This window comes from Pseudomonas sp. 37 R 15, assembly GCF_900004865.1.
Lineage (GTDB): Bacteria > Pseudomonadota > Gammaproteobacteria > Pseudomonadales > Pseudomonadaceae > Aquipseudomonas > Aquipseudomonas fluorescens_AM.
The window spans coordinates 1-57541 of sequence record NZ_CVTV01000008.1 but is presented as its reverse complement, the minus strand read 5'-3'; the positions used below and the strand labels follow the sequence as shown (position 1 = coordinate 57541).

General features: G+C 60.7%; 45 protein-coding genes, 4 tRNA genes and 2 pseudogenes (1 of these 51 cut by a window edge). 32 read left to right on the top strand and 19 right to left on the bottom strand.

Features of this window, described 5'->3' with window-relative positions; genetic code table 11:
- From sdhA to brnQ, 8 genes are all read left to right on the top strand, one after another.
- Nucleotides 1-1654: the 3' portion of a succinate dehydrogenase flavoprotein subunit gene (sdhA, locus tag BFQ04_RS00715; RefSeq protein WP_065949130.1), read on the top strand. It extends 119 nt beyond the left edge of the window; 1654 of the gene's 1773 nt are visible here — the last part of the coding sequence; the start codon falls outside the window, past its left edge; its stop codon occupies nt 1652-1654.
- A gap of 11 nt (nt 1655-1665) precedes the next feature.
- Nucleotides 1666-2370 (top strand): succinate dehydrogenase iron-sulfur subunit, encoded by a 705-nt coding sequence (locus BFQ04_RS00710; protein WP_003172807.1) that lies wholly within the window; start codon nt 1666-1668, stop codon nt 2368-2370.
- A 261-nt stretch (nt 2371-2631) separates the two neighbouring features.
- Nucleotides 2632-5463 carry a 2-oxoglutarate dehydrogenase E1 component gene (locus tag BFQ04_RS00705; RefSeq protein ID WP_065949129.1) on the top strand — a complete coding sequence of 944 codons (2832 nt, stop codon included), beginning with the start codon at nt 2632-2634 and terminating at the stop codon, nt 5461-5463.
- A 44-nt stretch (nt 5464-5507) separates the two neighbouring features.
- A complete protein-coding gene (odhB, locus tag BFQ04_RS00700) occupies nt 5508-6734 on the top strand; it encodes a 2-oxoglutarate dehydrogenase complex dihydrolipoyllysine-residue succinyltransferase (protein WP_065949128.1) in 1227 nt (408 codons plus the stop codon).
- A 108-nt stretch (nt 6735-6842) separates the two neighbouring features.
- Nucleotides 6843-8279 carry a dihydrolipoyl dehydrogenase gene (gene lpdA, locus BFQ04_RS00695; protein ID WP_065949127.1) on the top strand — a complete coding sequence of 479 codons (1437 nt, stop codon included), beginning with the start codon at nt 6843-6845 and terminating at the stop codon, nt 8277-8279.
- A 204-nt stretch (nt 8280-8483) separates the two neighbouring features.
- Nucleotides 8484-9650: an ADP-forming succinate--CoA ligase subunit beta gene (sucC, locus tag BFQ04_RS00690; RefSeq protein WP_003190011.1), complete on the top strand. Its 1167-nt coding sequence runs from the start codon at nt 8484-8486 to the stop codon at nt 9648-9650.
- On the top strand, nt 9650-10531 hold the full coding sequence (gene sucD, locus BFQ04_RS00685; RefSeq protein WP_065884237.1) for a succinate--CoA ligase subunit alpha: 882 nt from the start codon (nt 9650-9652) through the stop codon (nt 10529-10531). Before sucC ends, sucD begins: the two co-directional genes overlap by 1 nt.
- Before the next feature lie 433 nt (nt 10532-10964).
- On the top strand, nt 10965-12278 hold the full coding sequence (brnQ, locus tag BFQ04_RS00680; protein WP_065949126.1) for a branched-chain amino acid transport system II carrier protein: 1314 nt from the start codon (nt 10965-10967) through the stop codon (nt 12276-12278).
- 92 nt (nt 12279-12370) lie between these two features.
- On the opposite strand, the gene BFQ04_RS00675 is transcribed toward brnQ, so the two are convergent.
- On the bottom strand, nt 12371-16108 hold the full coding sequence (locus tag BFQ04_RS00675; RefSeq protein WP_139111880.1) for a dermonecrotic toxin domain-containing protein: 3738 nt from the start codon (nt 16106-16108) through the stop codon (nt 12371-12373).
- A gap of 297 nt (nt 16109-16405) precedes the next feature.
- On the opposite strand from BFQ04_RS00675, the gene BFQ04_RS00670 reads away from it, so the two are divergent.
- Nucleotides 16406-17188 carry a DUF599 domain-containing protein gene (locus BFQ04_RS00670; protein ID WP_065949124.1) on the top strand — a complete coding sequence of 261 codons (783 nt, stop codon included), beginning with the start codon at nt 16406-16408 and terminating at the stop codon, nt 17186-17188.
- 41 nt (nt 17189-17229) lie between these two features.
- On the opposite strand, the gene BFQ04_RS00665 is transcribed toward BFQ04_RS00670, so the two are convergent.
- A complete protein-coding gene (locus BFQ04_RS00665) occupies nt 17230-17496 on the bottom strand; it encodes a hypothetical protein (protein ID WP_065949123.1) in 267 nt (88 codons plus the stop codon).
- A 156-nt stretch (nt 17497-17652) separates the two neighbouring features.
- Here BFQ04_RS00665 and BFQ04_RS00660 point away from each other — a divergent pair, with 156 nt between their 5' ends.
- The 4 genes from BFQ04_RS00660 to BFQ04_RS00645 all read left to right on the top strand — a co-directional run bounded on the left by BFQ04_RS00660 (nt 17653) and on the right by BFQ04_RS00645 (nt 21481).
- Nucleotides 17653-18129 (top strand): PaaI family thioesterase, encoded by a 477-nt coding sequence (locus tag BFQ04_RS00660; protein ID WP_065949122.1) that lies wholly within the window; start codon nt 17653-17655, stop codon nt 18127-18129.
- Nucleotides 18126-18590, top strand: coding sequence for a PaaI family thioesterase (locus BFQ04_RS00655; RefSeq protein WP_065949121.1), 465 nt, complete (start codon nt 18126-18128; stop codon nt 18588-18590). The genes BFQ04_RS00660 and BFQ04_RS00655 overlap by 4 nt, the downstream gene beginning before the upstream one ends.
- Before the next feature lie 75 nt (nt 18591-18665).
- On the top strand, nt 18666-20570 hold the full coding sequence (gene htpG, locus BFQ04_RS00650) for a molecular chaperone HtpG (protein ID WP_065949211.1): 1905 nt from the start codon (nt 18666-18668) through the stop codon (nt 20568-20570).
- Between the two features lie 182 nt (nt 20571-20752).
- Entirely contained in the window at nt 20753-21481 is a 729-nt protein-coding gene (locus BFQ04_RS00645; RefSeq protein WP_065949120.1) for a dienelactone hydrolase family protein, read from the top strand.
- Between the two features lie 97 nt (nt 21482-21578).
- Here the strand turns inward: BFQ04_RS00645 and BFQ04_RS00640 are convergent, their stop codons facing one another.
- Both BFQ04_RS00640 and BFQ04_RS00635 read right to left on the bottom strand, forming a co-directional pair.
- Nucleotides 21579-22448, bottom strand: a complete 870-nt coding sequence (locus BFQ04_RS00640; RefSeq protein ID WP_065949119.1) for a pirin family protein — start codon at nt 22446-22448, stop codon at nt 21579-21581.
- Nucleotides 22449-22515: 67 nt separating this feature from the next.
- A complete protein-coding gene (locus BFQ04_RS00635; RefSeq protein WP_065949210.1) occupies nt 22516-22932 on the bottom strand; it encodes an OsmC family protein in 417 nt (138 codons plus the stop codon).
- Between the two features lie 170 nt (nt 22933-23102).
- Here BFQ04_RS00635 and BFQ04_RS00630 point away from each other — a divergent pair, with 170 nt between their 5' ends.
- Nucleotides 23103-24095, top strand: a complete 993-nt coding sequence (locus BFQ04_RS00630) for an amidohydrolase family protein (protein WP_065949209.1) — start codon at nt 23103-23105, stop codon at nt 24093-24095.
- Nucleotides 24096-24694: 599 nt separating this feature from the next.
- Here the strand turns inward: BFQ04_RS00630 and fabB are convergent.
- The 5 genes from fabB to BFQ04_RS00605 all read right to left on the bottom strand — a co-directional run bounded on the left by fabB (nt 24695) and on the right by BFQ04_RS00605 (nt 31653).
- A complete protein-coding gene (fabB, locus tag BFQ04_RS00625) occupies nt 24695-25915 on the bottom strand; it encodes a beta-ketoacyl-ACP synthase I (protein ID WP_065949118.1) in 1221 nt (406 codons plus the stop codon).
- A gap of 11 nt (nt 25916-25926) precedes the next feature.
- Complete coding sequence (fabA, locus tag BFQ04_RS00620) at nt 25927-26442, bottom strand: 3-hydroxyacyl-[acyl-carrier-protein] dehydratase FabA (RefSeq protein WP_003210552.1); 516 nt, start codon at nt 26440-26442, stop codon at nt 25927-25929.
- Nucleotides 26443-26691: 249 nt separating this feature from the next.
- The gene (locus tag BFQ04_RS00615) at nt 26692-28593 is read right to left on the bottom strand and encodes an ATP-binding protein (protein ID WP_065949117.1); all 1902 of its coding nucleotides are present in this window, start codon (nt 28591-28593) and stop codon (nt 26692-26694) included.
- Nucleotides 28590-29519 (bottom strand): ABC transporter substrate-binding protein, encoded by a 930-nt coding sequence (locus BFQ04_RS00610; protein WP_065949116.1) that lies wholly within the window; start codon nt 29517-29519, stop codon nt 28590-28592. Before BFQ04_RS00610 ends, BFQ04_RS00615 begins: the two co-directional genes overlap by 4 nt.
- Nucleotide 29520: 1 nt before the next feature.
- Entirely contained in the window at nt 29521-31653 is a 2133-nt protein-coding gene (locus BFQ04_RS00605; RefSeq protein ID WP_083217889.1) for a TonB-dependent receptor plug domain-containing protein, read from the bottom strand.
- A gap of 195 nt (nt 31654-31848) precedes the next feature.
- Here BFQ04_RS00605 and BFQ04_RS00600 point away from each other — a divergent pair, with 195 nt between their 5' ends.
- The 8 genes from BFQ04_RS00600 to BFQ04_RS00565 all read left to right on the top strand — a co-directional run bounded on the left by BFQ04_RS00600 (nt 31849) and on the right by BFQ04_RS00565 (nt 38005).
- Nucleotides 31849-32874, top strand: a complete 1026-nt coding sequence (locus BFQ04_RS00600; RefSeq protein ID WP_065949114.1) for an NAD(P)H-dependent glycerol-3-phosphate dehydrogenase — start codon at nt 31849-31851, stop codon at nt 32872-32874.
- 10 nt (nt 32875-32884) lie between these two features.
- Complete coding sequence (locus BFQ04_RS00595; RefSeq protein WP_065896341.1) at nt 32885-33232, top strand: DUF4389 domain-containing protein; 348 nt, start codon at nt 32885-32887, stop codon at nt 33230-33232.
- Nucleotides 33229-33678, top strand: coding sequence for a phosphohistidine phosphatase SixA (sixA, locus tag BFQ04_RS00590; RefSeq protein ID WP_065949113.1), 450 nt, complete (start codon nt 33229-33231; stop codon nt 33676-33678). Before BFQ04_RS00595 ends, sixA begins: the two co-directional genes overlap by 4 nt.
- 79 nt (nt 33679-33757) lie before the next feature.
- Nucleotides 33758-34201: a hotdog fold thioesterase gene (locus BFQ04_RS00585; protein ID WP_065949112.1), complete on the top strand. Its 444-nt coding sequence runs from the start codon at nt 33758-33760 to the stop codon at nt 34199-34201.
- A 97-nt stretch (nt 34202-34298) separates the two neighbouring features.
- On the top strand, nt 34299-35102 hold the full coding sequence (locus BFQ04_RS00580; protein WP_065949111.1) for an alpha/beta fold hydrolase: 804 nt from the start codon (nt 34299-34301) through the stop codon (nt 35100-35102).
- Nucleotides 35099-35953 carry an alpha/beta hydrolase gene (locus tag BFQ04_RS00575; RefSeq protein ID WP_065949110.1) on the top strand — a complete coding sequence of 285 codons (855 nt, stop codon included), beginning with the start codon at nt 35099-35101 and terminating at the stop codon, nt 35951-35953. The genes BFQ04_RS00580 and BFQ04_RS00575 overlap by 4 nt, the downstream gene beginning before the upstream one ends.
- Nucleotides 35954-36055: 102 nt before the next feature.
- Nucleotides 36056-36874: a DUF4892 domain-containing protein gene (locus tag BFQ04_RS00570; RefSeq protein ID WP_065949109.1), complete on the top strand. Its 819-nt coding sequence runs from the start codon at nt 36056-36058 to the stop codon at nt 36872-36874.
- Nucleotides 36875-36943: 69 nt separating this feature from the next.
- On the top strand, nt 36944-38005 hold the full coding sequence (locus BFQ04_RS00565) for an AI-2E family transporter (protein WP_065949108.1): 1062 nt from the start codon (nt 36944-36946) through the stop codon (nt 38003-38005).
- Here BFQ04_RS00565 and BFQ04_RS00560 read toward each other — a convergent pair.
- Entirely contained in the window at nt 38002-39036 is a 1035-nt protein-coding gene (locus BFQ04_RS00560; RefSeq protein ID WP_065949107.1) for a sensor histidine kinase, read from the bottom strand. The two genes, BFQ04_RS00565 and BFQ04_RS00560, sit on opposite strands and share 4 nt — an antisense overlap.
- A complete protein-coding gene (locus BFQ04_RS00555) occupies nt 39036-39800 on the bottom strand; it encodes a response regulator (RefSeq protein WP_065949208.1) in 765 nt (254 codons plus the stop codon). The genes BFQ04_RS00560 and BFQ04_RS00555 overlap by 1 nt, the downstream gene beginning before the upstream one ends.
- Nucleotides 39801-40058: 258 nt before the next feature.
- Here BFQ04_RS00555 and pyrF point away from each other — a divergent pair, with 258 nt between their 5' ends.
- Complete coding sequence (pyrF, locus tag BFQ04_RS00550; protein ID WP_065949106.1) at nt 40059-40757, top strand: orotidine-5'-phosphate decarboxylase; 699 nt, start codon at nt 40059-40061, stop codon at nt 40755-40757.
- A 678-nt stretch (nt 40758-41435) separates the two neighbouring features.
- On the opposite strand, the gene BFQ04_RS00545 is transcribed toward pyrF, so the two are convergent.
- Complete coding sequence (locus BFQ04_RS00545; protein ID WP_065949105.1) at nt 41436-42443, bottom strand: NADP-dependent oxidoreductase; 1008 nt, start codon at nt 42441-42443, stop codon at nt 41436-41438.
- Nucleotides 42444-42671: 228 nt separating this feature from the next.
- Between BFQ04_RS00545 and BFQ04_RS00540 the strand changes: the two genes are divergently transcribed.
- From BFQ04_RS00540 to BFQ04_RS30245, 4 genes and pseudogenes are all read left to right on the top strand, one after another.
- Nucleotides 42672-43433 (top strand): SDR family oxidoreductase, encoded by a 762-nt coding sequence (locus BFQ04_RS00540; RefSeq protein ID WP_065949104.1) that lies wholly within the window; start codon nt 42672-42674, stop codon nt 43431-43433.
- Between the two features lie 202 nt (nt 43434-43635).
- Nucleotides 43636-45044, top strand: a pseudogene (locus BFQ04_RS00535) (PLP-dependent aminotransferase family protein).
- Between the two features lie 24 nt (nt 45045-45068).
- Nucleotides 45069-46265, top strand: a pseudogene (locus BFQ04_RS30250) (HAMP domain-containing protein); the annotation flags it as partial.
- The gene (locus tag BFQ04_RS30245) at nt 46245-47126 is read left to right on the top strand and encodes a methyl-accepting chemotaxis protein (RefSeq protein WP_371914472.1); all 882 of its coding nucleotides are present in this window, start codon (nt 46245-46247) and stop codon (nt 47124-47126) included. The pseudogene BFQ04_RS30250 and the gene BFQ04_RS30245, both read left to right, overlap by 21 nt.
- 34 nt (nt 47127-47160) lie before the next feature.
- Here the strand turns inward: BFQ04_RS30245 and BFQ04_RS00525 are convergent, their stop codons facing one another.
- Entirely contained in the window at nt 47161-47973 is an 813-nt protein-coding gene (locus BFQ04_RS00525; protein WP_065949102.1) for an alpha/beta fold hydrolase, read from the bottom strand.
- A gap of 117 nt (nt 47974-48090) precedes the next feature.
- Nucleotides 48091-48849 carry a hypothetical protein gene (locus tag BFQ04_RS00520; RefSeq protein WP_065949101.1) on the bottom strand — a complete coding sequence of 253 codons (759 nt, stop codon included), beginning with the start codon at nt 48847-48849 and terminating at the stop codon, nt 48091-48093.
- A 370-nt stretch (nt 48850-49219) separates the two neighbouring features.
- Between BFQ04_RS00520 and BFQ04_RS00515 the strand changes: the two genes are divergently transcribed.
- The 4 genes from BFQ04_RS00515 (at nt 49220) to BFQ04_RS00500 (ending at nt 49634) form a co-directional block, all read left to right on the top strand.
- A tRNA-Glu gene (locus BFQ04_RS00515) sits at nt 49220-49295 on the top strand.
- Nucleotides 49296-49298: 3 nt separating this feature from the next.
- A tRNA-Gly gene (locus BFQ04_RS00510) sits at nt 49299-49374 on the top strand.
- Between the two features lie 105 nt (nt 49375-49479).
- Nucleotides 49480-49555: transfer RNA gene (locus BFQ04_RS00505), tRNA-Glu, on the top strand.
- Nucleotides 49556-49558: 3 nt separating this feature from the next.
- Nucleotides 49559-49634: transfer RNA gene (locus tag BFQ04_RS00500), tRNA-Gly, on the top strand.
- 70 nt (nt 49635-49704) lie between these two features.
- Here BFQ04_RS00500 and BFQ04_RS00495 read toward each other — a convergent pair.
- Nucleotides 49705-51186: a MocR-like pyridoxine biosynthesis transcription factor PdxR gene (locus tag BFQ04_RS00495; protein ID WP_065949100.1), complete on the bottom strand. Its 1482-nt coding sequence runs from the start codon at nt 51184-51186 to the stop codon at nt 49705-49707.
- An 82-nt stretch (nt 51187-51268) separates the two neighbouring features.
- Here BFQ04_RS00495 and BFQ04_RS00490 point away from each other — a divergent pair, with 82 nt between their 5' ends.
- Nucleotides 51269-52966: a M24 family metallopeptidase gene (locus BFQ04_RS00490; protein WP_065949099.1), complete on the top strand. Its 1698-nt coding sequence runs from the start codon at nt 51269-51271 to the stop codon at nt 52964-52966.
- Here the strand turns inward: BFQ04_RS00490 and BFQ04_RS00485 are convergent.
- From BFQ04_RS00485 to BFQ04_RS00470, 4 genes are all read right to left on the bottom strand, one after another.
- Complete coding sequence (locus BFQ04_RS00485; RefSeq protein ID WP_065949207.1) at nt 52926-54143, bottom strand: phospholipase D-like domain-containing protein; 1218 nt, start codon at nt 54141-54143, stop codon at nt 52926-52928. The genes BFQ04_RS00490 and BFQ04_RS00485 overlap by 41 nt on opposite strands.
- Before the next feature lie 55 nt (nt 54144-54198).
- Nucleotides 54199-54846 carry a MotA/TolQ/ExbB proton channel family protein gene (locus BFQ04_RS00480; protein ID WP_065949098.1) on the bottom strand — a complete coding sequence of 216 codons (648 nt, stop codon included), beginning with the start codon at nt 54844-54846 and terminating at the stop codon, nt 54199-54201.
- Between the two features lie 24 nt (nt 54847-54870).
- Nucleotides 54871-57156, bottom strand: a complete 2286-nt coding sequence (locus BFQ04_RS00475; protein ID WP_065949097.1) for a TonB-dependent receptor — start codon at nt 57154-57156, stop codon at nt 54871-54873.
- A 24-nt stretch (nt 57157-57180) separates the two neighbouring features.
- Nucleotides 57181-57541 (bottom strand): energy transducer TonB family protein (locus tag BFQ04_RS00470; RefSeq protein WP_139111877.1); only part of this gene is annotated, 361 nt, incomplete at its 5' end.

The window sequence follows — 57541 nt, the reverse complement described above, 5'->3', positions numbered from 1 at the left end:
GTTCCCGACGCGTTCGCACACCGTATCGGCCCAGGGTGGCATCACCTGCGCCATCGCCTCCGCCGATCCGAACGATGACTGGCGCTGGCACATGTACGATACCGTCAAGGGTTCCGACTACATCGGTGACCAGGACGCTATCGAGTACATGTGTCAGGAAGGCCCGGCCGCGGTGTTCGAGCTGGACCACATGGGTCTGCCGTTCTCGCGCACCGAGCAAGGCCGTATCTACCAGCGTCCATTCGGCGGCCAGTCGAAGGATTACGGTAAAGGCGGGCAGGCTGCCCGTACCTGCGCCGCGTCCGACCGTACCGGTCACGCGCTGCTGCACACCCTTTATCAGGGCAACCTGAAAGCCGGTACCACGTTCCTGAACGAGTACTACGCTGTCGATCTGGTGAAGAACGGCAAGGGCGAGTTCGTCGGTGTGATCGCCATCTGCATCGAAACCGGTGAAACCACCTACATCCGCGCCAAGGCTACGGTCCTGGCGACCGGCGGTGCAGGCCGTATCTATGCCTCCACCACCAACGCCCTGATCAACACCGGTGACGGCGTCGGCATGGCGCTGCGTGCTGGCGTGCCGGTACAGGACATCGAAATGTGGCAGTTCCACCCGACCGGCATCGCCGGCGCCGGTGTACTGGTGACCGAAGGTTGCCGTGGCGAAGGTGGCTACCTGATCAACAAGCACGGCGAGCGTTTCATGGAGCGTTATGCTCCGAACGCGAAAGACCTCGCCGGTCGTGACGTTGTGGCCCGTTCGATGGTTAAAGAGATCATCGCCGGCAACGGTTGTGGCCCGAACGGCGACCACGTGCTGCTCAAGCTCGATCACCTGGGCGAAGAAGTGCTGCACAGCCGTCTGCCAGGTATCTGCGAGCTGTCCAAGACCTTTGCTCACGTCGATCCGGTGGTTGCTCCGGTTCCGGTGGTCCCGACTTGCCACTATATGATGGGCGGCGTGCCGACCAACATTCATGGCCAGGCGATCACCCAGAATGCCGACGGCGTGGACGAGATCATTCACGGTCTGTTCGCGGTAGGCGAAGTGGCTTGCGTATCGGTTCACGGTGCCAACCGCCTGGGCGGCAACTCGCTGCTCGACCTGGTGGTATTCGGCCGCGCTGCCGGCCTGCACCTGGAAAAAGCCCTGACCGACGGCATCGAATACGATGATGCCACCGACGCCAACATCGAAGCTGCCCTGGCGCGCCTGAACGCTCTGAACGAGCGCACTGACGGCGAAGACGTGGCAACCCTGCGTCGCGAGCTGCAAAGCTGCATGCAGAACTACTTCGGTGTATTCCGTACCGGCGAATACATGCAGAAGGGTATCGCCCAACTGGCCGACCTGCGCAAGCGCATCGCCAACGTCAAGATCAACGATAAGAGCCAGGCGTTCAACACCGCTCGTATCGAAGCCCTTGAGCTGCAGAACCTGCTGGAAGTGGCTGAAGCGACGGCGATCGCCGCCGAGGTTCGCAAGGAATCCCGTGGTGCACACGCCCGTGAAGACTTTGAAGACCGTGACGACGAGAACTGGTTGTGCCACACCCTGTACTTCCCGGGTGACAAGCGCGTGACCAAGCGTGCCGTGAACTTCTCGCCGAAGACGGTACCGACGTTTGAACCGAAGATTCGGACTTACTAAGGGTGGCTGCCATGTTGAAAGTCAGTGTTTATCGCTACAACCCTGATCAGGACGCCGCGCCGTTCATGCAGGAATTCCAGGTCGATACCGGCGGTAAAGACCTGATGGTGCTGGATGTCTTGGCACTGATCAAAGAGCAGGACGAAGGTTTCTCCTATCGTCGCTCTTGCCGTGAAGGTGTGTGCGGTTCCGACGGCATGAACATCAACGGCAAAAACGGCCTGGCGTGCATCACGCCGCTGTCGGCCGTGGTCAAGGGCAACAAGCTGATCGTTCGTCCACTGCCAGGTTTGCCGGTTATCCGTGACCTGGTCGTCGATATGAGCATCTTCTACAAGCAATACGAGAAAGTTAAGCCGTTCCTGCAGAACGACACGCCGGCTCCGGCCATCGAGCGTCTGCAGTCCCCGGAAGAGCGCGAAAAACTCGACGGCCTGTACGAGTGCATCCTGTGCGCTTGCTGCTCGACGTCCTGCCCTTCCTTCTGGTGGAACCCGGACAAGTTCCTGGGCCCGGCTGCGCTGCTGCAAGCCTACCGCTTCCTGGCAGACAGCCGTGACACCAAGACGTCCGAGCGTCTGGCTTCACTGGATGACCCGTTCAGCGTGTTCCGCTGCCGCGGGATCATGAACTGCGTCAACGTATGTCCCAAAGGCCTGAACCCGACTAAGGCCATTGGTCACATCCGTAACATGCTGCTGCAGAGCGGCGTGTAACTGACGTTGCAGTAAAAGCAGGACCGTTGTGCCCGTAAATGCTGCGGCGCAGGCTTCAACCGGCGCCGTAGTTTTAACTTGAGCAGCGACTTACAAAGCCGCGGCTCTTATTTTGAAGAAATGAGACAAGCAGGGGCATTCGGGTTGGTACCCGAACTATCAGCGTGATCCTAGTGGCTTGTTCTGGTCGCTGCACTTGGCCTTTTGCAAGCAAACTCGGTGTTTTCGCCGGTGGTGTCCCCAAATCGAGGGTGACCAAGCATGCAAGAAAGCGTGATGCAGCGCATGTGGAACAGCGGCTATCTTTCAGGTGGTAACGCTGCCTATGTGGAAGAGCTTTATGAGCTCTACCTGCACGACCCTAACGCTGTGCCAGAAGAATGGCGCACCAAATTTCAGACGTTGTCTTCAGACGGCAACGCTGCCACCGATGTATCGCATGCTGCGATTCGCGATCATTTCGTGCTGCTGGCAAAGAACCAGCGCCGCGCCCAACCGGTTTCCGCCGGCAGCGTGAGCAGTGAGCACGAGAAGAAGCAAGTTGAAGTACTGCGACTGATCCAGGCTTACCGGATGCGCGGCCACCAGGCGGCCCAGCTTGACCCGCTGGGGCTCTGGCAGCGTCCTGCACCTGCTGACCTGTCGATCAATCATTACGGCTTGACCAATGCCGATCTTGATACGACCTTCCGTGCCGGCGACCTGTTCATCGGCAAAGAGGAAGCGAGCCTACGCGAAATTCACGAAGCGTTGCAGCAGACATATTGCCGCACCATCGGCGCTGAGTTCACGCACATCACCGATTCCGAGCAGCGCCAGTGGTTCCAGCATCGCCTGGAAGGCGTGCGTGGCCGTCCGGTATTGTCCGCCGATGTGCGCAGCCATCTGCTCGAGCGTGTGACTGCCGCTGAAGGTCTCGAAAAATACCTGGGTACCAAATACCCGGGCACCAAGCGTTTCGGCCTGGAAGGCGGCGAAAGCCTGATTCCGATGCTCGACGAACTGATCCAGCGTTCCGGTTCCTACGGCACCAAGGAAGTCGTGATCGGCATGGCTCACCGTGGTCGCCTGAACGTGTTGGTCAACACCTTCGGCAAGAACCCGCGCGAGCTGTTCGACGAGTTCGAGGGCAAGAAGAAGGTCGAGCTGGGTTCCGGTGACGTCAAGTACCACCAGGGTTTCTCGTCCAACGTAATGACCACCGGCGGTGAAGTTCACCTGGCCATGGCGTTCAACCCATCCCACCTGGAAATTGTTTCTCCGGTGGTCGAGGGGTCGGTGCGTGCGCGCCAGGATCGTCGTAACGACGCCACTGGCGAGAAGGTCCTGCCGATTTCCATCCACGGTGACGCGGCATTCGCCGGCCAAGGCGTGGTCCTGGAAACGTTCCAGATGTCGCAGACTCGCGGCTTCAAGACCGGCGGTACCGTTCATATCGTCATCAACAACCAGGTTGGCTTCACCATCAGCAACCCGCTGGATGCGCGCTCCACCGAGTACGCCACCGACGTTGCCAAGATGATCCAGGCGCCGATCCTGCATGTGAATGGCGATGATCCGGAAGCTGTACTGTTCGTGACCCAATTGGCGGTCGACTACCGCATGCAATTCAAGCGTGATGTGGTCATCGACCTGGTGTGCTACCGCCGTCGCGGTCACAACGAAGCGGACGAGCCAAGCGGCACCCAGCCGTTGATGTACCAGCAGATCACCAAGCAGCGCACCACCCGTGAGCTGTACGCCGAAAGCCTGACCAAGGCCGGTGTGTTGGATGATGCACGTGTCCAGGCGAAGATCGACGAATACCGTAACGCGCTGGATAACGGCCTGCATGTGGTGAAAAGCCTGGTTAAGGAGCCGAACAAAGAGCTGTTCGTTGACTGGCGTCCGTACCTGGGTCACACCTGGACCGCGCGCCATGACACCAGCTTCGACTTGAAAACATTGCAGGAGTTGTCTGCCAAGTTGCTGGAAATCCCTGAGGGATTTGTGGTTCAGCGCCAGGTTGCCAAGATCTACGAAGACCGTCAGAAGATGCAAGCCGGCGGCCTGCCGATCAACTGGGGTTACGCCGAAACCATGGCGTACGCAACCCTGGCGTTCGAAGGTCACCCGATCCGCATGACCGGCCAGGACATCGGCCGCGGTACGTTCTCGCACCGTCATGCCGTGTTGCACAACCAGAAAGACGCGGGCACCTACATCCCGTTGCAGAACCTGTACGAAGGCCAGCCACGTTTCGACCTGTACGATTCGTTCCTGTCCGAAGAAGCGGTACTGGCGTTCGAATACGGCTATTCCACCACTACGCCTAACGCGCTGGTGATCTGGGAAGCCCAGTTCGGCGACTTCGCCAACGGTGCCCAGGTGGTTATCGACCAGTTCATCACCAGCGGCGAGCACAAGTGGGGCCGTCTGTGCGGTCTGACCATGCTGCTGCCGCACGGTTATGAAGGTCAGGGTCCTGAGCACTCCTCGGCCCGTCTGGAGCGTTACCTGCAGCTGTGCGCCGAGCACAACATCCAGGTGTGCGTGCCGACGACCCCGGCGCAGATCTACCACTTGCTGCGTCGCCAGGTCATCCGTCCACTGCGCAAGCCACTGGTCGTGCTGACGCCGAAATCGCTGTTGCGTCACAAACTGGCCGTTTCGACCCTGGAAGATCTGGCCGAAGGTTCGTTCCAGACCGTTATTCCGGAAATCGATACGCTGGACGCCGCCAAGATCACTCGCCTGATCCTGTGCAGCGGCAAGGTCTATTACGATCTGCTGGAAAAACGCCGTGCCGAAGGCCGCGAAGACATCGCCATCGTGCGTATCGAGCAGCTTTACCCGTTCCCGGAAGATGACCTCATGGAGATCATCGCGCCTTACACCAACCTCACGAATGTGGTGTGGTGTCAGGAAGAACCGATGAACCAGGGCGCGTGGTACAGCAGCCAGCATCACTTGCGTCGCAGCATCGGCAACCACAACAAGGCCCTGGGCCTGGAGTATGCCGGTCGTGATGCGTCTGCTGCACCTGCCTGTGGTTATGCGTCGATGCACGCCGAGCAGCAGGAAAAACTGCTGCAAGCTGCTTTCACTGTTTAATGCCTTCGCGCTGACTGAAACCGAATTTTAAGGACCTACAGATAATGGCTATCGAAATCAAAGCCCCGTCATTCCCGGAATCGGTTGCCGATGGCACCGTTGCCACTTGGCACAAGAAACCAGGCGAGGCCGTCAAGCGTGACGACCTGATCGTCGACATCGAAACCGACAAGGTCGTGCTGGAAGTGCTGGCCGAAGCCGACGGCGTGCTGGGCGCAATCGTGGCAGAAGAGGGTGCTACCGTCCTGTCGAACCAGGTACTGGGCTCGATCGAAGAGGGCAGCGCTGCTGCTCCTGCTCCTGCTGCCGCCGCTGCACCGGCTGCCGCTTCCGCACCTGCCGCCCCTGCGGCTGCGGGTGGTGAAGATCCAATCGCTGCACCGGCTGCTCGCCAGTTGGCTGAAGAGAACGGTATCAACCTGGCGTCCATCAAGGGCACCGGCAAAGATGGCCGTGTCACCAAGGAAGACGTGGTGGCTGCGGTTGAAGCCAAGAAAAACGCTCCGGCTGCCGCACCTGCCAAGGCTGCCGCTCCTGCTGCCGCCGCGCCTGTGTTCGCTGCCGGCGACCGTACCGAGAAGCGCGTACCGATGACCCGTGTACGTGCCACCGTGGCCAAGCGCCTGGTTGAAGCACAATCGAACATGGCGATGCTGACCACGTTCAACGAAGTCGACATGACTGAAGTCATGGCACTGCGTTCGAAGTACAAGGATCTCTTTGAGAAGAGCCACAACGGCGTACGCTTGGGCTTCATGTCGTTCTTCGTGAAAGCGGCCACTGAAGCGCTGAAACGCTTCCCGGCAGTCAACGCTTCCATCGATGGCGCCGACATCGTCTACCATGGCTATGCAGACATCGGCGTTGCCGTGTCCAGCGACCGTGGCCTGGTGGTTCCGGTTCTGCGTAACGCCGAGCTGATGAGCCTGGCCGAAATCGAAGGCGGCATTGCCGGCTTCGGCAAGAAGGCCCGTGACGGCAAGCTGACCATCGACGAGATGACCGGCGGTACGTTCACCATCACCAACGGTGGTACCTTCGGTTCGATGATGTCGACGCCGATCGTCAACCCACCGCAAGCCGCGATCCTGGGCATGCACAACATTATCCAGCGTCCGATGGCCATCAACGGCCAGGTCGTAATCCGCCCAATGATGTACCTGGCGCTGTCTTACGATCACCGCCTGATCGATGGTAAAGAAGCCGTGACGTTCCTGGTGACCATCAAGAACCTGCTGGAAGACCCGGCTCGCCTTCTTCTGGATATCTAAAAAGCAGCTGCAAGTTTCAAGCTGCAAGTTCCAAGCTCAAAGCGAGCGATTGGTGCTTCAACTTGTAGCTTGCAGCTTCTAGCTTGCAGCTAAAAAGGGAACCTTTTTATGACACAGAAATTTGACGTTGTAGTGATTGGTGCAGGCCCCGGCGGCTATGTTGCCGCCATCAAGGCCGCACAACTGGGCCTCTCGACTGCTTGCATCGAAAAGTACACCGACAAGGAAGGCAAACTGGCGCTGGGCGGTACCTGCCTGAACGTCGGTTGCATTCCTTCCAAGGCGCTACTGGACAGCTCCTGGAAATTCCACGAAGCCCAGGATGGTTTCGCGATCCACGGTATCAACCATGCCGGCGTGACCATGGACGTGCCCGCGATGGTCGGCCGTAAAGCCAACATCGTCAAAGGCCTGACTTCCGGCGTTGCCACCTTGTTCAAGGCCAATGGCGTGACTTCCCTGCAAGGCCACGGCAAGCTGCTGGCCGGCAAGAAAGTTGAAATCACCAAGCCGGACGGCTCGGTTGAAGTCATCGAAGCCGAAAACGTGATCCTGGCACCCGGTTCGCGTCCAATCGACATTCCACCGGCTCCAGTCGACCAGAACGTGATCGTCGATTCGACCGGCGCCCTGGAGTTCCAGGCCGTACCTAAGCGCCTGGGCGTGATCGGTGCAGGCGTTATCGGCCTGGAACTGGGTTCGGTATGGTCCCGCCTGGGTTCGGAAGTGACCGTGCTCGAAGCTCTGGACACCTTCCTGCTGGCTGCCGACACCGCCGTGTCCAAGGAAGCCTACAAGACCCTGACCAAACAGGGTCTGGACATCAAGCTGGGCGCGCGCGTGACCGGTTCCAAGGTCAACGGCGAAGAAGTTGTCGTGACCTACACCGACAAGGAAGGCGAGCAGACCATCACCTTCGACAAGCTGATCGTAGCCGTGGGTCGTCGCCCCGTGACCACCGACCTGCTGGCTTCCGACAGCGGCGTGAGCATCGATGAGCGTGGTTTCATCCACGTTGACGATCACTGCGCAACCACCGTGCCGGGCGTTTACGCGATCGGCGACGTGGTTCGTGGCATGATGCTGGCCCACAAGGCTTCCGAAGAGGGCATCATGGTTGTCGAGCGCATCAAGGGTCACAAGACCCAGATGAACTACGACCTGATTCCATCGGTTATCTACACCCACCCGGAAATTGCATGGGTCGGCAAGAACGAACAGCAGTTGAAAGCTGAAGGCGTTGAAGTTAACGTCGGCACCTTCCCGTTTGCCGCTTCTGGCCGTGCCATGGCAGCCAACGACACCGGTGGTTTTGTCAAAGTCATCGCTGATGCCAAGACTGACCGCGTATTGGGCGTCCACGTGATCGGCCCAAGCGCTGCAGAACTGGTTCAGCAAGGCGCTATCGGTATGGAATTCGGCACCAGTGCCGAGGACCTGGGCATGATGGTCTTCTCCCATCCGACCCTGTCCGAAGCGTTGCACGAAGCAGCGTTGGCAGTGAATGGCGGCGCCATCCACATCGCCAACCGCAAGAAGCGCTAAGCGAGATAATAAGAAACCACGGCGGAGTTGCCCGTCGTGAGCCTTGCGAGCAAGACTCACCGCGGAATATCCGCTGGACGCAGCCTTGTGCAGCTTTACGGGCCATAAGCCCCGCAGGTTGCGCAAGCAGCAGTCACAGGTGGCGCGGCACTCATAATGAGCGCAGCGCCGAATGCGCAGTACCTAACGAAGACGGTAAAAAGCATGAATCTTCACGAGTATCAGGGTAAGCAGCTGTTCGCTGAATACGGCCTGCCAGTTTCCAAGGGCTACGCAGTAGACACCCCGGAAGCAGCAGCAGAAGCTTGCGACAAAATCGGCGGCAGCGAGTGGGTTGTCAAAGCCCAGGTCCACGCCGGTGGTCGCGGTAAAGCGGGCGGCGTTAAGCTGGTTCGCAGCAAAGAAGACGCCAAGGCCTTCGCACAGCAGTGGCTGGGCAAGCGTCTGGTGACTTACCAGACTGATGCCAATGGCCAGCCAGTCACCAAGATCCTGGTTGAATCGTGCACTGATATCGCTAAAGAGCTGTACCTGGGCGCTGTCGTTGACCGTTCGAGCCGTCGCATCGTGTTCATGGCCTCCACCGAAGGTGGCGTGGACATCGAGAAGATCGCTCACGAAACCCCAGAAAAAATTCTGAAGGCCACTATCGATCCACTGGTTGGCGCTCAGCCATTCCAGGGTCGCGAGCTGGCGTTCCAGCTGGGTCTGGAAGGCAAGCAAGTTGCCCAGTTCGCCAAGATCTTCGTCGGTCTGGCCAAACTGTTCCAGGATCACGATCTGGCCCTGCTGGAAGTGAACCCGCTGGTGATCAAGGCTGATGGCGATCTGCATTGCCTGGATGCCAAGATCAACATCGACGCCAACGCCATGTACCGTCAGCCAAAGCTGAAGACTTTCCACGATCCGTCGCAAGACGATCCGCGCGAAGCGCACGCTGCCAAGTTCGAACTGAACTACGTAGCCCTGGAAGGTAACATCGGCTGCATGGTCAACGGTGCCGGCCTGGCCATGGGTACCATGGACATCGTCAACCTGCATGGCGGCAAACCAGCCAACTTCCTCGACGTAGGCGGTGGTGCTACCAAAGAACGCGTGACCGAAGCGTTCAAGATCATCCTGTCCGACTCCAACGTCGCTGCAGTACTGGTCAACATCTTCGGCGGCATCGTTCGTTGCGACATGATTGCCGAAGGCATCATCGGTGCAGTGAAAGAAGTCGGCGTTAAAATCCCGGTTGTTGTTCGCCTTGAAGGTAACAACGCTGAACTGGGCGCTAAAGTACTGGCAGAAAGCGGTTTGAACATCATCGCGGCTACCAGCCTGACCGACGCTGCTCAACAAGTTGTCAAAGCTGCGGAGGGCAAATAATGAGCGTCCTGATCAATAAAGACACCAAAGTTATCTGCCAGGGTATTACCGGTTCGCAAGGTAGTTTCCACACCCAGCAAGCCATCGAGTACGGCACCCAGATGGTTGGTGGCGTAACACCGGGCAAAGGCGGCACCGAGCACCTGGGCCTGCCAGTGTTCAACACCGTGAAAGAAGCAGTAGAAGCCACTGGCGCCACCGCCAGCGTGATCTACGTTCCAGCTCCTTTCTGCAAGGACTCGATCCTGGAAGCGGCCTTCGGCGGCATCAAGCTGATCGTGTGCATCACTGAAGGCATTCCTACCCTGGACATGCTGGACGCCAAGGTCAAGTGCGACGAGCTGGGTATTACCCTGATCGGCCCTAACTGCCCAGGCGTGATCACCCCAGGCGAATGCAAGATCGGCATCATGCCGGGTCACATTCACTTGCCAGGTAAAGTCGGTATCGTTTCCCGTTCCGGCACCCTGACCTACGAAGCTGTGAAGCAGACCACTGACGCCGGTTTCGGTCAGTCGACTTGCGTCGGCATCGGCGGTGACCCGATTCCGGGCTCCAACTTCATCGACATCCTGAAGCTGTTCCAGGAAGACCCGAAGACCGAAGCAATCGTGATGATCGGCGAGATCGGCGGTTCGGCTGAAGAAGAAGCGGCTGCCTACATCAAGGCTCACGTGACCAAGCCGGTTGTTTCCTACATTGCTGGTGTGACTGCCCCTGCGGGCAAGCGCATGGGCCATGCTGGCGCAATCATCTCCGGCGGCAAAGGCACTGCAGACGAGAAATTCGCTGCGCTGCAAGACGCAGGTGTGAAAACCGTGCGTTCGCTGGCAGACATCGGCAAGGCCCTGGCCGAGCTGACAGGTTGGGCCGTCAAGTAAGCCTCGCGCTTAGCTGACGCTTCACCCCACAAAGGCCACCTTCGGGTGGCCTTTGTGCGTTCTGGGCTCAGCAACCTAGCTGAGGCTGATAAAGATCCAAATGTGGGAGGGGGCTTGCCCCCGATTGCGGGCTGTCAGTCATGATGATGTGACTGATCCACCGTTATTGGCGGCAAGCCCCCTGCCACATTTGATCGCATTGTCAGATTAAGTATGAAAACGCGACATTTGAATGTCGCTTATCGGACAGTACGCCCCGCAACAGTGCGTTTGCCAGCCTAATTCTGTACCCTAGCCGCCTCTTTATGCGCTCGCCTCCCAAAAGGAAGCTGCGCGCCAGACCGGTCGGTCCCCATCAGGGCCGGCAGTATTTCCCTCATCCATAGGGAATCCCCCTCTAAATTCCGATTCAGTAGTGTGGTATTTCCTCAAAATGAAAGTGTTGAAAAGCCAGGATATCCTGGCGTTGGGCTTCATGACGTTTGCCCTGTTCGTGGGCGCCGGCAATATCATCTTCCCGCCTATCGTGGGCTTGCAGTCCGGGCCTCACGTCTGGATGGCGGCCCTGGGGTTCCTGATTACGGCAGTCGGCCTGCCGGTCGTCACCGTGATCGCGCTGGCCAAGGTCGGCGGCGGTATGGATGCGTTGAGCAGCCCCATCGGCAAGATCGCCGGTGGCCTGCTTGCGGCAGCGGCGTACCTGGCGGTAGGGCCGCTGTTCGCCACGCCGCGTACGGCCACCGTCTCGTTCGAAGTGGGCCTGGCGCCGCTGACTGGCGAAAGCCCGCTGGCGCTGTTTCTTTACAGTTCGGTGTACTTCCTGGTGGTGTTCTTTGTCTCCCTTTATCCGGGTCGACTGTTGGATACCGTCGGTCGTTTTCTCGCGCCGCTGAAGATCATCGCGTTGGCCATCCTCGGCATTGCCGCGTTTGCCTTGCCGGCCGGTGACGTCGGTGTCGCCACGCCGGAATACGTTGCTGCGCCGTTCTCCCAGGGCTTTATCAATGGCTACCTGACCATGGATACCCTTGGGGCGCTGGTATTCGGCATCGTCATCGTCAACGCGATTCGCTCCCGTGGCGTCGAGTCGCCCAAGCTGATCACGCGTTACGCGATCATTGCCGGGCTGATTGCCGGTGTGGGCCTGGCGCTGGTGTATGTCAGCCTGTTCCGTCTGGGTTCAGGCAGCCATGCGGTGGCCGCTGGTGCCAGTAACGGTGCTGCGGTGCTGCATGCGTATGTACAACATACCTTCGGTTCCCTGGGCAGCGGCTTCCTCGCTGTGCTGATCTCCCTGGCGTGCCTGGTCACCGCCGTGGGCCTGACCTGTGCCTGTGCCGAGTACTTCAGCAAAATCCTGCCGCTGTCCTACAAGACCCTGGTAGTGATCCTGGCGCTGTTCTCGCTGTTTGTGTCCAACCTGGGCCTGACCAAGCTGATCGCGTTCTCCATTCCGGTGCTCACTGCGATCTACCCGCCGTGCATCGTGTTGGTGGCGTTGAGCTTCTGTAAGGGTTTCTGGCAGGAACAGGGGCGTATCGTCGGTCCGGTGATGCTGGTGTCGTTCATCTTTGGTTGCATCGATGCACTCAAGGGGGCGGGCCTGGCGGATTGGATGCCAGCGCAGTTGATGCATCTGCCGCTGAGCGAGCAAGGCCTGGCGTGGCTGGTGCCGTCGGTGATGATGCTGGTGGTCGCTGTCGTGGTTGACCGCGTGCTCGGTAAGCGCAGCGAAGCCATCGCTTAAGATTTTTGTTCGTACGTTGTAACCAGGAATGCCCCGTATCAGCCGATACGGGGCATTTTTATTCGGGGCAGAACAGTCGCCTGTTGCCGGCCCTAGTCTTTGGCGAAGTCAATGATCCACTTCTTCATCGCGTCATCCACCGTGCCGGCGCCTCCTTCAACCAACGTGTAGCTGCCATCAGCCATAACATCAACACCCGAGGCCCCGGCCATTTCGAAGGACACTCCCTCGGTGCTGATCAAATCCAGCAGCGGTTGCCGGCCACTGCTGTCTGTTTGGCTCAAGGTTGTTGCCAGGCCGATTTTGGATTCAGAAAGGGATCCGCCGACCAGTATTACTTTGTCACCGCTTTTCAATGAGGCTTGTAGTTCTCTTACTGCATCAAAGCCCTTGCGGCCGTTCAAGGGGGCTTCCAGATTGCTGCCCTGCAAGTGCATCAGTGTTCGGGTGTTGTAGGTTTTGCCATTCCAGCCTGACAACACAGCGAGCGCTGAACAGTCCGAGAGGCCGCGAGTGGATAGGGTGGATTCGCCTCCCTGGATAGTTTTCGACATACCCATTTCCACCGACGTTGCAGGCACGGGCACAGCAGAGCGTCCAATGGTTGTCCTTAGCTGGTCCGGTAGCTTGAGCCCTCCCGGCAAACCGATGGGTGCCCACTCGCCATTCCCTTTGCTCAGCAGCGTGGCCACTCGTTGTCCCGTCTGCGGATTTACAACGTTTACATACCCCGATTCGAATTTAAATGCCGGGCTTACCTCATAGGGCCTGTTGATCCCTGAGTTATCGGTGTAACGAATCAGCCATTTGCCGGCAATCTGCTGCGGCCCAGTGGCGCGCACGGGGATCGCTGCCAGTAGCTGATTATCCAGCGCATGAGCGCCGAGATCCCCACGGTTTAACGTCTGTGCAGTGTGGGCCGGGGTTGGCGATTGGATCGGGATGCGTGAGGGGAGGCCCTCCGATAACGTAACCGGAACCGGCGCGAGGTGATGGCTTGGGGCACCAGCAGTAGCTGGCGAGATTGCCAGGCGCTGTTGGGGCGTGTGCGCAGGGGCTCTGAATACCGGGCGCAACCGGGTCCTTCTGAGTAAAGGAATACCCGACGCGGCCATGGCGAAGTCGGTGTACACCGCGCCCCATTGCCCCGGTTGGGTGAGGAGCCTGGGCAGGCTTCGTCCGGATGCACGCAAGGCCCTTAACGCAGCCTTGGAGAGTCTGGTGAGGGCTGAAATACCGGGGTTGACCGGGGTCAGGCTCAGCAACAGTTGGGACATATCTGCGGCGAACATCAGCTTGTTGACCGTGGAACGGGCCGATACATCTGCGCTGGTGGTCATCTGAACCAGGGCTCTTGCTCTGAGCAACTCCAGCTCTTGCATGTACAGGCTGTCACTGATGCTCCCTTTGATTGGGTTTAGCCTGATGCCCGCTTCATGATCGGCTGCGAATGTCTTGAGCCATCTGCTGATCCCAGGCAAAAACAGGTCGTCGTAAATACCATACCGATCAGCCGGTGATACCCGTTGGTCCATGTAGGTTTTCCACTGGGCAGTGTTGAGCAGCTCGTTAAGTTGATCCTCGTCCACAATCTCTCTGAAAGGGCGTCCGTCGGGAGCATCCGGGCTGTACAGGACAAGGGAGGGGTGGTTGGTCGGTTTGATCACCAGCATGCCCTGGACGGGTTTGCCGTCCACGGCCACGCTGTGCGAGACGATAGACGCACCCTTCACGATTGGCCAGGTGGTGGAATCGTCATGCTCAAGTGTTGCTTTGATCCACTGTTCGGCGATCTTTTGCTTGTTCAGGTAGGCGTCGGGATCCAGGCTGGTGATGAACGCGTCCTTGGCCATCCTTGCCTTTTGAAGTTCTTTCCAGGCGTTGGGTAGTGCTCTAGCTTCGTCGGAAGTGGCGGTGGGGCTGAGTTTTTCATCCAGTAGCTTAAGGTATTGGCCGCCCACATCGGTTTGACTGATCAGCTCCTCAAGGAAGGTTTTATCCAATGTCAGCAGGTAGTTTGCGTTGGCATCGACCACCCGAGCGGTCCAGGTGCTCGTCAGCGAGTTATCCTTCCATGGCGCTGTGTTCAGTAGGGCCATTTCGGTCAGCGACGTGTTGTCGATCTTCGGCTTTGGGGCGTTTTGGGTGCCTGACAAGCCGCTATTGCCCGGCGGCTGTGTTGTTATCTGAACCATCACGTTGTCAGGGTCTATTTGCGCATTCGGGTAGCGGTCCTGCAGTTTGACTTTCAACGCCTGGGCCAGTAACTGTTTGGCGAAAGTGTTCAGGGAAGGGATGCTTCCCAATAATGGTTGCAAGTGCGCAAGGCTTTTGTGTTCCGCTTCGTCCAGTTCCCTGTAGGTCGTTTCTTGTTCGAGGGTCAGTTCCTTGAGCCATTGCGGCTGCAGTTTGTTGTTCAGCTGTTCATTGCGTGCGAGCAAAGCGTTACTGCCGTCGAAATGCAGTGAAAGATCCGCCGCATCATTGACGGATGCGACAGTTTCGGCGGAAAGCAGCGAGGGTGTACGAGCGGATTGCGTGGCAGTCTGCGCTTCGGCGAAGCCGTACTGCATGGCGTCATTGACCTCGTCCGCCTGGCGCTGCAACAACTGGGGAAGGGTTTGCGCCACGACGTCGCCGGTGACGGGAGCGAACCCCAGCAGTAAGTCATCGCCCCATTGAGGGGCGCGACTGTGTTCTACCGACACCGGCAAACTTTTGAGTAATTGGTTGGCCTTCTCGCCGCCGTTATTGATCCTCTGCATCAGTTCTTCGCGGGCGTCGCCGGCGCTCGCGAATTCCTCAAAACCTTCTCCGGGGGTATACAGCACCACAGGTCCAGTGGTGTCATCCAGTCCGATGCTTCTGGTGTCACTGGCGGTATAAGGCGCCTCGGCCGATGACCCGTCACTGCGGGTGATAAGAAAGCAACCGGCTAAAAGGGCACCGTTGGCGCAGTTGTCATCTATTCGGATGGGATACACCCCGGGACGGTCCCCAGCGGGAAGTTCGCGTTCGCGTACCTCGAGGGTCGGGTACTGAAAAGCGGTATCGATCAGCTTTTTGCCCGTCTCGCTGAGGGTGCCGTCTTCAAACCGTAACGCTGCCTCGGTAGAGAGCATTTGCCGGTGCAGGCCGAGTAATTGGGCCAGGCGTGATGGCTGTTTGAAGGGGCCCTCGGGAGATCTGTTCCAGTAGCTACTGAGCGCCTCGGGGAAGCGGGTTGCGATATTTTGTGCAAGCGTCAGCAGGGAGCCCTGATGCTCCAGCGTGTTCTGGGCCCCCCCTGCAGGTCCGTTATTGTAAAAGACGATTTGCGTGTCGGCACCGTGTTCTTCAGCGTTAGGCGAACCCGTGACGGCGTTCACGTGGATTTGCGCGACCTTATTGATCAATGCCTGCGATAAGGTTTGTGTAGAAATCAACACCGGCTCTGCCGGCGGTTGAGTTCGATAGGTGTTGACGAGGATGACATCGGGGTCGATTGGCTTGAGCTGGGGAAAGGCTTTTGTCAACTGAGCCTGGATGAAGCGTTGGAGCGTCATCTGGTGACTGAGCAAATCAGTAATCTTGCGGTTGTATGTCTGATGCAGCTCAATCAATTGGAGCTGCGCAGCGACTGGGTCTGCTCCCGTCGTATCGGCGGCGACCGGCGTTATGCCGCCTACCTCAAGCTTTATCCGATCATCGGGGGCTAATCCGAGCGGCCTGGGCTGATTGTGATTCGATAAAGCTACTTGTGGTGTCCTCGATTCAGAAGCTGTACTGACGGACAGTTGGGTTTCTTGTGGCGCGGGTGTCTGGCGGGGGGAGAGAGAAGTCGAGTGCATTGAAGTCCTACGAATAGAGAGTAGTTCCTTCTGTCTGAGAATGAGTGACCAGGGCTTCGTGCCAGGGCTTAACTAAGTGATAAAAGGCGTCCTGCTGGTTCCCGGGCCGAGCTTGTGTACATCGTGAAACAGGAATTGTCATAAAGAACAGGCAGTGCGGTCGGGTTTTTGATATTTGTTCCAGATCTTTCAGGACACCGCAGGCCCTGTTGCAGTGACGGTAGAACGGGGGGCGCCGTCATAGGCTCGCTGATGATCCCACTGGGATGCACGGAATTCACCTTTAGAAGGCCCCGCATGTCGTTCGTCGAAACCAACCTGATCCACCTTCTAGCCGCTCTCTGGTTTGTTATCTGCTGGGGCGGCTATACCCGCTACGCTACTTGGAAAGCCCGTGACACCGCCTGCCTGGCCAGCGTGTTGCACCTGTACCGCGAAGACTGGATGCGCCGCATGCTGCTGCGCGATAACCGCATCGCCGACGCCAGTGTGATCGGTAACCTGGAGCGTAACGCCTCGTTCTTCGCGTCCAGCACGTTGATCATCCTCGCCGGCATCCTGACGGTGCTGGGTGCCTCGGAGCGAGCGGTGTCATTGCTGGCGGATATCCCCTTGGTACAGCAGGCCTCCCAAGGCATGTCGGAGATCAAGTTGCTGTGCCTGGCGCTGGTGTTTGTCTACGCCTTTTTCACCTTCAGCTGGTGCATGCGCCAGTACAACTTCGCCGCGGTGCTGGTGGGCTCGGCACCGATGATTGGTGAGCGGCATGTGTCTGAGCAGGAGCGCAATGCATTTGCCTTGCGCGCGGCGCGGGTGATTTCGATGGCGGCCAACCAGTTCAACTTTGGCTTGCGGGCGTATTACTTCGGCATGACCATGCTGGCCTGGTTCGTCAGCCCCTGGTTGTTCATGTTGATGAGCAGCGGGGTGGTGTTAGTGCTTTACCGCCGTGAGTTTCACTCCGACGTTTTGCAGGTGATGGTGTACACGCCGACGAATATGCAGGCCCCGGATCCCGCGAAAGACAGCGTGACTAAAAGCCTGGAGAAAACAGCAGACAAAGAAAAGCCCGCTCTATAAGCGGGCTATCTTCTACAGCACTACAGCTTTACACCCTGCGATTACTGCTTGGCAGGCTCTGCAGGTGTAACAGGTGCGGCAGGTGCAGCTTCTTTAGCGGCGGCAGCATTCGATTCAGCCTGGGCTTTGGCAGCTTCAGCGTTTTCTTTTGCAGCGTCGTTCACTTTATCCTGTGCTTTCGCCATGTCTTGCTGAGCTTGCTCAGAATGTGCGGCGGCGTCTTGGGCTTTGTCTTCGGATTTCTTGTCGCAGGCAGCCAGGCCGAGGGCAGCGGCCAGCATCATGGAAATAGCTAATGTCTTGCGCATGGGTGTTTCTCCTTATTGAAGATATCTACTGGCCTTTCGAACTCAAGGGGCCAGCATTAGTTCCTTTTGTTCCACAGATATAAAAAGCTTTTTCGCCAGGAACTTTCCAAATTATTACCTATCCTGCCCATCCACACTAATAAGAATTTAAAAAATATGACCCAGACCCCCTTGTTAGACCGAGCCACCCGCTTTGTTTCGGCGCTTCGCCACTGTCAGGTACTGGGGGTAACGGTCCATGCCGCGACAGGGGAGGGCATGACGCTGGTGTTGCCCTATGGCGCGCACATAGTGGGTGATCCCCGCAGCGGCATCATCCACGGTGGCGCGCTGACGTCATTGATGGACACCGCCTGCGGCCTGGCCACGCTGTGCGTATTACCCGAGTTCGAGGTATGCCCAACCCTGGATTTGCGCATCGACTACATGCATCCCGCCGAGCCGCATAAGCCGGTGTATGGTTTTGCCCAGTGCTACCGGGTAACCACCGATGTGATCTTCACCCGCGGCTTTGCCTACCAGGACGACCCGCAGCAGCCCATTGCGCATGTGGTGGGTACATTCATGCGCATGGGCAAGCGTCTCAAGGGCACCCAGGGACTGGGCAGCGCGATCAAGGGAGAGCAGGCATGACCCATCGATTCAAGACGCGTCTGGAGCAAGCGCTTGAGTGCGGCGATTATGCGGCACTGCTCGACCTTGTTCCCTACGCAAAGCTGATCGGCGTCGAATGCACACGCTCAGGGGACGAGCTGTTGTTTCGCCTGCCGGCCAACAGAGACAATATTGGTAACCCTATATTGCCGGCGCTGCATGGCGGGGTCATCGCCGGCTTCATGGAACTGTCGGCGGCCTTGCACTTGCTTGTGTTCACCGGTGCCCCTGGCCTGCCGAAAATCATCGACTTTTCCCTGGATTACCTGCGCGCCGGCCAGTTTCGCGACACCTACGCCACCTGCCAGGTGTGCCGCCAGGGCAGGCGCGTCGCCAACGTGGCGGTCACCGCCTGGCAAACGACTCCCACCGAACCGATTGCCACCGCTCGCGCCCATTTCAAGATCGAGGAATTGCCGCTCTTGAAATCCCGGTCTTAGCCCCCAACTTTGATGACAACCCGCCGCCAACCCTCTCGGGCGCGGCCACTGCCATCCAATTGGAGTTTGATGACCATGAGTGTGGAAACTCAAAAGGAAACCCTGGGCTTCCAGACCGAGGTGAAGCAACTGCTGCACCTCATGATCCATTCGCTGTATTCCAACAAGGAAATTTTCCTTCGCGAATTGATCTCGAACGCCTCTGACGCTGTCGACAAATTACGTTTCGAAGCCCTGTCCAAGCCTGAGTTGCTGGAAGGTGGCGCCGAACTGAAAATCCGTGTGAGCTACGACAAAGACGCCAAAACCGTCACCCTCGAAGACAACGGTATCGGCATGAGCCGTGAGGACGCGATCACCCACTTGGGCACCATCGCCAAATCCGGCACCGCAGATTTCATGAAGAACCTGTCGGGCGACCAGAAAAAAGATTCTCACCTGATCGGCCAATTCGGCGTGGGTTTCTATTCGGCGTTCATCGTCGCCGACAAGGTTGAAGTGTTCAGCCGCCGTGCCGGCCTTGACGCCAGCGAAGGCGTGCACTGGGCGTCCAAAGGTGAGGGCGAGTTTGAAATCGCCACCCTCGACAAGCCTGACCGTGGCACCCGTATCGTGCTGCACCTCAAAGATGGCGAAGATGAATTCGCCGATGGCTGGCGCCTGCGCAACATCATCAAGAAGTACTCCGACCACATCGCCCTGCCGATCGAGCTGCCGAAAGAGCAAACGGCTGGCGAAGGTGAAGAGGCGCCGGCCGAGGAATGGGAAACCGTCAACCGCGCCAGTGCCCTGTGGACCCGTCCGCGTACCGAGATCAAGGACGAGGAATACCAGGAGTTCTACAAGCACATCGGGCACGACTACGAAAACCCGCTGAGCTGGAGCCACAACAAGGTTGAAGGCAAGCTGGAATACAGCTCGCTGCTCTACGTGCCGGCCCGTGCGCCGTTTGACCTGTACCAGCGCGAAGCGCCGAAGGGCCTCAAGCTTTACGTACAACGTGTGTTCGTGATGGACCAGGCGGAATCGTTCCTGCCGCTGTACCTGCGCTTTATCAAGGGTGTGGTCGACTCCAACGACCTGTCGCTGAACGTGTCGCGGGAGATCCTGCAAAAGGACCCGATCATCGATTCCATGAAGTCGGCGCTGACCAAGCGCGTACTCGACATGCTGGAAAAACTGGCGAAGAGCGAGCCGGAGAAATACCAGGGCTTCTGGAAAAACTTCGGCCAGGTCATGAAAGAAGGCCCGGCGGAAGATTTTGCCAACAAGGAAAAAATTGCCGGCCTGCTGCGTTTTGCTTCGACTCAAGGTGATGACGGCGAACAGGTTGTGTCGCTGGCCGACTACCTGGCACGTGCCAAGGAAGGTCAGGACAAGATCTACTACCTCACTGGCGAAACCTACGCTCAGGTCAAGAACAGCCCGCACCTGGAAGTCTTCCGCAAGAAAGGCATCGAGGTACTGCTGTTGACCGACCGTATCGATGAGTGGCTGATGAGCTACCTCACCGAGTTCGACGGCAAATCCTTTGTGGACGTGGCACGCGGTGACCTGGACCTGGGCAACCTCGACTCCGAGGAAGACAAGAAAGCCGCCGAGGAAGTCGCCAAGTCCAAAGAAGGCCTGGTTGAGCGGATCAAGACTTCCCTGGGTGAGGCTGTCAGCGAAGTGCGGGTTTCCCATCGCCTGACCGACTCTCCGGCGATCCTGGCCATTGGCGAGCAGGACCTGGGCATGCAGATGCGTCAGATCCTTGAAGCCAGCGGCCAGAAGGTGCCGGATTCCAAGCCGATCTTCGAATTCAACCCGGCTCACCCGCTGATCGAGAAACTCGACGCTGAGCAGAACGAGGAGCGCTTTGGCGACCTGTCGCATATCCTCTTTGACCAAGCGGCCCTGGCCGCTGGCGACAGCCTCAAAGACCCGGCCGCGTATGTGCGCCGACTGAACAAGCTGTTGGTTGAACTGTCGGTTTGACACCGTTGTAGAAAAACCCGCTTCGGCGGGTTTTTTCGTTTGTAGCAGCGAGCTTGCTCGCGAAAAACGTCACCGATAACGCGCACATCCTGAATCAACGCGCTGCCCTGAAGTTTTTCGCGAGCAAGCTCGCTCCTACCGTTGTATTACGGCTTCTGCGTGTACTTCAACTGGAGAAAATGATGAGCCAAGTTACCGTACGTTCCGTGGTCTATCAGCTTGATGGCCAGACCTATGAAAGCCGCCTGGCGTTCGATGCCAGCCACCAAGGCCCGCTGCCGGGGCTGCTGATGGCGCCGAACTGGATGGGCGTGAGCGCGGGAGCCGAAGAGATCGCCAAGAGCGTCGCCGGCAAAGGCTACGTGGTGCTGATTGCCGACTTGTATGGGCAAACTGTGCGGCCGACCAATGGCGATGAGGCCGGCGCGGCGATGATGCCGTTGAAAAATGATCGCCCGATGTTGAATAAGCGTATGCAAGCGGCCTTTGAACAACTGCAACGCCAGACCGAGGCAACGGTTGATACGTCGAAGCTGGCGACCTTCGGTTTCTGCTTCGGCGGCTGCTGCTCTCTGGAATTGGCGCGCACCGGTGCGCCGCTGAAGGCGGCTATCTCGTTCCACGGCACCCTCGACACGCCGAACCCGGCGGATGCGAAGAACATCAAGGGTTCAGTGCTGGTGCTGCATGGCGCCTCCGACCCATTGGTACCGAAAGAACAACTGCCGGCGTTCGAAGATGAAATGAACGCAGCGGGTGTGGATTGGCAGTTGCTCAGCTACGGTGGCGCGGTGCATTCCTTCACTGATCCCCATGCCAATGTGCCGGGCAAGATGATGTATGACGCCAGGACCGCGGCGCGGGCGTTCCAGTCGATGCATAACTTGCTGGATGAAGTGTTCAAGGGCTGATTCTTCAGCGCCTGTTCGGGCCTCATCGGGGGCAAGCCCCCTCCCACATTTGAAGGCATTTACAATTCAATTGTGGGAGGGGGCTTGCCCCCGATCGCTATCTGACAGGCAACTCAATCCTTTCTGACTCACCGGGCACCGTCGGCCAATCCCCAGCCGCCCATCGCTGCCGCGCCTGCTCGATCACCGCCGGATCACTGGCCACGAAATTCCAGTTGATCCGCCGCGGCCCATCCAGTGGTGCGCCACCCAACACCACGGCATGGCACTCGGTTGCGGCATACAGCGTCATCTCCTGCCCGGCAGGCAGCACCACCAGGCTATGCACCGCCAGAGCCTCGCCGTCGAGCTGCGCGTCACCCGCCACTACATACACCGCGCGTTCCTCATGCTCATCGGGGATCAGCAGGGTAGTGGCCGTCTGCATGCGCACCTCGGCATACAGCGTGGGCGACAGCACCGGTACGGGTGACGTGAGGCAAAAAAACCCGCTGCCGGCGATCAGGCGCACCTGCACGCCGAGGTTGTCGCTGACCGGCAAACTTGCCGCCGGGTGATGGCTGTAGTGGCCCGGGCCGGTTTCGTGGTCCTTGGGCGACGCCAGCCACACCTGCAACCCGTGCAGGTTGAAACCGCTGGCCTTGACCGCCTCGGGTGTGCGCTCGACATGGGCAATCGCACTGCCGGCAGTCATCCAACTGACCTCGCCAGCCTGTACCACCTGGTCCGAACCCAGGCTGTCCTTGTGCTGCAACGTGCCGTCGAACAGATAGGTGAGGGTAGACAGCCCGATATGGGGATGCTGGCGGATATTCATCCCGCTGCCCGGTGCATAACGGGTAGGCAGCATATGGTCGAAAAACACGAAAGGCCCGACGCTGCGGCATTCACGCGAGGGCAGCGGGCGCAGGATAGGCTGGCCTTCCACATCTTCGCGGCGCGGGCGGATGACGGTGAGCGTGGTCATGGGGTTACATCCCTGTCTGAGCGGGTTCGATGACGCTGAGCATAACCCGCTCGACCGGACGTTGGCGTTATTGGCTGAAGGCGCCTTCCGAAAGTGTTGTCTCGATGCTGACTTCGGCGGTGGTCATCAATTTGTGCACCGGGCACTTGTCGGCGACACGGTGCAGCTCATCGCGCTGGGCGTCGGTCAGCACGCCCTTGAGGGTCAACTTGACGTTGAGCCTGTATTTACCTTTTTGCTCTTCGGCGGCGTCGTGGGTAACTTCTACCGTTACGCCGGTGAGCGGGATGTCTTTCTTCTGCGCATAAAGCCTGACGGTCAAGGCTTTGCAAGACGCCAGCGCGGCGTCGAAATAGTCGTGAGGCGAGGGGGCGGAGTCGTCACCCCCCAGGCTCTTGGGCAGGTCGGTAAACAGCTCGTGGTTGTTGACAGTGACGCTGTGACGAAAGTTTTCAGCGTTCAACGTATTGACGGTAACAGGCATGGCGAACCTCACAGGGCTTTGGATGACGGTCATGCAGTAATAGAACATGCCGGCACCTGGGTGTTCCAGATTTTTGTCCCTGCTGAACCCTGATACGCGGGGCAGGGTCTACCCGTATCAGTTCCTATCGAGGTATCACCGTGCTTTGGACCCGTGTGAGTTTTGCCCTGATGCTCGCCGCCAGCAGTCTTGCCGTGCAGGCCCGCGACTATGCCTACAGCGACGCCCACCTGCATTACGTGGATTTTTTCCAGGAAACCGCGGGCATGGACAAGCTGCTCAAGGCCATGGCGGACAATCGCATCGAGCATGTGATGATTTCCGGCATTCCCGTGGCCAAGAAATGGCACGAGGATGAACCCAAACGCCCGCGCTATTATGCAGGCGACGATGCCGATGCCTATTGGTACAGCGCCACCGATGTCATCGTCGCCGCTGCGGTCAACAAGCTCACCCCTGAACAGCGCCGGCACTTTCATCCGTTCCTGGCCGGTTTCAATCCTAACGACAAGAATTCCGCCGCCCACATCCAGCGTATGCTCGACCTCAACCCAGGGCTGTGGCAGGGCATCGGCGAAGTGTTTACCCGCCACGACGATCTCACCGCGCTGACCTCGGGTGATACGCCGCGCGCCAATAATGAAGCCATGACGCGCATCTATCATTTGGCGGCGGAGAACGACCTGCCGGTGATGCTGCACTCCAACATCACCTCCAAGCGCGAGCGCAACCCGTTGTACCTGGCCGAAGTCGAGCAGCCGTTGCGCAACCACCCGCACACGCGGTTTATCTGGGCCCACGCCGGTACCAGCAAGGAAATCCACCGCCATCAGGTGCAAATGGATTTCCTGCTGCCCACGTTGAATCGCCTCCTTGAGGCTTACCCCAACCTGTATATCGACCTGTCCTGGAGCATGCTCACGCCCTATCTGCTTGATGATGCGGGCAAGCCCAGGCCGGAGTGGGTCAAACTGGTCGAGCGGTTCCCTGATCGATTCATGCTGGGCTCTGACGTGGTAGGGCGCTTCAACAAGCTGGGTAAGGAAATGCGCCGTTTTGATCCCTTCCTCGATGCATTGCCTGAAGACGTTGCCCACAAGGTGGCGCGGGATAACTTTCTGGCCATCCTGCCCAAGTCGACCCGCAATGAGGGCACTCATTGAGGTCGGGTTTTAGTGTTGTGTAATTGAGGTGATCCTATCGCGCATAGGTATCTTCACAACTGTGTAGCGCCCAACGCAAACCACGATGCGAAGCGAGCCGCTCTTGATCTTGATCTGCTTTTGATCTCAGGCGCCCCGTTAAACCACGCTGCCCGAACGCAGGCTTGAATCCGTGGGTAACCCGGCAGGACGCCGGGTTAGCCGCACTGGGCCATGGATGGCCCATTGCGGCGGCCCACGGATTCAAGCCTGCGTTCGGGCACACCGAGCCTAGGCGAGGTGCCGAGTGGTGGGGCAAGAGCCTTTTTGGTTACTTTTGGGGCTCTTTTCCAAAAGTGACCCGCTGTAAAAGCGGAACCCATAGCAGCCGTTACCGCAGAAACGGATATGTACTCGGTCTGATCCAGCATCCTGGTCGGCCCGGAGGCCGCCATCGGGGGCAAGCCCCCTCCCACATTCGACCGCATTCTTTGGGCCAACTGGGTCAAATGTGAGAGGGGCGACTCACTTGCCCCCGATGCACGTGACTCGGTCTCATTCAATCGCCCATAAAAAAGCCCCGAACCAGTCGGGGCTTTTCATCGGTCAAGCGTCAGGCCTTACTTGCCCTGCCAGCGTTTCAGCACCAGGGTGGCGTTGGTGCCACCAAAGCCGAAGCTGTTGCTCATCACGGTGTCGATTTTCACATCTTCAACGGTCTTGGTCAGGATCGGCATATCGGCGACGACCGGGTCGATCTCGTCGATGTTGGCCGAGCCGGCCATGAAGTTGCCTTCCATCATCAGCAGGCAGTAGATCGCTTCGTGAACGCCGGCGGCGCCCAGGGAGTGACCCGACAGGCTCTTGGTGGAGCTGATTTTCGGCGCGTTGTCACCGAATACCGCACGCACGCCTTCCATTTCCTTGGCGTCGCCGACCGGAGTCGACGTGCCGTGGGTGTTCAGGTAGTCGATCGGGGTATCCACGGTGGACATGGCCATCTGCATGCAACGGATGGCGCCTTCACCGCTTGGCGCAACCATGTCGTAGCCGTCGGACGTCGCGCCGTAGCCGACGATTTCCGCGTAGATCTTCGCGCCACGGGCCAGAGCGTGTTCCAGCTCCTCGACCACCACCATGCCGCCACCGCCGGCGATGACGAAACCGTCACGCTTGGCGTCGTAGGCGCGGGAGGCCTTCTCCGGGGTTTCATTGTACTGGGTGGACAGCGCGCCCATGGCGTCGAACAGGAACGACTGGCTCCAATGTTCTTCTTCACCGCCGCCGGCGAATACGATGTCCTGCTTGCCCAGCTGGATCTGCTCAACGGCAGTTCCGATGCAGTGGGCGCTGGTGGCGCACGCAGAGGAGATCGAGTAATTCACGCCCTTGATGGCGAACGGCGTGGCCAGGCAGGCTGAAACTGTGCTGCCCATGGTCCGCGTTACACGGTACGGGCCGACGCGTTTCACGCCTTTTTCGCGCAGGATGTCCAGCGCTTCCATCTGGTTCAGGGTAGATGCGCCGCCGGAGCCGGCGATCAGGCCGGTACGTACGTTCGACACCTGATCATCGCTCAGGCCGGCGTCGGCGATTGCGTCTTTCATGGCCAGGTAGGCATAGGCGGCAGCGTGGCCGACGAAGCGATAGATCTTGCGATCGATCAGTTCTTCGAGGGGCAGGTCGATGGAGCCGGAAACCTGGCTACGCAGACCCATTTCGGCATATTCCGGGTTGAAGCGGATGCCAGGGCGACTTGCACGCAGGTTAGCGGTGACGGTCTCTTTGTCATTGCCCAGGCAAGAAACAATGCCCAGACCAGTGATAACGACGCGGCGCATGCGGATAACCCTTAAAAGTTGTCAGTGGAAGTGAATACGCCGACCCGAAGGCCTTCGGCAGTATAGATCTCGCGACCGTCGACAGTCACCGAACCGTCGGCGATGGCCAGGTTCAGCTTGCCCTTGAGGACGCGCTTGATTTGAATGTTGTAGGTGACTTTCTTGGCGGTCGGCAAGACCTGGCCAAAGAACTTCACTTCGCCCGAGCCCAGGGCGCGACCGCGGCCCGGCAGGCCTTGCCAGCCCAGGTAGAAGCCGACCAGTTGCCACATGGCGTCAAGGCCCAGGCAGCCCGGCATCACCGGATCGCCTTCGAAGTGGCAGGCAAAGAACCACAGGTCAGGGGTGATATCCAGCTCGGCGACCAATTCACCTTTGCCGTACTTGCCACCTTCTTCGCTGATATGGGTGATGCGATCCACCATCAGCATGTTCGGGGCGGGCAGTTGCGCGTTACCTGGGCCGAACAGCTCACCGCGACTGCAGCGCAGCAGGTCTTCCCGAGTAAAGGCGTTTTGTTTGGTCATGCGAGCTCCTCAATAATCCCATGCGGCAGGGTAGGGCAAATCTTCCCGAACCGAATGAAGCGTTCATGCCTCATAGCGGCAGCCTACACATAGACTATTGCGTTGTAGTGAAAGTCACAGCGTCAAGGTACTCAATGTACACTTGTTCACTGAAATGTTAAACCGGACCTGTTTATCGGCCCGTTCGGGTGCCTAAGACTGCCGCACTTTCGTCCTCCACGCCAGTCGGACTTGGCTTAGCCACGACAGCTAGTGCACCCAGCGCTGGAGGATTTGCTGCAAATCCGTGCGTTTGAACGGTTTGGCCAGGTAATCGTTCATTCCGGCAGCCAGACAGGCTTCGCGGTCGCCCTGCAAAGCGTTGGCTGTCAAGGCGATAATCGGTAAATCGGCGCAGCCCGGCAGTCGGCGAATTTGCCGAGTGGCCTCGTAGCCGTCGATCAATGGCAGGCGGCAGTCCATCAGGATCGCGGTGAAGATCAGGCTTTCGGCGCTGCGGATCGCCTCGGCGCCATCGGTGGCCAGGCTGACTTCGAAACCCAGGCTGCGCAGCATGGCTTCGACCACCGTACGGTTAACCGGGTTGTCTTCCACCAGCAGTATATGCCGCCCGGCGCCAGCGCTGGTTTTGCCTACGGTGTCCGGGGCGATGGCAGGCAGGCTTTGCTGATCGATGGCCAGCGGAATTTCCAGGGTGAATACCGAGCCCCGGCCTTCTTCGCTTTGGGCGCGCAGGGTGCCACCCATGCGTTCGGCAAGGGTGCGGGCGATCGGCAGGCCGAGTCCGGTGCCTCCGTAACGTCTTGAAATAGAGCTGTCGGCCTGCTGGAACGCATCGAACATCAATTCCAGGCGCTCGGCGCAAATGCCGATACCGCTGTCGCGCACGGTGCAGGTGAACCACACCAGTTCATGGTCCAGGGTTTGCCAGTGGGGCTCCACATGCACGGTCCCGTGCTCGGTGAACTTCAAGGCGTTGCCGATCAGATTCACCAGGATCTGCCGGATACGGGTCGGGTCACCGCACACCCGCAGAGCCTCCATGCCCGGCGGAATCGACAGCTCCAGGGCCAGCCCGCGCTGCTGCGCACTGTGCTGGAACGCTTGGGCGCAGCTGCTGATCAGGTCGGCCAGGTTGAAGGCAATATGTTCCAGCTCCAGCGCGGCCCGTTCGATGCGCGAGAAGTCGAGGATGTCGTTGATCACCTTGAGCAGGTGCTCGGTGGACTCGGAAGCCAGCGCCGCGTATTCGGCCTGCTCTTCGGTCATCTCGGTGGTTTCCAGCAGTTGCAGCATGCCCAGCACACCATTCATCGGCGTGCGCAGTTCATGGCTCATCATCGCCAGGAATTCCGATTTGGCATTATTCGCGCGCTCGGCTTCTTCGCGGGTCTGGATCAACTGGGCCATGGCCTGCTGCTGCTCACGGCTGGCCTGATTGAGGCCTGCGGCCAGGTTGTTGATGTGCCGTGCCAGGTCGCCCAGTTCGGAGTCGTCGACAATCGGCAGCGGCGTCTTGTAATCGCCCTGCTGGATGGCCTTCACCGCGTGGCCCATGGCGCTGATCGGCTGCGACAGGCTGGCGGCCAGGCGTCGCGCCAGGAGAAAGGTAAACAGCAGCGCGAACAGCGCCAGAATGCCGGCCTTGAACAGGATTTCCTGCTGACGCTGGCTGAACGCGTCGTTGGACATACCGACAATCACTCGGCCCAGGTAGTCCGCTCGCGGCGCCTTGGGTTCGTTGAGGTTGTCCTGGAAAAAGTCATTGCCCAGCTGGATATGCTGCAAGCGGATCGGTGCCTGGAACACTTTCACCGACAGCGACCGGTCGTGCTTCTCCGACGGCTGCTCGACATACACCAGAATGTTCTCGGCGCTGTCCTGAATCTCCAGGAAACGCACGTGGGGCGTGGCCAGCGTCGCGCGCAGCAAGGCGTCGAGCACATCGTTGTTGCCGGAAATAACGCCGTACTCGGTGGCAGGCGCCAGTTGGTTGGCGATCAACTGGCCGGTGTGGTCCAGCTCCTGGCGCAAGTCCTGGATACGCACGAAGGTAAAGAAGCTGATCAACAGCAAGGTCAGCAGCAGTGCAGGCCCCAGGGTGATGAGTTGGGTGCGGGTGTTAATGTCCCAGCGACGGCGCAAGGTCATGGGCGTTCATCTCCTTCGGCCAGGCGGGCGGCGACGGCAGCTTCGTCGACCTGTTCGGTGCCCAGTGAGCGTGCGACTTGCGGGTTGCCCACCACTTTGAAGTGTTGCGGGTAAAGCGTGCGCGGCCAGCTGGCCGGCGGGTGGTCCAGCAGGCGATCGAGTACCGCGAGCCAGTCGGGCTGGTCGCTATAGGTGCTGGCCAGGCTGCCGGCCCGGACAAACCCGGCATTGGGCCCTATCAGCGGCAATTGCTGGGCATAGCTGCTGAGCAACAGGTTCTTGGCGGTTTTGGGGTTGTACAGTTGCGGGTCGTCCAGGCCCAGCAGCACGTCACTGTTCTTGAACAGTGTTTGCAGGGTGCGGCTGTCGTTGGTGTTGTCCCAGCGTTGGGGCACGATTTCCAGGCCCAGTGGCGCGGCGTACCGGTCAAGCTCAGGCAGCAGGAATTCGCTGTCGGCGCCGTAAAGCACGCCGATCCGTCGGGCCTGGGGCAAGATGCTGGCGATCAGGCGCAGCTGGCGCGCCAGCGGCGGGTCGCTCCACAGCAGGCTGATTCTGGCCGGGTGCGCGCTGCCCAGGCGCTGGTGAGCTTGCAGGCGGCTGATGCGCAGCACCAGGGTCGGTGGCCCCTGGGTATCCTGCAAGCGCCAGTCGAGGCCGGGCAGGTCCAGCAGGATCAGGCGGGTAGTGGCGGGCAACTGGCTCGGCGCCGGCAAATCTTCAAGCAGGGTGAAGACGACATGGTCTTCGGGGCGCTGCCGGGCGAGGGCCTGGGTAAATCCCTGGACACCGGCACTGTCCTCGGCGGCGGTCAGCAGGATATCGGCGCTCCACACGGTGGGGGTGAACAGCAGGCACGCGAGCAGCAAGCCGCGCCGCCACAGCCGTGAAACAAGAGGGAGGGTCATCCGTGACTGATCGCCCATGTCAGAACTCTAGCTGCGCGCTGAAGTAGAGCACATGGCGATGGTCGTAATGGTTGTCGGGCCAGGTGGTCGGCTGATTGTCGAGGCGTTGTTGCAGCATGCCGGCCAGCTCCACGTTGGTGTTGCCCAGTGCAATGCGCTTGGCCACCCGCAGGTCGACCCGTTCGAAGCGATACTCGTTGAGTGCGTCGTCACCGTAATAGAACAAGGCGCTCGACCAACCGTGGCCCCATTCACGCAACCAGCCGGTCGAGCCGCTGTTGCGTGCGGTCTGCGCCTTGTCCAGTGGGTTGCTGGCGCTCGCATCGACGTAAGCATAGGTCAGGCGCAGGCGGTCGGCGTCGCTGACGCGCCAGTCGAACTGTGATTCGGCACCGGTAAAGCGCGAGCTGTTGGCGTTGCTGGCGATGTATTGGTTGTTGCGCAGCGGCGAACTGATCATGTCGGTGATTTCGTCGTAGAAGAGCTTCACGTCGACATTCAACCCGAGGTCGGCAAAGAAGCCGTTGTAGCCCAGTTCGCGCGAGCGCATCAACTCTTTATCAAGATTGCCGGGGCCGCGTGTCACCACAAAATATTGCCCGGAATTCTGCCCGTAGACCGGCGAGCTGAGGTTGGTGACGCGGTAGCTCCAGTTGACGTTGTTCTCGAACATATCCGGCGAACGGATCGCCTCGGAGTACACCGCCCGCAGGCCGTGGCGCGGGTTGATCAGATAGTTGACCGCCACGCGAGGCGTCAGTGAGTTGCCGCTCAAGTGGGTGTCTTCGTACATCGCGCCGCCTTGCAGCAGCCAGTGTTCGCTGGCCCGCCATTCCAGGTGGCCGAACAGGCGCCAGGTGGTGTCGTCCAGCGTGCCGTTGAAGTAGGTGTCGGAGTCGGCGCGGTCGTAGCGGTAATTCATCCCGCTGACCAGGCGCAGGCTGTCGGAGAGGCTGAGGGTGTCTTGCAGCTCCACGTCGTAGCGGCTCTCCCTGGCACTTTGGTCGATATCGCCGCACACGCTCTGGTTGGCGCCGTTGCGCCACTGGTCCAGTACCTGGTTGCCCAACGCCTGTTCGGCGGCGCTGCCGGGCGGGGCGCTGCCTTGGCTGAATTTATCCATGTGCCGCGCCAGCTGTTCGGCGTAGTTGGGGTTGAGTTGCCACAGCCGGGTCAATTCCGGGCTGAACGAGACCTTGGCGTCACAGGCTTTCCAGATCTGCCGACGGTCCCATTGCTGGGCCGACCCCTGGATATACAGGCTGTGTTCGGGGTTGAAGTCGAAGTTCCAGCGCATCGAACCTGCGTAGTCCTTGGCAGTGACGTCGGAATTGGTACCGCCCTCGGTAATCCCGGCGAATACCGGAGCGTAGGTGTAGGGGCGCTGATTGGTCCCCTCCTTGGCATCCAGTTGCCAGTCGATGCTCTGTTGCGCATTCAACGTCTGGCTGACGGCCAGGCTGAAACGGCTGAGGCGGCGGCTGTCGCGGCGGTCGGCGCCGACGGCATCGCGGTCAAAACCATCGTCTTGCTGTCCTGACAGCGACAGGCGCAGATCGCCGGTTTCCCAGCCCACGCCCTGGCTGGCATAGACATCGTTGATCCCGCGTTCACCCTGGATGACCTTTACCCGCGTGCCCTGGCTGTTGGCCGGTGAGCGGGTGAGGATATTGACCACCGCCATCAGCGCATTGGCGCCGTAGCTGACGGTGTTGGGTCCCCGAAACACCTCGATACGCTCAATGTCTTCCATGGCGACCGGAATATCGCTCCAGTCCACCGTGGCCAGGCCTGCGCGATACACCGAGCGCCCGTCGATCAATACCTGCATGCGCCGCGCATCGCTGGCGCTGCTGCCGTGGTAGTTCACCGCCGCCTGATTGCCGGTGGTGTAGCCGACCATCATCCCGGGCACCAGGCGTAACAGCTCGGCAATGTCGCGCGCGCCACTGGCCTTGATCAGCTCGCTGTCGATCACGGTCATGCTGCCGGGGACGGCGGCGGCCGATTGCTTGAGGCGGGTGGCGGTCAACACCTGCGGCAGCGGTTGGCTGTCGAGGAACAGGTCGTCAGCCGACGCACTGGCGCTGCACGCGAGCACCAAGGGCAGCATCAATTGCAGGGATGAGCGGAGAGGAGGGCCCGGATACACGGCACGGCCTTGATAATTGCGGATAGCCGCCCATGTTAACTGAGGTCGGGCATTTTGCCAGTCGTGAGACTTGCAATTACTTCACTCAAGTGTGGCATTTTCCGACAAGCGCACGAATTCACGCGGGGGCTGGCCGCAAGCGGGTCGCCCCGTATAATGCCGCCATCGCCACTGGTATGGATTAACGGATTGCATATGACTGAACAGCGCCCTATTGCGGTCCTGGGAGGCGGAAGTTTTGGTACCGCCGTGGCTAACCTGCTGGCTGAAAATGGCCACGCGGTGCGTCAGTGGATGCGTGATCCCGAGCAGGCCGAGGCCATTCGCGTGCACCGGGAAAACCCGCGTTACCTTAAGGGCATCAAGATTCATCCGGCGGTCGAGCCCGTTACCGATCTGCTGGCAACCCTTGCCGACTGCGACCTGTGCTTTGTCGCGCTACCCTCAAGCGCCTTGCGCTCGGTGCTGGCGCCCCACGCCGAACGTCTGGCGGGCAAGCTGCTGGTCAGCCTGACCAAGGGCATCGAGGCGCAGACGTTCAAGCTGATGAGCGAAATCCTCGACGAGATCGCACCCCAGGCGCGCATCGGCGTGCTGTCCGGGCCGAACCTGGCGCGGGAAGTGGCCGAGCATGCGCTGACCGCCACGGTGATCGCCAGTGAAGACGAGCAGCTGTGCGAGCGCGTCCAGGCGGTGCTGCATGGCCGCACCTTTCGCGTTTACGCCAGTGGTGATCGCTTCGGCGTCGAGCTGGGCGGTGCGTTGAAGAACGTCTATGCCATCATCGCTGGCATGGCCGTGGCCCTGGGGATGGGCGAAAACACCAAGAGCATGCTGATTACCCGCGCCCTGGCCGAAATGACCCGGTTCGCGGTGAATCAGGGCGCCAACCCGATGACGTTCCTGGGCCTGGCGGGCGTCGGCGACCTGATCGTTACCTGCTCGTCGCCCAAAAGCCGTAACTATCAAGTCGGTTTCGCGCTGGGCCAGGGTTTGAGCCTGGAAGAGGCGGTGACACGCCTGGGCGAAGTGGCCGAAGGGGTCAACACCCTCAAAGTGCTGAAAGCCAAGGCCCAGGAAGTCGGTGTGTATATGCCGCTGGTTGCCGGGCTGCACGCGATCCTGTTTGAAGGACGCACCTTGAGCCAGGTCATCGAGCTGCTGATGCGCGCCGAGCCGAAAACCGATGTCGATTTTATTTCCACCAGCGGTTTCAACTGAGGAACGCGGCATGAACGATTCGAAAGCAGCCCCCAAGTATGAGTCCATTGTGCTGCGCATCCTGTGGATGCTGGTGTTTGCCCTGGTGTGGCAGGTGGCGCAGTTCCTGCTCGGCGCGTTGGTGATTGTGCAACTGATTTACCGACTGATCTACGGCGCGCCGAACCTGGGCCTGATGAACTTCGGCGACAGCCTCAGCCAGTTCCTGGCGCAGATCGGTCGCTTCGGCAGCTTCCACACCGAGCAAAAACCCTGGCCGTTTGCCGATTGGCCAACCCCGCGTGCACCGGAAGGCGAAGCCGCTCACAGCGTGCCGCCGGCACCGCACCCGGTGCGTGATGAAGAGCCCAAGCTATGAAGCTGTGGATCTTGCGCCACGGTGAAGCCGAGGCACACGCTCGCACCGACGCCGAGCGCAACCTGACCGCGCACGGCAGGGCCGACGTGTTGCGCAGCGCTGCGCACCTGATCGGCCAGCCGCTCAGCGCCATCATCGCCAGCCCCTATGTGCGGGCGCAGCAGACGGCGCACCTGGTGCGCGAGGCGCTGGGCTTCGAGCCGGACATTCGCACGGTGCCGTGGCTGACGCCGGAGGGCAACCCGTTGCAGGTGTTGGAACAGCTCGAGACCGATGACAATGTGCTGCTGGTCAGCCATCAGCCGTTGGTGGGTAGCCTGATCAGCGTTGCGCAGCATGGTCATCAGCGCCAGCCAGAGCCGATGCACACCGCCAGCCTGGCGGAGCTGGAAGGGGATTTCCCGCTGGCCGGGCTGATGAGCCTGGTCAGCGTAAAAAATCCGTAGGCGATATCGACAGGTTGTGTGTGCGCTCTCTGATTTGTGGCAGGATTAGGGTCGTAATAAAACCAATAAGGACACCCCTATGAGCCTGTGGCGCACGCAACCGAATATCGAACAACTCAACGCGAGTCAGAAAAACACCATCGGTGAATTGCTGGACATTCGCTTCGAAAGCTTCGACGAGCAATCCCTCACCGCCAGCATGGTGGTCGACCACCGTACCCATCAGCCCTACGGCCTGTTGCATGGCGGCGCCTCCGTGGTGCTGGCCGAAAGCGTAGGCTCCGTGGCGGCCTATCTGTGCGTCGATGCCAGCAAATTCTATTGCGTGGGCCTGGAGGTCAACGCCAATCACCTGCGCGGCGTGCGCAGCGGCCGAGTAACGGCGGTGGCCAAGGCCATCCATATTGGCCGCACGACCCAAGTGTGGGACATCCGCCTGACCAATGACGAGGGCAAGGCCAGTTGCGTTTCGCGCCTGACCGTGGCCGTGGTGCCGCTGGGCGAGCAGCCACCGGCGCGATAGGCATGGCGTGAGTGTCATCATTCCTGGCGGTTACGGTCATTGCCGTAAGGGCCGGGCATGGTGACAATCGAGGTCTGTTTCTGTAGAGCGAGCCGGTATGTCGCAGCACGTGTTTTTCGCCCACGCCAATGGCTTTCCGTCGGCCACCTATGGCAAGTTGTTCGACGCCCTGGCCCCCGAGTATGCAGTGGCGCATCTGCCGCAGCACGGCCATGATCCCAGGTTTCCGGTGGACGATAACTGGCAGAACCTGGTGGATGAACTGATCCATCATCTGCAGCAGCAACCGGAGCCGGTATGGGGCGTCGGCCATTCCCTGGGCGGCGTGTTGCATTTGCATGCCGCGATGCGCTGCCCGCAGCTGTACCGTGGCGTGGTGATGCTGGACTCTCCGGTGCTGACCCGCGCGGATCGCTGGGTGATTCGCGCCGCCAAACGCTTTGGCTTCATCGACCGCCTGACCCCGGCCGGACGCACCCTGGGCCGCCGTGAGGAATTCAGCGACCTGGACGCCGCGCGCGCTTACTTCGCCGGCAAGACCCTGTTTCGGGGTTTCGACGCCGAGTGCTTTGAGGCGTATCTGCAACATGGCCTGCTGCAAGTGGGCGACCGTCTGCGCTTGCGTTTCGACCCGGCGACCGAAATCAGCATCTATCGAGGCGTGCCTCACACCAGCCCCGGCCAGGTGCGCCAGTTGAAAGTGCCACTGGCGGTGGTGCGCGGCCGTCAGAGCCGTGTGGTGATGCGCCATCATGCCAGCGGCGTCGGTCGCCTGCCCATGGGTGAAATGCTCACCATGCCCGGCGGCCATATGTTTCCCCTTGAGCGACCCCAGGACACCGCCACGTTGATCAAGAGTGTGTTTTCCCGCTGGCAGGCCCGTGAGCGCAGCTGCGCATGAGCACGCCCGTGGAAGAAGTACGCCTGAGCCTGCCGCATATCGAGCTGGCCGCGCATCTATTTGGACCTGAAGATGGTTTGCCGGTCATTGCCCTGCATGGCTGGCTGGACAACGCCAACAGTTTTGCGCGCCTGGCGCCCAAGCTGCAGGGTGTGCGCATTGTCGCCCTGGATATGGCCGGCCACGGGCACTCGGCGCATCGTCCGCCGGGAGCCGGTTATGCCTTGTGGGATTACGTGCACGATGTATTGCACGTGGCCGAACAACTGGGTTGGCAACGTTTTGCATTACTTGGCCATTCCCTGGGCGCCATCGTCTCGCTGGTGCTCGCCGGGGCGTTACCGGAGCGCGTGACGCATCTTGGATTGATCGACGGGGTGATCCCGCCGACCGCCGACGGCGAGAACGCAGCCGAGCGGCTGGGCATGGCCTTGCAGGCGCAATTGAGCCTGCAAGACAAGCGCAAGCCGGTGTACGCCAGCCTGGACCGGGCGGTCGAGGCGCGCATGCATGGCGTGGTCGCGGTCAGCCGCGAAGCCGCAGAACTGCTGGCCCAGCGCGGTCTGATGCCGGTGCCGGGTGGCTATACCTGGCGCAGCGACAGTCGCCTGACCCTGGCATCACCGATGCGCCTGACCGACGAACAGGCCATGGCTTTCGTACGGCGAGTGAGCTGCCCTACGCAGTTGGTGGTGGCGGCTGAGGGCATGGTGGCGAAACATCCTGAATTGCTTTCACGGCTGCCCTTTACCGTGACGACGCTGCCGGGTGGTCATCATTTGCACCTGAATGACGAACCCGGTGCGGTTCTTGTTGCAGACTGTTTCAATCGGTTCTTCTCCGCGCCTTGACTTGGCGCGGTCAACTGCCGAGGCTGGGCGGATTGAAAGGGAGTCAACCATGCACCATCTTCAAACCGCTGCGACCCTCCATGGCCACGGCTCAGTGATCCGATGAGCCTGGGTAAAGGATGTTTACGTGCCCTTGGGCTGTGCTGTTTCAGCCCGCTCGTGTTCGCCGCCGATGTGCCGGGAAGCCAGGACTTACCGGCCATTGCCCGCCAGGTGGACGCGCAGATCGTCGACTATCGCCCCGCTGAAGACCGCGAACGCATCTACCCCATGGGCGCGATCCGCAAGATCAGCGGCCAATTGCGTTCCGAAGGCCAGGCCACGGCACGCGGTCAAACCACGGCGATCACCTACGAGCTGCCTGCCGAACACAGCTCCAGCGCCGCCTTTACCGCCACCCGCGAAGCCCTGCAGGCCAAGGGCGCGCAGTTGCTGTTCTGGTGCCAGGCCCGCGACTGTGGCGAAAGCAGCCTGTGGGCCAACGAAGTGTTCGGCAACGCCAAGCTGGTAGGGGCCGATGGCCAGCAGGAATATCTGCTTCTGCGTCTGGCGGCCCCGCAGGACAACGCGCTGGTGGCGCTGTACGGCATCACCCGGGGCAATCGCCGCGCCTATCTGCATGTCGAGCAGATGGACGCCAGCACGCCGCTGGGGAATCTTCTGCCCACCTCGGCAACGCTGTTGCGTGAGTTGAAAAGTACCGGTGAACTGGACTTCCCCGCGCTCGGCGCCGAGCCAGACGACACGTGGCTTATGTTGATCTCCAGGGGGCTGAACCTCGACACCACCTTGCGTGTCAGCCTGTCCGGTCCCAACGCCGAAGCCTGGCGTCAGGGGCTGATCGACAATGGTGTGCGCGCCGCACGCCTGGAAAACAGCCCGGGTGACGCCGAGGGCCTGCACGTGCGTCTGATACGCTAACGTCACTGGGCGAACGGACCCGCGCTGTTCGCCTAAGCTGTCTTCTGCCGACTCTTTTCGAGATACCCGATGCCCAATAACGATCGCCTGCTGGTGCAAATCCTGCTACTGGTGCTGTTTGGTGCCAGCTTCTGGGTCATGGCGCCGTTCTGGTCGGCGCTGTTCTGGGGCGCGGTGCTGGCGTTCGCGAGCTGGCCGCTGATGGTCCTGCTGACACGTGGGCTGGGCGGCCGTGAGTCGCTGGCAGCCGGTATCCTGACCTTGGGCTGGATGTTGCTGGTGGCGCTGCCGCTGGTGTGGCTGGGGTTCAACCTGGCGGACCATGTACGCGATGCTGTCGTGCTGATCAAGGATATCCAGGTCGACGGCCTGCCCAATGCGCCCACCTGGCTGGGCTCGATCCCGGTTATCGGTGAACGGCTGGTGGCGACATGGGACAGCATCGACCAACAGGGCGCGGCGCTGATGCTCAGCATCAAGCCGTACCTCGGCCAGGTCGGCAACTGGTTGCTGGCGCGCAGTGCGCAGATTGGCGGCGGTATCCTCGAACTGACCTTGAGCCTGGTCTTTGTGTTCTTTTTCTACCGCGACGGACCGCGCCTGGCGATGTTCGTGCATCGGCTGCTTGAACGCCTGATCGGCGACCGTGCCAGTTACTACATCGAACTGGTGGCGGGGACGGTGCAACGGGTGGTCAACGGCGTGATCGGCACGGCTGCGGCCCAGGCCGTGCTGGCGCTGATCGGTTTCCTGATCGCCGGGGTGCCCGGTGCGCTGCTGCTGGGCGGCGTGACGTTCCTGCTCAGCCTGATTCCCATGGGCCCGCCGCTGGTGTGGATCCCGGCCACGGCCTGGCTGGCGTGGAAGGGCGACTACACCTATGCAGTGTTCCTTGGCGTATGGGGCACCTTCATCATCAGCGGTGTCGACAACGTGCTCAAGCCTTACCTGATCAGCCGTGGCGGCAACCTGCCGCTGGTGATCGTGTTGCTGGGCGTGTTCGGCGGCTTGATCGCGTTCGGCTTTATCGGCCTGTTTATCGGCCCGACCTTACTCGCGGTGGCCTACAGCTTGTTGACGGACTGGAGCGCGACCCAGGCCCAGGCGCGGCGCGAAGACAAGCCGCTTTAAGCCCTGGGCAGCCACATCACTGCGGTCAAGCCGCCGCCTGGCGTGTCTTCCAGGCTCAGGTGGCCGCCGAGGCGCTCGACCGCTTCCCTGGCGATCGTCATGCCCAGGCCGACGCCGCCGGAATTACGGTTGCGTGAGCCCTCCAGGCGAAAGAACGGTTCGAATACCGCTTCGCGCTTGTCGGCGGCGATGCCGGGGCCATGGTCGATCACCCGGATCACCAGCGCCCCGCGGCTGTCCGCCAGTTCCACACGGGCTGAGCCCGCATAGCGCAGGGCATTGTCGATCAGGTTGTTGAGGCACGAACGCAACGCCATGGGCTGCACCTGCAGGGGCGCGCAGGTGCCGCCACATTGCACATCGCTGCCTTGATCCTGGGCGTTTTCGCTCAGCGATTCCACCAACGCCTGCACATCGAGCCAGTGTCGGGTCTCGCTGGTGCGCTGTTCGTGCAGGTAGCTCAAGGTGGCGTCGAGCATGCCGATCATGTCGTCCAGGTCCTGGCGCATCTGAACTTGCAGCCGGGTGTCTTCGATCTGTTCCAGGCGCAGCTTGAGCCGCGACAGCGGGGTGCGCAGGTCATGGGAGACCGCCCCGAGCATGCGCGCGCGCTGGCTGACTTGTTCGCGGATGCGCCTTTGCATCAGGTTGAAGGTCGACGCGGCCTGGCGCGCTTCGCGCGGCCCGGACTCTTCGAGGGGCGGGCTGTCGAGGTCAAGGCTCAAACGCTCGGCCGCCGCGCTCAGGCGCTGGATCGGCCGGCTCAACAGCTTGGCGCCGTACCACGCGGCGATGATCAGCGAGATGAATTGAAACGTCAGCGGCACCACCGGGCCACCGAACCAGGGACGGTGAGCCTTGACCAGCGGTTTCATCGAGCCATCCGGCTGCTCGACGAAGGTTTCCTGCGGAGGCGGCGGTGGTGGACCGTAATGATGAAACCAGAAAAATGCCAGCAGATGCGCCAGCACGATGGCCACCAGCAACACGCCGAACAGCCGCCCGAACAACGTATTGAAGGTGGCGCGCATCAGCCGATATCCCGCGCGTCGAACAGGTAGCCTTCGCCGCGTACGGTCTTGATCAATTGCGGGGCCTTGGGGTCATCTCCCAGTTTCTGGCGCAGGCGCGAGACCAGCAGATCGATGCTGCGGTCAAAGGCTTCGATGGAGCGGCCGCGGGCGGCATCCAGCAATTGCTCGCGGCTCAATACGCGGCGCGGGCGTTCGATAAACACCCACAGCAGGCGGAATTCGGCGTTGGACAGCGGCACCACCAGGCCATTGTCGGCGACCAGTTGGCGCAACACGCTGTTGAGCCGCCAGTTGTCGAAGCGGATGTTGGCGCGTTGCTCGGTGCGGTCATCGCGCACCCGGCGCAGGATAGTCTGGATACGGGCCACCAGTTCGCGCGGCTCGAACGGTTTGGACATATAGTCGTCGGCGCCCAGTTCCAGGCCGATGATACGGTCGGTGGGTTCGCAGCGGGCGGTGAGCATCAGGATCGGAATGTCCGACTCTGCCCGCAGCCAGCGGCACAGGGTCAAGCCGTCTTCGCCCGGCAGCATCAGGTCGAGCACCACCACATCGAAGGTTTCGGCTTGCATGGCCAGGCGCATCGCCGCGCCGTCGGTCACACCCGTGGCGAAAATATTGAAGCGCGCCAGGTAATCGATCAGCAACTCACGAATCGGCACATCGTCATCGACGATCAGCGCACGGGTGTTCCAGCGCTTGTCGTCGGCGATCACCGCGCCTGTGTGCGCATCGTTTACCGGGACGGGAGGAGTATGCATAGTGCGATCATCTGCCTGATTGTTACGGTCAGCATAGGCGCCCAGCCCCATGGCTGGAAGTGCTGGACGGTCGGTCATGCGGCGAGGCTAGCGGTGGGGCGTGTTGGGGGCATGTCGTGAATGTATCGGCTTTGAAACAATGGCCGCAAACCTGCGCCAATCCACGCTGAATCAGTATTTACCGATCATCGGATCCCGCAACGGCGCCGCGTGCGCTACAATCCGCGCCGATTTCGACTTGCCTGAGAGCCCATTCCAATGCCCGTCTGCCAGACTCCTATCATCGTCGCCCTGGACTACCCCACCCGTGACGCCGCACTGAAGCTGGCTGACCAGTTGGACCCCGCGCTTTGCCGGGTCAAGGTCGGCAAGGAACTGTTCACCAGTTGCGCGGCGGAAATCGTCGGCACCCTGCGTGACCGAGGTTTCGAAGTGTTTCTTGACCTGAAATTCCACGATATCCCCAATACCACCGCCATGGCGGTCAAGGCTGCGGCCGAGATGGGCGTGTGGATGGTCAATGTGCACTGCTCCGGTGGCCTGCGCATGATGAGTGCCTGCCGTGAAGTGCTGGAGCAGCGCAGCGGGCCGAAACCGCTGTTGATCGGGGTGACTGTGCTGACCAGCATGGAGCGCGAAGACCTGGCCGGCATCGGCCTGGACATCGAGCCCCAGGAGCAGGTGCTGCGCCTGGCCGCCCTGGCGCAGAAAGCCGGCCTTGACGGGCTGGTGTGCTCGGCACTGGAAGCCCAGGCCCTGAAGACTGCTCACCCGTCATTGCAACTGGTCACGCCAGGCATCCGCCCGGCGGGCAGCGCCCAGGATGACCAGCGCCGTATTCTGACGCCGCGCCAGGCCCTCGATGCCGGTTCTGATTATCTGGTGATTGGCCGTCCGATCAGCCAGGCGGCCGATCCGGCGCAAGCGTTGGCGGCGGTCGTTGCCGAAATCGCCTGATACCCGAGCGGGCACTGAAAAATGTGGGAAGGGGCTTGTCCCCCTGTCCTTACTGGTGCTCCACAATCCAAATGTGGGAGGGGGTTTGCCCCCGATGGCGGCCTCTGGGCCGACCAGGATGTTGGATTGGACCGAGTACATATCCGTTTCTGCGGTCACGGCTGCAATGGGTTCCGCTTTTACAGCGGGTCACTTTTGGAAAAGAGCCCCAAAAGTAACCAAAAAGGCTCTTGCCCCACCACTCGGCACCTCGCTTAGGCTCGGTGTGCCCGAACGCAGGCTTGAATCCGTGGGCCGCCGCCACGCGCCATCCATGGCGCGGGGCGGCTAACCCGGCGTCCTGCCGGGTTGCCCACGGATTCAAGCCTGCGTTCGGCCAGCGTGGTTTAACGGGGCGCCTAAGATCAAAAGCAGATCAAGATCAAGATCAAGAGCGGCTCGCTTTGCATCGTGGAGTGGTGTGGGGGGCAAGCTTAATGCCAGTCAGTTAAGCGTACGCTGCCCTCTGTAGGAGCGAGCTTGCTCGCGAAAAACGTCAACGATAACGCGTGCTTTCTGAATGGACGCGGTGCCTGTGAGTTTTTCGCGAGCAAGAGCTAGGCGCCCCCTCGCTCCTACAAAAAGCCTTGATTGATTGGCATTAGGACAAGCCCCTCCCACAGTGGTAAATGGGGTGTGTCAGCTGACCTTCAGTACCAATTTGCCAAAGTTCTCGCCGTTGAACAGCTTCATCAGCGTTTCCGGGAACGTCTCCAACCCCTCGACGATATCCTCCTTGCTCTTGAGCTTGCCCTGGGCCATCCAGCCGGCCATTTCCTGCCCGGCAGCGGCGAAGTTCGCCGCGTGATCCATCACCACAAAGCCTTCCATCCGTGCGCGGTTGACCAGCAGCGACAAATAGTTGGCCGGGCCTTTCACGGCTTCCTTGTTGTTGTACTGGCTGATGGCGCCGCAAATCACCACCCGCGCCTTCAGCGCCAGGCGACTGAGCACCGCGTCGAGAATCTCGCCGCCAACGTTATCGAAATACACATCCACGCCTTTGGGGCACTCGCGCTTGAGGGCGGCGGGCACGTCTTCGTGTTTGTAGTCGATGGCCGCATCGAAGCCCAATTCGTCCACCAGGAACTGGCACTTGTCGGCGCCCCCGGCGATGCCCACCACGCGGCAGCCCTTGAGTTTGGCGATCTGTCCGGCAATGCTGCCGACCGCGCCGGCGGCGCCGGAAATCACCACGGTCTCACCCGGCTTGGGTGCGCCGGTGTCCAGCAGCGCGAAGTAGGCGGTCATGCCGGTCATGCCCAGCGCGGACAGGTAGCGGGGCAGTGGCGCGAGTGTCGGATCGACCTTGTAGAAGCCGCGTGGCTCGCCGAGGAAGTAATCCTGCACGCCCAAGGCGCCGTTGACGTAGTCGCCGACCGCAAAGTCCGGATGGTTGGAGGCAATCACCTTGCCCACGCCCAAGGCGCGCATGACGTCGCCAAGGCCGACGGGCGCAATGTAGGACTTGCCCTCATTCATCCAGCCGCGCATGGCGGGGTCGAGGGACAGGTACTCGTTGCGCACGAGTACCTGCCCGTCCTGCGGTGTGCCGACCGGGACTTCCTGATAGGTGAAGGTTTCCCGCGTGGCCGCGCCGACCGGGCGTTTGGCAAGCAGGAACTGGCGGTTGGTCTGGGCAGTCATGGCGGCAACTCTTTAGAAATGAAGTATCAGTGATAGACAAGGAACGGCCCGCGAGCAAGGTTATCCGAGCCACGCGAATGCTTGCCGATAGACAGGGTTGATACTCGCCCTTATGGCCTTATCACCAGGACTCATGCAGCACCAACCGGCCTTCTGATAGTGCTGACGCAGCGCTCCCATCGTTGGCTAGACTCGCCCGACGGCTATTAATCCCACAGGACATTTCCCATGAGCATGACATTTTCCGGCCAGGTCGCCCTGGTGACCGGCGGCGCCGCTGGTATTGGTCGCGCCAGTGCGTTGGCGTTTGCCGCCGAAGGCTTGAAAGTGGTGGTGGCCGACCTCGATGTGGCGGGCGGCGAGGACACTGTGGCGCTGATTCAGCAAGCCGGTGGCCAAGCGTTGTTTGTGCGCTGCAACGTCACCCTGGAGGCGGATGTGCAGCAATTGATGGCGCAGACCCTGGCCGCCTACGGCCGCCTGGACTATGCCTTCAACAATGCCGGGATCGAGATCGAGAAGGGCAAGTTGGCCGACGGTACGCTGGATGAGTTCGATGCCATCATGGGGGTCAACGTCAAAGGTGTGTGGTTGTGCATGAAGCATCAACTGCCGCTGTTATTGGCCCAGGGTGGGGGAGCCATCGTCAACACGGCGTCGGTAGCGGGTTTGGGCGCGGCGCCGAAAATGAGCATCTATGCGGCGTCCAAGCATGCGGTGATCGGCCTTACGAAGTCGGCAGCCATTGAGTACGCGAAAAAGAAAATCCGCGTCAACGCCGTTTGCCCGGCGGTGATCGATACCGACATGTTCCGACGCGCCTACGAAGCTGACCCGCGCAAGGCCGAATTTGCGGCGGCGATGCACCCGGTCGGGCGCATTGGCAAGGTTGAGGAAATCGCCAGCGCTGTGCTGTATCTGTGCAGTGATGGCGCCGCCTTCACCACCGGCCAGGCCCTGGCGGTGGACGGCGGTGCCACGGCGATTTAAGACTTCACACTGCAACCTGATCGAAAAGGAATAGGGTGCCGTGGGGCGTTTCCATAGCTGGCAAAAAGCCGTGATTGAATGTGTTTCATTAGGTAAAAAATCTAATAAAATCAATGATTTAATAAATATCAAGACCGGGTTTTTTTGAGCTTCTGTGCTTAACTGTTTGGGTTGAATAACAAACAGTTGAAGTGAGTGGCTCATGGATTTAGGGATTGATCGACAAGCCCCAGTACCGGTGGTGCAGCAAATCATCAGCGCAGTCGCGGGATGGATTCGCAACAATGGGGTGAGCCCCGGCACACGCTTACCGTCCGTCCGGCAATTGGCCCTCGACAACCTGCTGAGCCAGTCCAGCGTGATCGAGGCCTTCGAGCGGATGGTGGCCCAGGGCCTGTTAGCCTCGAAAAACGGCGCCGGGTTCGTGGTGGCACAACCCGTGGCCGTTCAGGAGAACCCGTGGCACGAAGGCGCCGAACTGGGGTGGGGCAGCTTTACCGACGGCCCTTTGGGCGAGCTTAAGCTCGGCTGCGGCTGGCTACCGGACGCCTGGCGCGAGAGCGATGACATCAACTACGCAATCCGCGAAGTCAGCCGCACCGACACCGCAGGCCTGTTCAACTACAGTACGCCCCTGGGATTGCCGGCCCTGCGTGAACAATTGCTCAAGCGCCTGACCCAGATCCATGTGCCCAGCAGCCTGGAGTGCATCCTGACGACTCACGGCGCCAGCCATGCCCTGGACCTGCTTATACGCACCCTGCTCAAGGCGGGCGATACGGTGGTGGTCGAGACGCCGGGGTATGGCAACCTCTATCGGCAATTGGCCTTTCACGGCGTCACCTTGCTCGAAGTGCCGCGCACGCGCAGCGGCCCGGACATCGAGGTGCTGGAGGCACACCTGCAATGCCATCGCCCCAAGTGCCTGTTCATCAACAGCCTCTCAACCCTACCGGCACCAGCCTGTGCCGCGCGGTGGCCGAGCGTTTGCTGGCGCTGGCCAGCAGCCGGGATTTCCTGATCATCGAGGAAGACGTCTACGGCGACCTGCAACATGCCAGTTGCACGCGGCTGTCGGCGTTGCCCCATGAAGACCGCGTCATCTATGTCTCCAGTTTTTCCAAGACGCTGAGCAGTGCCTTGCGCGTGGGCTACCTGAGCGCCGGTGCGGCGATCATCGCGCAACTGACGCATCTCAAGACCCTGACGGGCATTGGCACTTCGCGTTTTGCCGAAGCCATGGTGGCGACCTTGCTGGCCAACGGTACCTACCGCAAGTGGGTACAGCGCCTGCGCAAGCGTCTGAATACGCAAATGGCCGCGACCCTGCAGGTGCTGGAGGATGAAGAATGGCAAGTGTTTGCGGTCCCCGCCGGCGGCATGTTCCTGTGGGCGCGACCTGGCGCGCAGAACCCTTCGCGTGTGCAGGCGTGTGCCCGCAGGCTGGGAGTGTTGCTGGCGCCGGGAATGCTGTTCAACCCCAAGGGTGAATGCAGCGAGTGGCTGCGCATCAACGTGGCCTATGCGGCGGATCAGCGCGCATTGGCGCTGTTCCGTGCCCTGGGGCCTGCCAGATCGACCTCGACCATTCTGAAAACGACGGGCGTGTAGCTTTTTGCCATTATTGTGGCGCCGATGACTTGTGCTCAGTGCCCCGTGGTTGCCAATCTCGCTGCTGGTAACGCGGGTGTATGGCATCTGCCATTGCGAGAGGACTCAAGTGCAATGATTTCGGGCGCGCAACGACGTTTTGCCAACCTCGGTATGGCGAAAAAACTGGGCTTGGGGTTCACCCTGGTGCTGCTGCTGACGGCACTGGTCGCGGCCATTGGCGTAGGGTCCCTGCAAACCGTTGGTCAACGCTTCGAAGGCCTCAAGCGTATGTCTTCGCTCAACAGTGACCTGCTCAAGGTGCGCCTGATCGAACAGGATTATGCCTTGCACGCCGATCCCAAGTCGGTGGATGCCCTGCATGAGCGTGTCGACGCACTGACTGCGCTGGCGGCCAGCCTCAAGGCCCAGTCCGCCGCCAACGTGCCGGTCATGACCGAGGTGGAGCAAGCCCTGGCCGCCTACCGCAAGGCGTTCGACGAGTTTGTCGAACTGACCCAGGCCAAGGACCTGGCCCTGGAAATGGCCAGTTGGTCGGTGTCCAGCGTGGCCAATAATCTCGATGTGTTGCAGGCCGGCCTGGCGGACGACGGCGCCTATGCCCTGAAGGAAAGCCAGGGCAAGGAAGGTGCCGAGTTTATCGAGCAGGCGGGGCAGGTGAGCCAGGTGGCGCGGTTGATGCTGCAGGCGATGAACGAAGCGCGGTTGCGCCTGGATCAGAGCCGCAAGGCCGATGCGGACGAGGCCGGGCAGGGCAGGATCGAACAGGCCGACCAGGCGCTGGCTCAGGCCGAGCAACTGAAAACCTCGGTCAAGGACCCCGGTTACCAGACCGTGCTGAATGAAGTGTCCGGGCATATCGCGTCGTTCAGCGAAAAGCTTGGCGAATACACCGGCCTGCTGGCACAGGAAAAAGTGGTTTACCAACAGTTGCATGATCGCGCCGATCAGGTGGTCAGCCGGGTCAACCAGGCCTATGACACCGAAGACCAGTCGATGCAGGCGCAACTGGCCAACAGCGCGCGGCTCATCATCGGTTCATCTGCCCTGGCGTTGCTGGTGGGGCTGATGGCGGCATGGGGGATTACCCGCTTGATCGTGGCGCCGCTGCGCAGGGTAATCGCCGTGGCGCAGCAGATTGCCTCCGGTGACCTGACTGGGCGCATGGAGGTCAGCCGCCGCGATGAAATCGGCCAGTTGATGCAGGCGATGCAGCAGATGGGCAACGGCCTGAGCCATATGGTCAGCGGGTTGCAGGCGGGTATCGAGCAACTGGCCAGTTCGGCGCATTCGTTGTCCAGCGTGACCGAGCAGACCAACATCGAGGTCAGCAGCCAGAAGGAGGAGACCGAGCAGGTGGCTACGGCGATGAACCAGATGACCGCCACGGTGCACGACGTGGCACGTAACGCCGAAGAGGCCGCGCAAGCGGCGCAGACGGCGGATGACAAGGTCGACAGTGGCCAGCAGGTGGTGCGCACGAGCTTGCAGCGCATCGAATTGCTGGCCACCTCCAGCAACAGTGCCAGTGCCAGTATCGAGAGCCTCAGCGCGGAGATCCAGAACATCGGCGCGGTGTTGAATGTGATCAAGAGCGTCGCTGAGCAAACCAACCTGCTTGCCCTGAACGCCGCGATTGAAGCGGCCCGCGCAGGCGAGCAAGGACGCGGCTTTGCGGTGGTCGCCGACGAGGTGCGGGCCCTGGCCAAGCGCACCCAGCAATCGACCGAGGAAATCGAACGTCTGGTCAGCACCTTGCGCAGTGCGGCGCAGTCGTCGGTGCAGCAGATTCAGCACAGTGGCGAGCTGGTTAAACTGGCGGTCAGTGATGCGTTGGAAACCGAAAGCGCCTTGGGCAGCATTGCCGCGGCGGTGTCATTGATCCAGCAGATGAACCAGCAGATTGCCGCAGCAGCCGAAGAGCAAAGCTCGGTGGCCGAAGAGATCAACCGCAGCGTCACCAGCATCCGGGCGAGTGCCGATCAGTCGGCGTTGAGCATGCAAGGCAACGCCGCGTCGAGTATCCAGCTGGCGCAGTTGGGCGCGGAGCTCAGGGGCATGGTGGGGCACTTCCGCCTCTGATCGCAGCCGGGCGCTGCGATCAGAGGGGGAGGGGTCAGGCGTTGTTGGCGAGGAATGTCAGCAGCGCTTCATTGACGAACTCCGGATTCTCCCGGCTGGAGATGTGCCCGGCGTCGGGGATCAAGGTCAGGGCGCAGCCGATCAGTTCGGCCATTTCCTCAGCTTCTGCGGGTGGGCGAGGCGTGTCTTGTTCGCCGCACATGACCAGGGTTGTATCGCAATCCAGGCGAGGAAGCTGATCGAGGATGTCTTCGCGGCTGAAGATCAAGCGGCCCAGGGGCACCACGCTGTCCAGCAAGCGTTCCCGGGAAAAGTCCTGCAGCGATTGGCGAAAGTGCTGATACAGCGCTGATTCGCGGTCGATTTGCGGGCGGAAGAAGATCGGCGCGATCACGTCCAGCAACGGTTCAGGAATGGCGCCGGCGTCTTCAATCATCTTGAACAGCGAGAAGTAGTACTCGCGCGTGGCGTGCGGCTCGGCGCCGAGGTAGGTGTCCATCAGCACGAGGCTGTTGATGCGCTCAGGTGCCAGCAAGGCGAGGCGGGCGCCCCACATGCCGCCGACCGACAGGCCCACCAGGTTGATCTGCGGGATGTCCAAGTGGACCAGCAGCGCCAGGTGCTGACGTGCCAGGTCGTCAAGGGAGCGGGTGGTTGCGGGCAGTGTGCCCGACTCGCCATGGCCCCACAGTTCAGGGACGATCACACGGTATTGCTGCGACAGCGCTTCGATCTGCGGTGCCCACATGTCGCGGTCCCACAGGTAGCTCGAACCTAACAAGACGACCGGGCCGGTGCCCTGGTCGATATAGTGCAGCGGTTGTCCATCAATCACGGCGACAGGCATAGCGGGCCTCTAACTTCACGGAGTGAGGGGCACTTTTTTACGCTAGTCGGGGGTGGGGGGATAGGTGCATTTTGATGGCACGTGGCGACGGAACGTCGCCACATAGCCAGAAGGCTATCAATCGTAGATGGCTTTCTTTTTCCACTCGGCATCGGCGTCGACGACTTTCAGGCCTTCGGTCAGTTCGTTGACTTCGTCTTCGGCTGGCTGGCTGTTGGTCAACACCGTGGAGTTGGCGCGCGCCAATTGCGACTCCAGCGTTTTCAGCTGTGCGCTGTACAGCACCGGTTCCGGCTGTTTGCGCAGGTACTGCACGCCGCGCTCGAACGCCAGGCGCGCCTGGCCCGGTTGACCTTGCTGCAGGGCATGCTGGCCGAGGTTGTTGAAAAATTCGATGTGCAGCAGCACCAGGATATGGCGGATTTCCTTGATCCAGTGCTTCGCTTCGTTGGCCGGCAGGAAGCCGTCCTGGGCCGCGCGGGTGACTTGGCCATGCAGCGCTTCGAGCAAAAAGCGCACATCCTTGGCCTTGGCTTCGGTCTGGATCGGCGCGGGCGGGTTGGCCACCGGAATCGATTCGCCCTGAGCGATCAGTGCGTTGAGCTCGGCGATCCGTGCCTTGAGCGCGGCGCTGGATTTGTTGAGGTTCAGCAGGCGTTGGTTGACGTTGAGTTCCAGGCGGGTCAGCAACAGCTTGAGCGCCGGGGTCATCAATTGGCCGGGAAAAGTCTCGGTGATTTCACCACAGCGACGCAGCCGATCATTGAGCTCGATCTCGGTACGCTGCTTTTCCAGCTTATTGTTTTCCACCACATGGTTCATGTAGCCAATGGCGATCAGTATTGCGATCCCGGCTATAACCAGCAGGGTGATCATGAGTGGTGTCACCGGTGTGACCTCTTCAAGGGGTTTGCTGTGGAGTGTAGTGACTGAGCTATCCGGCGGATAGGACTGTTCGACCAGTTGCCCAGGTAGTTTCTTCTATATAGGTAAGTGTCTGCGGCGTGACTGCATATTGCCATCAGCTGCCTGTGGCAACTATAGCGCCTTGTCGGGCGCCAGAATATAGGCGCCAGGGTTCGGGCAGCCAGAATGCCCGAGCAGGCTGGTAAACCAGGGCGAAGTCATTGATTTAAATAAATTTATCCTTGGGGGTTGACGACCTTTGAATCCATCCATAGAATGCGCGCCACTTACAGCGTAAAGCACACAGCGAAACGCGGTAGGGAGTGAATGTTGTACGTGTGTCCCCTTCGTCTAGTGGCCTAGGACACCGCCCTTTCACGGCGGTAACAGGGGTTCGAGTCCCCTAGGGGACGCCATATGCGGGAATAGCTCAGTTGGTAGAGCACGACCTTGCCAAGGTCGGGGTCGCGAGTTCGAGTCTCGTTTCCCGCTCCAATTTACAAGCAGTGTGGCCTTCGGGCGGCATTGAGTGAAACCAGGACCCCATCTTCGGATGAGGCCTCTGGGCACTGAAATACACACCATGTGTTTCAGTAGCGTGTCCCCTTCGTCTAGTGGCCTAGGACACCGCCCTTTCACGGCGGTAACAGGGGTTCGAGTCCCCTAGGGGACGCCATTTGCGGGAATAGCTCAGTTGGTAGAGCACGACCTTGCCAAGGTCGGGGTCGCGAGTTCGAGTCTCGTTTCCCGCTCCAATTCAAATAAAAAGCCACTCAATCGAGTGGCTTTTTTTTGTCTGTGATTTATATAACAGCGCTGATCGTGCTAAAGAGCATTCACCGCTTGAGCCAGCCGCAACGTAGCCTGACGGATTTCTTCCTGATTGAGCGACGCAAAGCCCAACCGTAGCGCATTCTCCGGCTGGCCCGTCGGCGAGAATTGCCGGCCGCTGCGCACCACCAGTCCGTGGTCAAGGGCAGTTTTTACCATCCGCTCAACGTCGATTTCATCCTCGAAACGCACCCACAGCGCCAGGCCGCCCTCGGGCTCGCGCACCTGGATATGCTCGCCCAGCGACTCGTGCAGGCAGGTTTGCAACGTCTCTCGACGCCCTCGATATTCTTTCGACACGCGGCGCAGGTGCTTTTTCAGTTCACCCTCATTGATCAGGTCCGCCAGCATTTTCTGAGCGACGGCGTCGGCATCCCCCAGCATCAGCGCCGCATTGCGGTGCAGGGCTTCGACCACCTCAGTGGGGGCCACTACATAGCTGCAACGAAACGTCGAGCCCAACGCTTTGGAGAGCGAGCCGATATAGATCACATGGCGCTGGGAACGGTCACTGGCAAGCGGCAGGTAGGGGCGACCGTTAAAGTGGAATTCGTGGTCGTAGTCTTCCTCGATGATACAGAAGTCGTACAGCGCTGCGAGGGTCAGCAGTTGTTGTCGCCGCGCGGCGTGCAGGCTGACGGTGGTCGGGAACTGATGATGCGGCGTGAGGTAGATCATGCGCACTTTATGCTGCTGGCATAAGCGGTCGATCTGGTCCGTACGGCAACCTTCTTCGTCGATGTCCACCGTGACCAGTTGCGCGCCCAACTGACGAAAAATTTCCCACGCCGGCGGGTAACTCAAGCGCTCCACCAGTACCACGTCGCCCGGTTTGATCAGCAGGCTGGCACTCAGGTACAGCGACATCTGGGTGCCCTGGGTCAGGCAGATATTGTCGGCGTTGACGGCCAGCCCGCGATTGCTGCGCAGCATCTCGGCGAGGGCGCAGCGCAAGTGATAGCCGGTGCCTTCGCTGCCGTAGCGTACGGTGTTGGAGGCAAAGCTGTTGCGCAGGGCGTTGCGGTAGTAACGATGCAGCACCGCTTGCGGCAGCAGGCGGTGATCGCTGGTGCCGTTGTCGAAAAACAGCGCGTCATGCCGATGCTGCAGCGCAGTGACCTGGGCGTTATGGGTGAAATACGGCACAACCGGCTGCGCCAGAATGGGCGGCGCGAAGGACTGCAGGGCATGGCCGGGCAGTTGCTTGGGCGTCAGTTGGGCATTGACGAAAGTGCCGCGACGCGGCTCGCTGATCAGCCAGCCTTTGGTCAAGGCTTCTTCGTAGGCGAGGATGACCGTCTTGCGGTTGACGTCGAGCAACTGCGCCATTTGCCGCGTCCCTGGCAGCAACGTGCCGGGCGGCAGGCGCCCTTCGACGATCGCGGTCACCAGGCCCTCGGCTATCTTGCGGTAGGAAGCGTATGGCGGGTCTGCGTCGAGCTTGAGTAGAGGACGCCATTTACGCATCTGGACCATCTGAAGTATCCGAAACTGGAGGTTCTAATGGGCCTAGTCTAGCGTAACAATCAGGCTTCACTCACTCTCGGGTCCTCAGCCTATGCGGTATGTCATCGAACTGTCCCCTTCGGGCAAAACCTTTGAGGCCGGCGACGAGCTGTTGCTTGACGCCATGCTCGCCAGCGACCTGGCCGTGCCGTTCTCCTGCCGCCGTGGTGCATGCGGCTCGTGCAAGGTGGTGGTCGCCGAAGGCGAATATCGAGCCAGACGCCTGGCCCCGGACGCGCCTGCACCTTGTTACCCCCTGGCCGCCAACGAAATGTTGCTGTGCCAGAGTCATGCCTGCACCGATATGCGTCTGGAAATCCCCGGTTGGTCGCTGGACACCCCCGCGCTGGTGTTTGACGCGCGCGTACTCAGCAAGCAGGCAATCGGCCCCGATGTTATCGAGTTGGTGTTGTTGCCGGACGCACCTGTAGCGGTGCGGGCAGGGCAGTACCTCAAGTTCCGCCTGGAACACGGGGATATGCGCAGTTTCTCGATTGCCAACCTGCCTGCCGAGGACCGTGGACGCCTGGTTTTCCAGATTCGTCGGGTAAGCGGCGGGTACTTTTCCGAAGGCATTCTGGATGGCCTGGCCGTGGGAGACCGCCTGCAACTGGAAGGTCCGTTTGGTGCCTGTACCTGGCAGGACGATGACGCCGCCGCCGTGGTCCTGTTCGCCACGGGCACCGGCTATGCCGGCATCAAGCCGATCCTGCTGGCCGCGCTCAAACGTAATCGCGAGGTGACGTTGTATTGGGGCGGCGCGCACTCGGCGGACTTCTACGACAGCGCCTTCCTGGATCAAGCAGCGCTCGAACACCCACGGTTTCGCTGGCATCCCGTGCGCTCATCCGAGGGCAGGGTGCAGGAAGTTGCATTGAGTCATGGTCATCGCTGGGAGGTGGCCCAGGTCTATGCCTGCGGGAGCGGCGCCATGCTCAGCCAGGTGCGAACCCAGTGCCTGGAGGCGGGTTTGCCGGGGCATCGGTTCGTCGCGGAGGCGTTTGTCGCCAGTGGTCGGTCAAGCGCTGAGACGGTACTGCCGGCGTTCGACCCGATCTGGGAAAAAGTCGGCCCGCGTTATTCCCTGGACGGCATGCTGGCGGCGCGAGAGAAATCCATACGCGCCCTGGCAGCCATCGCCAGCCGCTTGAAAGTCGGCATGACCACCGGCCAGGCGTTGGAAATGGCCGCGGGGCAACTGCAGGCCATGGGCGCTTCGCACACCTGGCATCCCACCTATATCCGTTTCGGCGCCGACACGGTACGCCCACCCCGCGAAGGTATCGACCGCCAACGCAGGCTGCGCCCCAGCGATATCGTGGTGGTGGACCTTGGCCCGGTGTGGGACGGCTACGAAGGCGACTACGGCGACACGTTTGTCTTCGGCGACTCGCCCCTGCACCTGGCCTGTACCACCGCACTGCACCAGGTGTTCGATGAAACCCGCCAGGCCTGGCTGCGCGGTCTGACCGGACGCGAACTCTACGACTTCGCCGAACAGAGCGCCGTGGCCAAGGGCTGGCGGCTGGCACGCAATCTGGCGGGGCATCGCCTGGCGGATTTTCCCCATGCGTTGTTCGAGAGCAAACAGTTGGCCGAGCTGGAAATCCCACCGAGTGAAATGGCCTGGGTGCTGGAGATCCAGCTGTGCCATCCCACTGAGCCGGTCGGTGGGTTCTTCGAGGACATGCTGATGTTGCCCACCTCGGTCACTGCACGCCAGGATGCGGAGCGGGGTAATGGGCATTGATGTCCAAGGGCTGAGCGTAGGGCCCGTCCCACAATTGCTCATGCAATTGCCCTACGCGCCTGGCCATCGCCTCACTGCGCATCACCACCTCCAGATTGCGCGAATTATCCAGGTAGCCGCCCAACCAGTTGCTGGTGCCGACCCACGCCACTTGCCCGTCGATCTCCATCGTCTTGCTGTGGATCACCCGTGCATAGGGAATGAATCCTTGCTTGGCTTGGGGCAGCGTGACGATCTTGATCTGTACGTTGGGCAGCACCGCCAGGCTCTTGAGGTAGGGCAGTTCCAGCGGGTCGGTGTTCCAATTGGACACCATCAGCTTGATCGACACACCACGCGCAGCGGCGGCGCGCACCGCATTGTCGATTACCGCGTAGTACGGGCGGGTCCGATCCGGGCCGTAGGACAGCGGCGCATAGTCAAGCAATTGCACGCGCACCTCGTGCTTCGCTTCGCCCAGCAGGCGCGGCAGTTCCCGCTGTGAATCCCCCACGCCCGGCGGGTTGTAGCGTTGCGGGCTGGCCACCAGATAGTTGCCGGTACGCGCAGGCTCCTGATCGGCGGTCGGCAGTGGCACCGGTTGTTTTTCGCTGAGGGCCTGTTGGGCCTGCCAGTCCTGGTCGAAGATCGCCTGGACCTGCCCGACCACGCGTGCATCGCTGATACGCAGCCCGGTTTCGTGGATATGTTCCAGGGAGCGCCAGTCGAAATTCTGGCTGCCGATAAACGCCTGGCTGGTGTCCACCACCATGTATTTGGCGTGGATGATCCCGCCGCTCAACTGCCCGAAGGGCAGCACGCGCAAGGTCAGGTTGGGAATGGCGCGCAAGCGCTCCAGGGTGGCCGCATCCGATAACTTGATACCTTTTTCTTCGAGCAGGAAGCGGATCTTTACCCCGCGTTTACCGGCGGCTTCCAGGTGTTCGATGACCGTGTCCATCACCGAGCCGGGATGATCGGCCGCGTAGAACTGGCCGATATCGATGCGGTTTTTTGCGCCGTCGAACAGCTCTATCCACACCGGTCCCGGCTGGCGCAGATCGGCAGTGCCCAATGGGGTGTCCACGGGCACGGTGTGTACCAGTTCAAACCCTGCAATTGAAAAGTCCGCCATGGCCAGCGGACTGAGGAGCCAGCAGGCGAGGCCTGCGACACGCAACTTCATCGAAAGGGACATAAGCGTCTCATCGCGCAAAAAGAACAGGCGGGCCATGACGCGCCCGCCGTGCAGGTCAGGCCGTGCGGCTGTGCAGTGGCGTGGGCACGCGCAGCGGCACTTCATCGTGGGCGCGGGCCCCGCTGGAGGCGCGGATCAGCAGGATCTTGAGCTGGTCGTTGATGCGCTCCAGGCTGTCCTGGAAGAAGTTATGGAACACCACACAGAACAGCGCGATGGCGATCCCCAGCCCGGTGGCGAACAAGGCCGTGCCGATGCCACCGGAAATCTGCCCTGGGTCCGATACGCCTGCCGTTGCCAGGGCCTTGAAGGTGTCGATGATGCCCAGGATGGTCCCCAACAGGCCGAGCAGCGGGGCCGCCGTGGTGATGGTCTCGATGATCCACAGGCTGCGGGCCAGCGGCGCGCGGGTCTTGAGGTACTGGGTGTCGATTTCGTCGTCGAGGTCCTTGCGCGACCCGTGGGATGCCTTCTGGGCCAATACCGGCAGGATCATGTTCAGCGGCAGGCTGTCGCGACGGGTCAGGTGTTCCGGCAGGTCGCGTTCGCTGTGCACGTGAGTATCCAGGGCCTCGATCAGGGTGCGGGCCTGACGACGCACGTAAGCGAAGTAGATGCCGCGCTCGATGGCGATGAAAATCGCGATGGCCATCGCGGCATACATCACATAGAAGGTGATGTCGTGGAGCAGGTTCATATCCATGCTTGCGTTCCTCTTGGGTCAGTCTTAGAAATTCGCTTCCAGCGAAACCGTGACGGTGCGGTCCAGGCCGACGATGTACGCCGGGTCGCCATCGCGAAAACCGCTGTAGCTGGCGGCGTTGGTCTTGGTGGTGTAGACGCCGTCCAGGTATTTCTTGTCGAACAGGTTGTCGACGTTCAGGCGCAGGGTGGCGTCCTTCACGACCTTTTTGTCGACCGGCAGATAGATACCGGCGCCGAGGTTGAACACCGTGCGCGCGGAGATGCCTTCGTCGTTGGTCAGGTCGCCGTAGAGCTTGCTGGTGTACTTGCCGCCGAAGGTGCCGTAGAAGCGCCCGTCGTCGTAACCGATGTTGGCCGCCAGCATGTTCTTCGGCACGTTGGCGAACTGCTTGCCGCTGGTGGGCAGCAGGATGGCCTGGCCCGCGTTGTAGACGGTCATGTCGTCCTGCTGCTCGGCCTTGGTGTAGGTGTAGGAGGTGTAGTAGTTGAAATGGTGGGGCAGCAGGCCGCTCCACTCCAGTTCCAGGCCTTTGTTGGTGACGGCGCCGACATTGATATCGGCGGAATCGCCATTGATGTCCTTGGACGAGACCTGGCGATTCTTGAAGTCCATGTAGAACAAGGTTGCGGCCAGGGTCATGTCGTCGCCGCTGTAGCGCCAGCCCAGTTCGTGGTTCCAGCTGGTTTCCGGCTCGAGGTCGATGGAGCCGGCGCCTTTGTCATAGAGCGCGTAGTTCTGCGGCACACGCATGTTGCGCGACAGGCTGTAGAACAACTGGTCGCGCTCGTCCAGCTGGTATTTGAGGCCGGCGTTGGGCAGCAGTTTGTTGTAGGTCTGGTTACGTTTTTCCGGTTGTTCGTTGAGACTGCCGTGGTTGGTGCCGTCACGCTCGACGTTCATGTAGGCCAGGCCAGCGATGAAGGTCCAGTCCGAGTTGATGTACCACGTGTCCTGGGCCCAGACTTTTTGCGCCGGGGTCACGGTGAAGCGGTCGCGCCCCTGGACCTGGTTGCCGTTGGCGTCGACGATGGCGCTGTTCGAATCCGGCCAGGTGTCGACCGGCTTGCCATTGCTCTTGAGCGGGATGAACGGCTGGGTCTGGCTCTGGCGTGCGCGCTCGTACCAGTAACCCAATTGCAGGCTGTGGTCGCCCAGGTCCCAGGTCAGTTTGGTGGTGATCCCCGGGCGCCAGGTTTGCGTGCGCGAAGGACGGTAGTACACGCCGCTGTTCGGGGTGCCGTCGGCGTTGTACTGAGCAGCGGTTGGCAGATTGCCAAGGTCGAATACACCGCCCTGGTTGGAGCCACGGTTGAGCGCATAACTCGATGAGCCGACGCCGCTGCCATTGCCCCAGAAGTAATACGGGATCACCGACAAGGCCAGGTTATCAGCCAGTTTGAACTGGGTATTGAGCACCGCGGTGAAGGTCTGGAACGGGTTCTGCGCCAGGGCGTAGTAGCTGTTGTACTTGCCGTTGCTGCCCACCGTCGGCGTTGCCGGGTAGGGGTCGTAATGGCGGCCGTTTTGCTGGAACTGCGCTTTGGTCAACTGGCTGTAGCTGTTGTTGTCCTGCTCGTGGTACTTGAGGATCAGGTTGGCGGTGTTGCCGTTGCCGGCGTCGAAGAAGCTGTTCCATTCCACCTTGTCCGCGCGCACCGCACCCGAACCACGCCACATATCGCCCTCGGTATGGGATGCCGACAGCCAGTTGCTCAGGCCGTTGACTTCGCCGGTATTGAGTCGCGCGAAGGTCTTGCGCGTGGCGTTGCTGCCGACGATCTGTTTGACGAAGGCGCCGGTCTCTTTGGTCGGGCGAATGGTGACGATGCCGATGTTGCCGCCGCTGGAACCGATGTGCGGGCCGTCGGACTCCGAGGCGCCCTGGGTGACGAAGATCTGGTCGATGTTTTCCGGGTCGCCCAGCAGGTTGGAGTACAGCGCATAATTGCCCGAATCGTTGATCGGCATGCCGTCCACCGACATGCCGACCTGGTCGGAGTTCATGCCGCGCATGGTGAAGCGAAAGCCCGACAGGCCGGTGTTGTCCTCACTGGAAATGTTCAAGCCCGGCGTGTACTTGAGCTTGTCGATGGCGTTGCCCGTCGCCGTCTGTTTGTCCAGCGCCTCCTTGGTCACGGTGGAACGGCCCTTGATGCTTTCTTCGGGCACCATGTAACCACCCCCGGCGCTGGCCTTGCCTTGGACCCCAATGGTGCCGACGTCACTGTCGCTGGTGTCTGCCATGACCATTGCCTGGGTCATGCTGGTCGCGGCAACGAGTGCCAGATGAATGCGGGTGAACTTCATCACTGTCGTCCTGGTGGCGGGTGCTTATTGCACGCTGTAGTTGAAGGTGGCGGTGAAGCGCTGCTCATTGCGGCCCCCGAACGCCTGCTCGGGGAACGGTTTGACTTGCTTGATGCGACGCAAACTGTTGGTGGCGGCCCGGTTGAGCAACATGCTCGAGGCCTGGGTCTGCAGGCCGGAGTCCAGTACCCGGCCCTGGCGGTCCACCAGCAGCCACACCACCACTTCGCCACTCGGGCGTTCGAGGGAGGCCTGGCGTCCGGTGGGGTACTGCTTGTAGGTGTCCAGCTCGTTGCGCAAGCCCTTGAGGTAACCGCCTTCCAGGGCCTGGCTGTCGACCTTCGGCGGCGCGGGCGGGGCGGGTGTCGGGGCCGCCTGCGCAACC

Bases quoted from the DNA above. Each gene is read 5' to 3' on its own strand.
- BFQ04_RS00710 (WP_003172807.1), top strand. From the start codon at position 1,666: ATGTTGAAAGTCAGTGTTTATCGCTACAACCCTGATCAGGACGCCGCG.
- BFQ04_RS00705 (WP_065949129.1), top strand. From the start codon at position 2,632: ATGCAAGAAAGCGTGATGCAGCGCATGTGGAACAGCGGCTATCTTTCA.
- odhB (WP_065949128.1), top strand. From the start codon at position 5,508: ATGGCTATCGAAATCAAAGCCCCGTCATTCCCGGAATCGGTTGCCGAT.
- lpdA (WP_065949127.1), top strand. From the start codon at position 6,843: ATGACACAGAAATTTGACGTTGTAGTGATTGGTGCAGGCCCCGGCGGC.
- sucC (WP_003190011.1), top strand. From the start codon at position 8,484: ATGAATCTTCACGAGTATCAGGGTAAGCAGCTGTTCGCTGAATACGGC.
- sucD (WP_065884237.1), top strand. From the start codon at position 9,650: ATGAGCGTCCTGATCAATAAAGACACCAAAGTTATCTGCCAGGGTATT.
- brnQ (WP_065949126.1), top strand. From the start codon at position 10,965: ATGAAAGTGTTGAAAAGCCAGGATATCCTGGCGTTGGGCTTCATGACG.
- BFQ04_RS00675 (WP_139111880.1), bottom strand. From the start codon at position 16,108: ATGCACTCGACTTCTCTCTCCCCCCGCCAGACACCCGCGCCACAAGAA.
- BFQ04_RS00670 (WP_065949124.1), top strand. From the start codon at position 16,406: ATGTCGTTCGTCGAAACCAACCTGATCCACCTTCTAGCCGCTCTCTGG.
- BFQ04_RS00665 (WP_065949123.1), bottom strand. From the start codon at position 17,496: ATGCGCAAGACATTAGCTATTTCCATGATGCTGGCCGCTGCCCTCGGC.
- BFQ04_RS00660 (WP_065949122.1), top strand. From the start codon at position 17,653: ATGACCCAGACCCCCTTGTTAGACCGAGCCACCCGCTTTGTTTCGGCG.
- BFQ04_RS00655 (WP_065949121.1), top strand. From the start codon at position 18,126: ATGACCCATCGATTCAAGACGCGTCTGGAGCAAGCGCTTGAGTGCGGC.
- htpG (WP_065949211.1), top strand. From the start codon at position 18,666: ATGAGTGTGGAAACTCAAAAGGAAACCCTGGGCTTCCAGACCGAGGTG.
- BFQ04_RS00645 (WP_065949120.1), top strand. From the start codon at position 20,753: ATGAGCCAAGTTACCGTACGTTCCGTGGTCTATCAGCTTGATGGCCAG.
- BFQ04_RS00640 (WP_065949119.1), bottom strand. From the start codon at position 22,448: ATGACCACGCTCACCGTCATCCGCCCGCGCCGCGAAGATGTGGAAGGC.
- BFQ04_RS00635 (WP_065949210.1), bottom strand. From the start codon at position 22,932: ATGCCTGTTACCGTCAATACGTTGAACGCTGAAAACTTTCGTCACAGC.
- BFQ04_RS00630 (WP_065949209.1), top strand. From the start codon at position 23,103: ATGCTCGCCGCCAGCAGTCTTGCCGTGCAGGCCCGCGACTATGCCTAC.
- fabB (WP_065949118.1), bottom strand. From the start codon at position 25,915: ATGCGCCGCGTCGTTATCACTGGTCTGGGCATTGTTTCTTGCCTGGGC.
- fabA (WP_003210552.1), bottom strand. From the start codon at position 26,442: ATGACCAAACAAAACGCCTTTACTCGGGAAGACCTGCTGCGCTGCAGT.
- BFQ04_RS00615 (WP_065949117.1), bottom strand. From the start codon at position 28,593: ATGACCTTGCGCCGTCGCTGGGACATTAACACCCGCACCCAACTCATC.
- BFQ04_RS00610 (WP_065949116.1), bottom strand. From the start codon at position 29,519: ATGGGCGATCAGTCACGGATGACCCTCCCTCTTGTTTCACGGCTGTGG.
- BFQ04_RS00600 (WP_065949114.1), top strand. From the start codon at position 31,849: ATGACTGAACAGCGCCCTATTGCGGTCCTGGGAGGCGGAAGTTTTGGT.
- BFQ04_RS00595 (WP_065896341.1), top strand. From the start codon at position 32,885: ATGAACGATTCGAAAGCAGCCCCCAAGTATGAGTCCATTGTGCTGCGC.
- sixA (WP_065949113.1), top strand. From the start codon at position 33,229: ATGAAGCTGTGGATCTTGCGCCACGGTGAAGCCGAGGCACACGCTCGC.
- BFQ04_RS00585 (WP_065949112.1), top strand. From the start codon at position 33,758: ATGAGCCTGTGGCGCACGCAACCGAATATCGAACAACTCAACGCGAGT.
- BFQ04_RS00580 (WP_065949111.1), top strand. From the start codon at position 34,299: ATGTCGCAGCACGTGTTTTTCGCCCACGCCAATGGCTTTCCGTCGGCC.
- BFQ04_RS00575 (WP_065949110.1), top strand. From the start codon at position 35,099: ATGAGCACGCCCGTGGAAGAAGTACGCCTGAGCCTGCCGCATATCGAG.
- BFQ04_RS00570 (WP_065949109.1), top strand. From the start codon at position 36,056: ATGAGCCTGGGTAAAGGATGTTTACGTGCCCTTGGGCTGTGCTGTTTC.
- BFQ04_RS00565 (WP_065949108.1), top strand. From the start codon at position 36,944: ATGCCCAATAACGATCGCCTGCTGGTGCAAATCCTGCTACTGGTGCTG.
- BFQ04_RS00560 (WP_065949107.1), bottom strand. From the start codon at position 39,036: ATGCGCGCCACCTTCAATACGTTGTTCGGGCGGCTGTTCGGCGTGTTG.
- BFQ04_RS00555 (WP_065949208.1), bottom strand. From the start codon at position 39,800: ATGCATACTCCTCCCGTCCCGGTAAACGATGCGCACACAGGCGCGGTG.
- pyrF (WP_065949106.1), top strand. From the start codon at position 40,059: ATGCCCGTCTGCCAGACTCCTATCATCGTCGCCCTGGACTACCCCACC.
- BFQ04_RS00545 (WP_065949105.1), bottom strand. From the start codon at position 42,443: ATGACTGCCCAGACCAACCGCCAGTTCCTGCTTGCCAAACGCCCGGTC.
- BFQ04_RS00540 (WP_065949104.1), top strand. From the start codon at position 42,672: ATGAGCATGACATTTTCCGGCCAGGTCGCCCTGGTGACCGGCGGCGCC.
- BFQ04_RS30245 (WP_371914472.1), top strand. From the start codon at position 46,245: ATGCAGGCGATGCAGCAGATGGGCAACGGCCTGAGCCATATGGTCAGC.
- BFQ04_RS00525 (WP_065949102.1), bottom strand. From the start codon at position 47,973: ATGCCTGTCGCCGTGATTGATGGACAACCGCTGCACTATATCGACCAG.
- BFQ04_RS00520 (WP_065949101.1), bottom strand. From the start codon at position 48,849: ATGATCACCCTGCTGGTTATAGCCGGGATCGCAATACTGATCGCCATT.
- BFQ04_RS00495 (WP_065949100.1), bottom strand. From the start codon at position 51,186: ATGGTCCAGATGCGTAAATGGCGTCCTCTACTCAAGCTCGACGCAGAC.
- BFQ04_RS00490 (WP_065949099.1), top strand. From the start codon at position 51,269: ATGCGGTATGTCATCGAACTGTCCCCTTCGGGCAAAACCTTTGAGGCC.
- BFQ04_RS00485 (WP_065949207.1), bottom strand. From the start codon at position 54,143: ATGTCCCTTTCGATGAAGTTGCGTGTCGCAGGCCTCGCCTGCTGGCTC.
- BFQ04_RS00480 (WP_065949098.1), bottom strand. From the start codon at position 54,846: ATGGATATGAACCTGCTCCACGACATCACCTTCTATGTGATGTATGCC.
- BFQ04_RS00475 (WP_065949097.1), bottom strand. From the start codon at position 57,156: ATGAAGTTCACCCGCATTCATCTGGCACTCGTTGCCGCGACCAGCATG.